At 65.9% G+C, this 57,313-nt stretch carries 50 protein-coding genes and 3 riboswitches (1 of these 53 cut by a window edge); of the genes, 21 read left to right on the top strand and 29 right to left on the bottom strand.

The window, feature by feature from the left end:
* Positions 1–820: the 3' portion of a diguanylate cyclase gene (locus tag F791_RS0109125; protein WP_018137860.1), read on the top strand. It extends 590 nt beyond the left edge of the window; 820 of the gene's 1,410 nt are visible here — the last part of the coding sequence; its start codon lies beyond the left edge, outside the window; the stop codon is at positions 818–820.
* A gap of 89 nt (positions 821–909) precedes the next feature.
* Positions 910–1,027: riboswitch (yybP-ykoY riboswitch) on the top strand.
* Positions 1,028–1,144: 117 nt separating this feature from the next.
* Complete coding sequence (locus F791_RS0109120; protein ID WP_018137859.1) at positions 1,145–1,780, top strand: TMEM165/GDT1 family protein; 636 nt, start codon at positions 1,145–1,147, stop codon at positions 1,778–1,780.
* A gap of 64 nt (positions 1,781–1,844) precedes the next feature.
* Here the strand turns inward: F791_RS0109120 and F791_RS0109115 are convergent, their stop codons facing one another.
* Complete coding sequence (locus F791_RS0109115; protein WP_018994184.1) at positions 1,845–3,017, bottom strand: TlpA disulfide reductase family protein; 1,173 nt, start codon at positions 3,015–3,017, stop codon at positions 1,845–1,847.
* 355 nt (positions 3,018–3,372) lie between these two features.
* Here F791_RS0109115 and F791_RS0109110 point away from each other — a divergent pair, with 355 nt between their 5' ends.
* The 4 genes from F791_RS0109110 to F791_RS0109095 all read left to right on the top strand — a co-directional run bounded on the left by F791_RS0109110 (position 3,373) and on the right by F791_RS0109095 (position 9,608).
* Positions 3,373–5,394, top strand: coding sequence for a site-specific recombinase (locus F791_RS0109110; protein WP_018994185.1), 2,022 nt, complete (start codon positions 3,373–3,375; stop codon positions 5,392–5,394).
* A 7-nt stretch (positions 5,395–5,401) separates the two neighbouring features.
* Positions 5,402–6,418 (top strand): alpha/beta fold hydrolase, encoded by a 1,017-nt coding sequence (locus F791_RS0109105; protein ID WP_018994186.1) that lies wholly within the window; start codon positions 5,402–5,404, stop codon positions 6,416–6,418.
* Between the two features lie 133 nt (positions 6,419–6,551).
* Positions 6,552–9,152 (top strand): bifunctional diguanylate cyclase/phosphodiesterase, encoded by a 2,601-nt coding sequence (locus F791_RS0109100; RefSeq protein WP_018994187.1) that lies wholly within the window; start codon positions 6,552–6,554, stop codon positions 9,150–9,152.
* Positions 9,153–9,230: 78 nt separating this feature from the next.
* Positions 9,231–9,608, top strand: coding sequence for a YajD family HNH nuclease (locus tag F791_RS0109095; RefSeq protein ID WP_018994188.1), 378 nt, complete (start codon positions 9,231–9,233; stop codon positions 9,606–9,608).
* Between the two features lie 31 nt (positions 9,609–9,639).
* On the opposite strand, the gene F791_RS0109090 is transcribed toward F791_RS0109095, so the two are convergent.
* A complete protein-coding gene (locus tag F791_RS0109090) occupies positions 9,640–10,221 on the bottom strand; it encodes a GNAT family N-acetyltransferase (RefSeq protein ID WP_018994189.1) in 582 nt (193 codons plus the stop codon).
* 212 nt (positions 10,222–10,433) lie between these two features.
* On the opposite strand from F791_RS0109090, the gene F791_RS0109085 reads away from it, so the two are divergent.
* Positions 10,434–10,883, top strand: a complete 450-nt coding sequence (locus tag F791_RS0109085) for a host attachment protein (protein ID WP_018137852.1) — start codon at positions 10,434–10,436, stop codon at positions 10,881–10,883.
* 63 nt (positions 10,884–10,946) lie between these two features.
* Here F791_RS0109085 and F791_RS0109080 read toward each other — a convergent pair whose 3' ends face one another.
* From F791_RS0109080 to F791_RS0109070, 3 genes are all read right to left on the bottom strand, one after another.
* Entirely contained in the window at positions 10,947–11,654 is a 708-nt protein-coding gene (locus F791_RS0109080) for a 2-keto-4-pentenoate hydratase (protein WP_018994190.1), read from the bottom strand.
* Positions 11,655–11,869: 215 nt separating this feature from the next.
* Positions 11,870–12,520 carry a histidine phosphatase family protein gene (locus F791_RS0109075; protein ID WP_018994191.1) on the bottom strand — a complete coding sequence of 217 codons (651 nt, stop codon included), beginning with the start codon at positions 12,518–12,520 and terminating at the stop codon, positions 11,870–11,872.
* A gap of 92 nt (positions 12,521–12,612) precedes the next feature.
* Entirely contained in the window at positions 12,613–13,206 is a 594-nt protein-coding gene (locus tag F791_RS0109070) for a histidine phosphatase family protein (protein WP_018994192.1), read from the bottom strand.
* A gap of 143 nt (positions 13,207–13,349) precedes the next feature.
* On the opposite strand from F791_RS0109070, the gene F791_RS0109065 reads away from it, so the two are divergent.
* Positions 13,350–14,198 carry a proteasome-type protease gene (locus tag F791_RS0109065; RefSeq protein WP_018137848.1) on the top strand — a complete coding sequence of 283 codons (849 nt, stop codon included), beginning with the start codon at positions 13,350–13,352 and terminating at the stop codon, positions 14,196–14,198.
* Between the two features lie 97 nt (positions 14,199–14,295).
* On the opposite strand, the gene F791_RS0109060 is transcribed toward F791_RS0109065, so the two are convergent.
* Positions 14,296–15,243, bottom strand: a complete 948-nt coding sequence (locus tag F791_RS0109060) for an alpha-E domain-containing protein (RefSeq protein ID WP_018137847.1) — start codon at positions 15,241–15,243, stop codon at positions 14,296–14,298.
* A 1-nt stretch (position 15,244) separates the two neighbouring features.
* Positions 15,245–16,693, bottom strand: a complete 1,449-nt coding sequence (locus F791_RS0109055; protein ID WP_018994193.1) for a circularly permuted type 2 ATP-grasp protein — start codon at positions 16,691–16,693, stop codon at positions 15,245–15,247.
* Positions 16,694–16,815: 122 nt separating this feature from the next.
* On the opposite strand from F791_RS0109055, the gene F791_RS0109050 reads away from it, so the two are divergent.
* Positions 16,816–17,100, top strand: coding sequence for a hypothetical protein (locus F791_RS0109050; protein ID WP_018994194.1), 285 nt, complete (start codon positions 16,816–16,818; stop codon positions 17,098–17,100).
* 103 nt (positions 17,101–17,203) lie between these two features.
* Here the strand turns inward: F791_RS0109050 and F791_RS0109045 are convergent, their stop codons facing one another.
* The 6 genes from F791_RS0109045 to msrP form a co-directional block, all read right to left on the bottom strand.
* Positions 17,204–17,749, bottom strand: coding sequence for a phosphatidylglycerophosphatase A (locus tag F791_RS0109045; RefSeq protein WP_012983052.1), 546 nt, complete (start codon positions 17,747–17,749; stop codon positions 17,204–17,206).
* Positions 17,750–17,789: 40 nt separating this feature from the next.
* Positions 17,790–18,764, bottom strand: coding sequence for a thiamine-phosphate kinase (gene thiL / locus F791_RS0109040; RefSeq protein ID WP_018994195.1), 975 nt, complete (start codon positions 18,762–18,764; stop codon positions 17,790–17,792).
* A 22-nt stretch (positions 18,765–18,786) separates the two neighbouring features.
* Positions 18,787–19,308: a transcription antitermination factor NusB gene (gene nusB, locus F791_RS0109035; RefSeq protein ID WP_018995200.1), complete on the bottom strand. Its 522-nt coding sequence runs from the start codon at positions 19,306–19,308 to the stop codon at positions 18,787–18,789.
* Between the two features lie 22 nt (positions 19,309–19,330).
* On the bottom strand, positions 19,331–19,816 hold the full coding sequence (gene ribE / locus F791_RS0109030; RefSeq protein WP_018994196.1) for a 6,7-dimethyl-8-ribityllumazine synthase: 486 nt from the start codon (positions 19,814–19,816) through the stop codon (positions 19,331–19,333).
* A 97-nt stretch (positions 19,817–19,913) separates the two neighbouring features.
* Positions 19,914–20,507, bottom strand: coding sequence for a sulfite oxidase heme-binding subunit YedZ (locus tag F791_RS0109025; protein WP_018994197.1), 594 nt, complete (start codon positions 20,505–20,507; stop codon positions 19,914–19,916).
* A gap of 64 nt (positions 20,508–20,571) precedes the next feature.
* Positions 20,572–21,543, bottom strand: coding sequence for a protein-methionine-sulfoxide reductase catalytic subunit MsrP (gene msrP / locus F791_RS0109020; protein WP_019592473.1), 972 nt, complete (start codon positions 21,541–21,543; stop codon positions 20,572–20,574).
* A 289-nt stretch (positions 21,544–21,832) separates the two neighbouring features.
* On the opposite strand from msrP, the gene F791_RS0109015 reads away from it, so the two are divergent.
* On the top strand, positions 21,833–22,033 hold the full coding sequence (locus tag F791_RS0109015; RefSeq protein ID WP_012983058.1) for a PA3496 family putative envelope integrity protein: 201 nt from the start codon (positions 21,833–21,835) through the stop codon (positions 22,031–22,033).
* Positions 22,034–22,159: 126 nt separating this feature from the next.
* Here F791_RS0109015 and F791_RS0109010 read toward each other — a convergent pair whose 3' ends face one another.
* The 4 genes from F791_RS0109010 to F791_RS0108995 form a co-directional block, all read right to left on the bottom strand.
* Positions 22,160–22,714 (bottom strand): transposase, encoded by a 555-nt coding sequence (locus F791_RS0109010; RefSeq protein WP_019592472.1) that lies wholly within the window; start codon positions 22,712–22,714, stop codon positions 22,160–22,162.
* 157 nt (positions 22,715–22,871) lie between these two features.
* A complete protein-coding gene (locus tag F791_RS0109005) occupies positions 22,872–24,017 on the bottom strand; it encodes a lipocalin-like domain-containing protein (RefSeq protein ID WP_026333019.1) in 1,146 nt (381 codons plus the stop codon).
* Between the two features lie 140 nt (positions 24,018–24,157).
* Complete coding sequence (locus F791_RS0109000; protein WP_019592470.1) at positions 24,158–26,698, bottom strand: FtsX-like permease family protein; 2,541 nt, start codon at positions 26,696–26,698, stop codon at positions 24,158–24,160.
* A complete protein-coding gene (locus F791_RS0108995; RefSeq protein WP_019592469.1) occupies positions 26,695–27,423 on the bottom strand; it encodes an ABC transporter ATP-binding protein in 729 nt (242 codons plus the stop codon). The genes F791_RS0109000 and F791_RS0108995 overlap by 4 nt, the downstream gene beginning before the upstream one ends.
* Positions 27,424–27,848: 425 nt before the next feature.
* On the opposite strand from F791_RS0108995, the gene mgtE (F791_RS0108990) reads away from it, so the two are divergent.
* The 6 genes from mgtE (F791_RS0108990) (at position 27,849) to F791_RS0108970 (ending at position 34,084) form a co-directional block, all read left to right on the top strand.
* Positions 27,849–29,207, top strand: coding sequence for a magnesium transporter (gene mgtE, locus F791_RS0108990; RefSeq protein ID WP_018995206.1), 1,359 nt, complete (start codon positions 27,849–27,851; stop codon positions 29,205–29,207).
* Positions 29,208–29,218: 11 nt separating this feature from the next.
* A complete protein-coding gene (gene mgtE / locus F791_RS0108985; RefSeq protein WP_018648972.1) occupies positions 29,219–30,577 on the top strand; it encodes a magnesium transporter in 1,359 nt (452 codons plus the stop codon).
* A gap of 536 nt (positions 30,578–31,113) precedes the next feature.
* Positions 31,114–31,575 carry a pilin gene (locus F791_RS0108980; RefSeq protein WP_018994199.1) on the top strand — a complete coding sequence of 154 codons (462 nt, stop codon included), beginning with the start codon at positions 31,114–31,116 and terminating at the stop codon, positions 31,573–31,575.
* A gap of 341 nt (positions 31,576–31,916) precedes the next feature.
* Positions 31,917–32,195, top strand: a complete 279-nt coding sequence (locus tag F791_RS0108975) for a BrnT family toxin (protein ID WP_026182176.1) — start codon at positions 31,917–31,919, stop codon at positions 32,193–32,195.
* Complete coding sequence (locus tag F791_RS13510) at positions 32,170–32,475, top strand: BrnA antitoxin family protein (RefSeq protein WP_081622311.1); 306 nt, start codon at positions 32,170–32,172, stop codon at positions 32,473–32,475. Before F791_RS0108975 ends, F791_RS13510 begins: the two co-directional genes overlap by 26 nt.
* Positions 32,476–33,007: 532 nt before the next feature.
* Positions 33,008–34,084, top strand: a complete 1,077-nt coding sequence (locus F791_RS0108970; RefSeq protein WP_018994200.1) for a transposase — start codon at positions 33,008–33,010, stop codon at positions 34,082–34,084.
* A 541-nt stretch (positions 34,085–34,625) separates the two neighbouring features.
* Here F791_RS0108970 and F791_RS0108965 read toward each other — a convergent pair.
* Positions 34,626–35,225 (bottom strand): bifunctional 2-polyprenyl-6-hydroxyphenol methylase/3-demethylubiquinol 3-O-methyltransferase UbiG, encoded by a 600-nt coding sequence (locus F791_RS0108965; protein ID WP_018174802.1) that lies wholly within the window; start codon positions 35,223–35,225, stop codon positions 34,626–34,628.
* 243 nt (positions 35,226–35,468) lie between these two features.
* Here F791_RS0108965 and F791_RS0108960 point away from each other — a divergent pair, with 243 nt between their 5' ends.
* A complete protein-coding gene (locus F791_RS0108960; RefSeq protein WP_018137932.1) occupies positions 35,469–36,311 on the top strand; it encodes an ion transporter in 843 nt (280 codons plus the stop codon).
* A gap of 207 nt (positions 36,312–36,518) precedes the next feature.
* Here F791_RS0108960 and F791_RS0108955 read toward each other — a convergent pair whose 3' ends face one another.
* Entirely contained in the window at positions 36,519–38,204 is a 1,686-nt protein-coding gene (locus tag F791_RS0108955; RefSeq protein ID WP_018174801.1) for a 2-isopropylmalate synthase, read from the bottom strand.
* Between the two features lie 162 nt (positions 38,205–38,366).
* On the opposite strand from F791_RS0108955, the gene F791_RS0108950 reads away from it, so the two are divergent.
* The gene (locus F791_RS0108950) at positions 38,367–38,858 is read left to right on the top strand and encodes an Lrp/AsnC family transcriptional regulator (RefSeq protein ID WP_018174800.1); all 492 of its coding nucleotides are present in this window, start codon (positions 38,367–38,369) and stop codon (positions 38,856–38,858) included.
* A 52-nt stretch (positions 38,859–38,910) separates the two neighbouring features.
* Here F791_RS0108950 and znuB read toward each other — a convergent pair whose 3' ends face one another.
* Together znuB and znuC are read right to left on the bottom strand one after the other, a co-directional pair.
* Positions 38,911–39,732 carry a zinc ABC transporter permease subunit ZnuB gene (znuB, locus tag F791_RS0108945; RefSeq protein WP_012983078.1) on the bottom strand — a complete coding sequence of 274 codons (822 nt, stop codon included), beginning with the start codon at positions 39,730–39,732 and terminating at the stop codon, positions 38,911–38,913.
* Positions 39,729–40,559 (bottom strand): zinc ABC transporter ATP-binding protein ZnuC, encoded by an 831-nt coding sequence (gene znuC, locus F791_RS0108940; protein WP_012983079.1) that lies wholly within the window; start codon positions 40,557–40,559, stop codon positions 39,729–39,731. The genes znuB and znuC overlap by 4 nt, the downstream gene beginning before the upstream one ends.
* A 78-nt stretch (positions 40,560–40,637) precedes the next feature.
* On the opposite strand from znuC, the gene F791_RS0108935 reads away from it, so the two are divergent.
* Positions 40,638–41,732 (top strand): zinc ABC transporter substrate-binding protein, encoded by a 1,095-nt coding sequence (locus F791_RS0108935; protein ID WP_018174799.1) that lies wholly within the window; start codon positions 40,638–40,640, stop codon positions 41,730–41,732.
* Between the two features lie 73 nt (positions 41,733–41,805).
* On the opposite strand, the gene F791_RS0108930 is transcribed toward F791_RS0108935, so the two are convergent.
* The 8 genes from F791_RS0108930 to F791_RS0108895 all read right to left on the bottom strand — a co-directional run bounded on the left by F791_RS0108930 (position 41,806) and on the right by F791_RS0108895 (position 54,623).
* Positions 41,806–45,351, bottom strand: coding sequence for a PAS domain S-box protein (locus F791_RS0108930; RefSeq protein WP_018174798.1), 3,546 nt, complete (start codon positions 45,349–45,351; stop codon positions 41,806–41,808).
* A gap of 40 nt (positions 45,352–45,391) precedes the next feature.
* Positions 45,392–47,767: a PAS domain S-box protein gene (locus F791_RS0108925; protein WP_018648978.1), complete on the bottom strand. Its 2,376-nt coding sequence runs from the start codon at positions 47,765–47,767 to the stop codon at positions 45,392–45,394.
* Positions 47,768–47,983: 216 nt separating this feature from the next.
* Entirely contained in the window at positions 47,984–49,495 is a 1,512-nt protein-coding gene (gcvPB, locus tag F791_RS0108920; protein WP_018137938.1) for an aminomethyl-transferring glycine dehydrogenase subunit GcvPB, read from the bottom strand.
* 71 nt (positions 49,496–49,566) lie between these two features.
* The gene (gene tpx / locus F791_RS0108915) at positions 49,567–50,094 is read right to left on the bottom strand and encodes a thiol peroxidase (RefSeq protein WP_018137939.1); all 528 of its coding nucleotides are present in this window, start codon (positions 50,092–50,094) and stop codon (positions 49,567–49,569) included.
* A 50-nt stretch (positions 50,095–50,144) separates the two neighbouring features.
* Entirely contained in the window at positions 50,145–51,503 is a 1,359-nt protein-coding gene (gene gcvPA, locus F791_RS0108910) for an aminomethyl-transferring glycine dehydrogenase subunit GcvPA (RefSeq protein WP_018174796.1), read from the bottom strand.
* Between the two features lie 118 nt (positions 51,504–51,621).
* Entirely contained in the window at positions 51,622–52,014 is a 393-nt protein-coding gene (gene gcvH, locus F791_RS0108905; RefSeq protein WP_012983086.1) for a glycine cleavage system protein GcvH, read from the bottom strand.
* Positions 52,015–52,088: 74 nt separating this feature from the next.
* Positions 52,089–53,186, bottom strand: a complete 1,098-nt coding sequence (gcvT, locus tag F791_RS0108900; protein WP_018174795.1) for a glycine cleavage system aminomethyltransferase GcvT — start codon at positions 53,184–53,186, stop codon at positions 52,089–52,091.
* Positions 53,187–53,296: 110 nt separating this feature from the next.
* A riboswitch (glycine riboswitch) is annotated at positions 53,297–53,406 on the bottom strand.
* Position 53,407: 1 nt separating this feature from the next.
* Positions 53,408–53,509, bottom strand: a riboswitch (glycine riboswitch).
* A gap of 184 nt (positions 53,510–53,693) precedes the next feature.
* A complete protein-coding gene (locus F791_RS0108895; RefSeq protein WP_018994202.1) occupies positions 53,694–54,623 on the bottom strand; it encodes a ZIP family metal transporter in 930 nt (309 codons plus the stop codon).
* 167 nt (positions 54,624–54,790) lie between these two features.
* Between F791_RS0108895 and F791_RS0108890 the strand changes: the two genes are divergently transcribed.
* Positions 54,791–56,182 carry a sodium:alanine symporter family protein gene (locus F791_RS0108890; protein ID WP_018994203.1) on the top strand — a complete coding sequence of 464 codons (1,392 nt, stop codon included), beginning with the start codon at positions 54,791–54,793 and terminating at the stop codon, positions 56,180–56,182.
* Positions 56,172–57,074, top strand: coding sequence for a carboxylating nicotinate-nucleotide diphosphorylase (nadC, locus tag F791_RS0108885; protein WP_018994204.1), 903 nt, complete (start codon positions 56,172–56,174; stop codon positions 57,072–57,074). Before F791_RS0108890 ends, nadC begins: the two co-directional genes overlap by 11 nt.
* Positions 57,075–57,313: the final 239 nt, after the last annotated feature.

Genomic DNA, 57,313 nt, shown 5'->3' with positions numbered 1-57,313 from the left:
TGGGAACTCCACCGGCTGGTATCAGCCCGGCGGACTGACCGATGCCGGCTGGCTGATCGCCTATACCCTGTTCGCCGCAGCCGCCTGGCACCCCTCGACCCAGGTAAATCCGGAGGACCGCACCGGCAGCCATGAGCTCTCCCGCCGCAGGCTCTACATCCTGGGTTCTGCGGCGGTACTGGTGCCGGGGATCATCCTGTTCACCGCCGGGGTGGATACCGACACGGTGCGCGTCGCCGCCGGTGCCTCCATCCTGATCTTCCTGCTGGTTCTGGTTCGCATGAGCGGCCTGATCCGGGAGACCCAACGCCAGGCCCAGGCGCTGGAGCAACTCTCGCGCACCGATCCTCTCACCGGCGCGGCGAACCGCCGACAGCTGGAAACCGTTCTCGAGGAAGAACTTGCGCGTGCCCGGCGTCTGGACACACCGCTCACCCTAGCCTTCATCGATCTGGATTACTTCAAGCAGTACAACGACCAGCACGGCCACGCGCAGGGTGATCGCCTGTTGCGCGACCTGGTCGCCGCCTGGCATCAGGAACTGCGCCCCAGCGACACGGTCGCCCGCTACGGGGGCGAGGAGTTTGTGGTGGTGCTCCCTCACACCGGTCCGGATCAGGCGCGCACGGTCATCGAGCGCCTCCGTCAGCGCACCCCGAACCAGCAGACCTGCTCCGCTGGTATCGCCTTCGCCGAGCCGATGGAAACAGCGGAAGGCCTGCTCCGGCGCGCGGACCGGGCCTTGTACCGGGCCAAGGACGAGGGCCGCAACCAGTCGCGGTTCGCCACGCCGGACGACGCTGCGCCGGCCCCATCCTGAACGTCGCCCGCCGCGCCAATCCCGCAAGGGCAACGTCCGCCAAGAACACGATAGACAGACCCTAAACGCATTGGTTATAGTTCGCGCACCCTCAGGGGAGTAGTCGCTCCGGCAGCGCCGGAGGCATGCGTCAACATCCTTGGCCCTCGGGCCATGGCGTATGCAGCCCGTCCGAAGGCGCCCCGGTGCGCCTCCGACAAGCGGCCTGACGAGACCTGTGGCATCGATATCCGCCTCGCGTGATCGCGAGGACAGCCCGTGGGCGGGCGGCGGATGGCGATGTCACCGGCTCTGCGTTGCGCCGCCCGCCCCGGAATTGCATTCATGGAACTCTTTCTGCTGTCCATCGTGGCCGTGGCCATCGCGGAGATCGGCGACCGCTCGATGTTCCTGGCGGCCGTGTTCGGCATGCGCTGCCGCAGTGCCTGGGCCGTATTCTGGGGTATGGCCACCGGCCTCTTCCTGAACCAGTTGTTGTCCGCCGTGGTCGGGATCTGGCTGTTCGCGGTGATTGCCACCGACTGGCACCTGTGGGTGGTCGGCGCGGCCTTCCTGATCATGGCGATCTGGGTCCTGTTCCCGGAGGACGAGGAAGACGAGCAGGCGCCCAAGGCGCGCAGCGCCTTCTTCGCCGCCGCGGTCGCCTTCTTCCTGTTCGAGATGCTGGACAAGACCCAGCTGGCGGTCGTCACCCTGGCCGGGGCCTCCGGCGCCCTGCTGCCCGTCGTACTGGGCGCCACCGTGGGCATTCTGCTGATCACCACCCCGGCCCTGATCCTGGGCAAGCGCTTTGCCGCGCGCATCCCCGCCGCGCCGATGCGCTTTGTCGCCTCCGGCATGTTCCTGCTGATCGGTCTGTGGACCTGGGCCGAGGCCGGTAACTGGATCCCCGATCTTGGCCTTCCGGACCTCTCGGGCTTCCTGATGCAGGCGGTCGAGAACCACCAGCAGGGGCAATAACGCAAGGCTGCGCTCGCGGGAGGCCGAAATCTCCTGATCCCGCGGGTGCGCTCCGTTCGCCGCGTTATTGCATCAACTCGCGTACCGTGTCGATGACCTCCGGATCATCCCACTCAATGGCGCTGTTAACCGAATAGCGGATGCGCCCCTCGCGGTCGAGGATGAACGAGCTGGGGAAGGCGAATACCCGCCAGCCCGCCGCCACCCGGCCGTCGAAATCCATCAGCACCGGAAAGTCGACCTGCACCTCGTCCATGAACTCGGCGATGTGTTCCGCGCTTTCCTGGTAGTTGACCGAGACGATCTCGAAGCCCTCGCCCAGCTTCTCCGCCATGCGGTTCATCGACGGGATCTCGTGTACGCAGGGCGGACACCAGGTCGCCCAGAAGTTCAGCAGGATCACGTCCCCGGCATAGTCGCTCAGGGACTGCTCGTCCCCCAGGTGATCCGTCAGCGTGAAGTCCTCCATCGGCGGGGTGTGATCGCGTTCCACCAGACCGCGGCGGGCCTCCACGGTCGACTCGCGCTCCGGGAGCGGACTTGCCGCGAGCGGGCGCGGCATGGTCGCCAGCAGGTTGCCCGCCCGACGTAGCTGACGCGCCAGCTGATCGGTAGCGGCGCGCTCCTCGGCACTGGGGTCGCCGCGACGCAGGTAGTAGAAGTCGCGCACCTCGGGGACCATCTGCACGAACACCGGGCTGCTGCCCCCGCGCAGGGCGCCGAGGATCTCGTCGAGATACCAGCGATAGACCCCCAGTTCCGGCTGCAGGATGAAGACCGGCAGGTTGGTGGCACGTGCCACGTCCACGTACTCGGCCGGCGCCCCGGCCACGGGTGTGTCGACCATCAAGTTGGGGAAGCCCAGCGTCGCGCCTATCAGGTAGGCGCTGCCGGGTTCGCCGAGCTGCCAGTGGCGCATGCCGCGCAGCGCGACGATCGACGGGCGTCCGGAGGCCACCACCATCACCTCCTTGCCCGTCTCGTGGTGCGCCTCCCGGATCAGTGCGGCCACGCCCTCACCATCCAGGCTGCGCATGCTCTCATTGGTACGGGGCAGGAAATACGCGTCCAGCAGGTCAACCATCCACACCTCGATACCCGAGGCGACCAGTTCGCGCGCCAGCCGATCATGGTTCTCGTGTTGCCCTGCCTGAGGCAGCAGCCACAGATACAGACGCTGGCCCTCGGCCGGATACAACGTCACGTCGAAGGCGGCGCCGGAGTCGTCCGTGACCACCCGTGATTCGGGGTCGGCCTGGGCGGCTGCCGACCCCATAAGCAACAACCAGCAGACCCATACCCAGAGGCTCGCACTCCGGAACCCACCCATCCTGCTTACTGTTGCCTTCATGCAGCCACTGCCCTCATCAACAGCACCGGCCGAGCCGGCACCTGCTATGTTCAATATATCGCGCGCGTCGACCCGCATTGCCGCAACGGGAGGTGCGCATGCGCCGAGATCGGCCCTTGCTACACGGGATTTGTTCGTTTCTCGTATTCGGCCTGACCACGGTTCCGGGCGAACCCGGGGGCCGCTGACCGGGCACCGGCTATCCGTATAATGGGCGCTTTCCGATTGCGCAGGGAGCGTTATGCAGACCCCGGACGATGCCGCACAGTTGCTGGACGCCCTGCAGGATGACAGTCAGTGCGATCTCGCCGAGACCCTGCGCCGCATCGTGGACTGGCTGCGCCCGGACAACCCCCGCAACATCGCGCCGGTCATTGCCCGGATCGAGAGCCTGACGCTGGCCCTCCAGGAACAGCCCGAGGTTCGCGAACGCCTGCGCGAGCGTCTGGAGGCCGGCCTGGAGGACGCCCGCCACCTGACGTTGTATACCGGCGTGGGCCTGTTCTCCCGCAAGGGTTTCTTCCGCGAGGCCGCGGAACTCCTGTACGAGCGCATCAATCCGCACCCGATGGACCGCGCGGATCTCCGGGACGTGCTCTACCACGTCTTCCACAACCCCGATGACGCGATCTGGGTATCGGCGCTGCCGGACGATGCCTGGTCCCGGCTGCTCGGGGCGCTGGGCTGCCTGTCCGGCGAACACCCCGGCGTGCTGGACCGCGCCCGCAGCGAGACGCTCTACGCCCTGGAGATGCTCTCGATCTGGATCGCCGCCGAGGAACTGGAACCGGAACTGCTGCGGCTGGATCCGTCGATTGCCGAGCGCAATTCCGCCTTCGTCGCGCAGGAGCGCGAGATCTCCGCCTATGTGCGCGACTACCGTGCCTGGCTGCAGGACCCCGGCCACGAGCGCATGGACGACGCCCATGCCCGCGTGCTGCTGGAACAGTGCGGGGATCAGATCCTGCGCCTGCGCCGGCGGGCGATCACGCATGGCAGCAGCCTGTCACTGACCCATCTGCTGGAGCGCCTGGACCAGACGCTGTCGCGCATCCACAAGCTGCTGGACCTGCTCGAGCCGCGCGAGGAGGCACACACACGCACCACCGCGGTGGGCGTGTTCCGCGAGCTGGTCACGGCCAGTGCCCGCCGCCACGGGCTGCGCGCGCTGTGGCAGGACAACATCCGGCTGGTCTCGCGCAGCATCACGCAGCATGTCTCCGACACCGGCGAGCACTACATCACCCGTGATCGCGGCGAGTACCTGACGATGCTGCGCTCGGGCGCCGGTGCGGGCCTGATCATCGCCTTCATGGCGCTGATCAAGATCCAGGTGGAATCCCTGGGCCTGTCCGAGGGCTGGAACGCCTTGTGGGTCAGCCTGAACTACGGTCTGGGCTTTGTGCTGATCCACATCCTGCACTTCACCGTGGCGACCAAGCAGCCGGCGATGACCGCCGCGCGCCTCGCGGCCGCGATCGAGGAGAACGAACGCGGCACGGCCGATGCCTCGAAGCTTGCGGAACTGCTGGTACGGGTTGGCCGTTCCCAGTTTGCGGCCGTGCTGGGCAATGTCGGCGTGGCACTCCCCACGGCGCTACTGATCGGGGCCCTCGCGGCCTGGGGTTTCGGCACACCGATCCTTTCGGGCACCGAGACGGATTACCTGCTGGACGGCCTGCGCCCGATCCTGGGCCTGGCGCTGTTTTTCGCGGCCATCGCCGGGGTCTGGCTGTTCGTCTCTGGCCTGATCGCCGGGTTCTTCGACAACCGCTGCGCCTATCTCGACCTGCCCGGGCGCCTGCGCGAGCACCCGCTGCTGCAGCGGCTGCTGCCAACCACCACCCGTCACCGTCTCGCCGACTGGGTCGGATACAACTACGGCGCGGTGCTGGGCAATTTCCTGTTCGGCATGCTGCTCGGCATGACCGGCTTTGTCGGCTACCTGCTGAACCTGCCGCTGGACATCCAGCATGTGGCCTTCGCCTCCGCCAACCTCGGCTACGTGACCGCCAGCGAGTCGATCGGCGTGTTCACCTTCCTGCTGTTCCTGGTGTTCGTGCTGCTGATCGGCGCGGTGAACCTGTGGGTCAGCTTCGGCCTGGCCCTGTACGTCGCCCTGCGTGCCCGCGGCGTCCGCATCGGGGCCTTCGACCGCGTGCTGAAGGCCTACGGCCGACACCTGCGCCGACACCCGACGCAATTCCTGCTCCCACCACGAGGTGGCGAGGCACAGGAAGGTGACGAGGCGCCGCCCAGGTGAAGCCGGCATGATGCGCGTCTGGTGGGTCGTCCTCGCCGCCTTCTGGCTGGCCTCCTGTGCCGGCAGTCCGCCGCAGCCGGCCGTGGACGATGCCCCGGATGAACGCCCGGACGCCGAGGTGCTGGAAGCCGCGGACGGGACCCGCCTCCCGCTACACCGCTGGGGACCGGAAGAGCCCCGCCGGGTCGCCCTGGCCCTGCACGGCTTCAACGACCACGGCGGCAGCATGGCGGCCCTGGGCGAGGCCCTTGCCGAGCACGAGATCGCCGTCTACGCGTTTGATCAGCGCGGCTTTGGCGCCAACCGCGATATCGGCCGCTGGGCGGGCTATCAGACGATGGCCGAGGACGCACGCACCGGGCTGCGCATCCTCGCCGAGCGCTATCCCGACAACCCGCCCTACCTGATCGGCAAGAGCATGGGCGGCGCCGTGGCCCTGGTGGCCGCCACCGGCGAAGACCCGCCGCCCATGCGCGGGACGGCGCTGATCAGCCCGGCCGTCTGGAGCCGCGATCAAATGCCCTGGTACCAGCGCTTCGGCCTCTGGGTTGGCGCCCGCATTGCCCCCGGCATGCGCCTGACCGGCGAGATGGCGGCGGAATTCGATATCCAGCCCACCGACGACCCGGCGGTCCTGGAGCAGATGCGCGATGATCCGCTGGTCCTGCGCGATGCCCGCATCGACGCCCTGGACGGACTGACCACGCTGATGGGCCGCGCGCTGAGCGCCGGAGGCACGCTACCCGCCCCAAGCCTGCTGCTCTACGGCGCGAAAGACGACCTCGTGCCACCCGGGCCTACGGCGGTGCTGGCCGAACACCTGGCCGCGACCGGCGACCCCGGCCACCGCATGGTGCTCTATCCCGCGGGCTACCACATGCTCACGCGCTATACCCGTTCCGCGGACACCTTTGGCGATCTCGTTGCCTGGATGCTGGACCCCGAGCCCAACTTGCCCTCCGGCCACGAACGCGCGCCCGAGACCATGGTGCAGAACCTGCAAGAACTCGACACGCAACGCTGATTCGCGCCGACCGGCCCACGCCGGCGAAAGGGTCACAAAAGTTGCATCGCTTGCGCATGTGATCCAGATCAAGATCCCGGGGCATGAGGTATCTAATACTCAGAGGCCTTTTGCCTGGACCCGCGAGGTCTTCATGTCCGCTGAACGCCCCGCATCCCCGCGCCGGGCCCTGCGACTGCGGCTGTTCATCGTCGCCGCGATCATGGGCGTGGCCCTGCTCGTGTTCCTGACAGTCCATATCACCTCCACGCTGATCTACGAACGGACGATGGCGCGCCAGGCAGAACAGACGGCCAGCGGCATCGCCCACCAGACCTTCGCCTCGATGTTCCAGATCATGCGCGAGGGCTGGACTCGCGAGCAGCTGGAGGCGTTCTCGGCGGGGATCGAGGAATCGCTGGCGGATACGCCGCTGCAGCTGGATTTCTATCGCGGCGAGAAGGTCTCGGCACTGTACGGCGACGTGGATCAGCCCGCGTGGCACGAGCGCATCGAGCATGCGTTCGAGACCGGCGCCATCGAAAGCCGCCAGGACAACGGCGAGCTGCGCTACACCTTCCCTCTGCGCGCCCGCAACGAATGCCTCGCCTGTCATGGCAACGCGTCCAGCGGCGATGTGCTCGGGGTGATGGAGGTGCGCCAGGACCTGGGCACGGCCATCAGCGAGGCGCGTAACCAGCAGGTCTGGACCTTCCTCGGGACCGGGCTGGGCACGCTCTTGCTGGGCTCCCTGATCGCAGCCTGGGCAACGGCGCCCATCACCCGCTCGGTGCGCCGTTTCCAGGACCAGGTAACCCGCGTCAATGCGATCAAGGACCTCAACCACGTCGAGACGCAGGCGATCGACACCGGGTTCGTGGAGCTCAACCAGGTGGTCGACCAGGTGGATGACCTGGTGCGCAAGCTGCGCGCGGTCGCGGTCGACAAGGACATCCTCGAGTTCGAATTGAAGCTACTGGACAAGTTCATCATCACGTCGGATGTGGTGCGTGACTGGCGCGAATACATCGGGGTACTGCTGACCGAGATCAACACGATCATCGACGCCTACACCCTGTTCACCCTGTTCAAGGCCAACGACGACGTCTACGAGCTGGAGATCTTCTGGCGCGCGGAGCCCACGGAGGCCACCCGGCGCACTGTGGAACGCCTGGCCACGCATCGCATCCGGGCGTCCGAGGAGTTCGTGCGGGACGCCAACATCAGCGTGCGGCACAACGTCGCCGACGCCTCCAGTCATCTGCCGGAACTCTCGCCCCGCCAGATCGAGCTGGCGACCAAGTCACTGGTACTGGACACCCCGCGCATTGGCGGTGTGGTCGGCATCGGCGTGCAGTCCGATCTGGTGCGCGACCCGGTACGCCATGTCGTGATCGAGAGCATCCTGTCGACCCTGCTGAACCTGGTCGGCTCGGTGAAGGCGATCTACAAGTACACCCAGGACCTCGAGTACTACGCGACGCGTGACCCGCTGACCAATCTTTACAACCAGCGGGTGTTCTGGGAGCTGTTCAACTACGAGATCAAGCGCGCCGAGGGGCATGGCTATTCCTTTGCGGTGATGGTCGTGGATCTGGACAACTTCAAGACCATCAACGACCGCTACGGCCATGCCTTTGGGGACCGCTTCCTGCAGGCCTATGCGGAGACGATCCAGGGCGCGATCCGCAACGAGGACATCCTGGCGCGCTACGGCGGCGACGAGTTCGCGTTAATCCTGCCCGAGACCGACCAGCACTCCGCCTGGCAGCTCGCGGCGCACATGGCCGAGGCCACCGATGGCCTGTCGCTCCCGGCCCCGGACGGCTCGCGGGTCAAGGCCACCACCTGCATTGGCATCGCCGCCTATCCACGCCACGGCAAGGACACGCGCGACCTGTTCCTGGTGGCCGACAACATGATGTACAAGGCCAAGCGCGAGGGGAAAAACGCGGTCTGCGTGCCGAGTGACGAAGAAGTGGCCGCAGTGTTCCGCGAGGCGGGCGAGACCGGCATCATGATCATGGAGGCGCTGGAGGACCGCCGCATCGTCCCCTACTTCCAACCGATCATGGACACCGCCACCGGCGAGGCCCATATCCACGAGCTGCTGATGCGCATCCGTGTGGGCGACGAGTTGATCCCGGCGGGCCAGTTCGTCGAGGTCGCCGAGACCATGGGGGTGATGCACCAGCTCGACTACGTGCTGATCGAGCAGGCCTTTATCGAGGTCAGCCGCTCCGGCTACTCGGGGCTGTTGTTCATCAACCTCTCGCCGCGCGCCCTGATCATCGGCGAGTTCATCGGCAAGGTCCGCCAGTTGGCGCACGACCACGGCATCGAGCCGGCCAAGGTGGTCTTCGAGATCACCGAGCGCGACACGGTGAAGAACATGGCCGTGCTGGAACAGTTCGTACTCGACCTGAAGCAGCAGGGATTCCAGTTCGCAGTCGACGACTTCGGCTCGGGCTTCTCCTCGTTCCACTACCTCAAGCGCTTCCCCATCGACTTCGTGAAGATCGAGGGCGACTTTGTGCGCAACATGGTCCACGACGCGCGCGACCAGGCATTTGTCCGCTCGATCGCGGCGCTGGCGCGCGACCTGAACGTGCGCACCATCGCCGAGTACGTGGAGGACGCCGAGATCCTGGAAGCGGTCAAGTCCATCGGCATCCACTACGCCCAGGGCTTTCATGTGGGCCACCCCGGCCCCGGACCGCTGCCCGGTCCCGGGAATGGCGAGACCCGCCACTGAACGGCCTCGCCTGACGGCCCACGCTGTTTTATCGTGGGATACCGCTACGCTGTGGCTGACAAAGCGGCCGGAGGCACGATGGGACAAAAGGGCAAGGGGTCTTCCGAACGGCTGGACGCGCTGGTCGCGCAAAGCCATCAATCCAGGACCGAACGCGAGCGGGGCTATCGCGAACAGGCGCTGAAGATGTACCCGTGGGTCTGCGGGCGCTGCGGGCGCGAGTTCACGCGCGCCAACCTGCAGGAACTGACGGTGCACCACCGCGACCACAACCACGACAACAACCCCCCCGATGGTAGCAACTGGGAGCTGCTGTGCCTGTACTGCCACGACAACGAACACCAGCGCTATACCGACGCGACCCCAGGGAGCGGCAAGAGCGCCGAAACCACGGCGACCCATAACCCCTTTGCCGGGCTCGCCGATCTGCTGAACCGGGACGAAGACTCGAAGTAAGGCCTGCGGGGCAGGCGTCCCGAGGACTTGCTTACAGTGACCGCCACCAGAACTGGAGCGGCTTCCAGGTCTCCCCGTCCTCGCCCAGATCCGGCCAGTGGTAGTGGCACACGAGCCCGTCGGCGGGCTCGTAGCCGCGCTTGCGCCAGAAACCGTCCAGCGGGCGATAGTCCGCCGGGCGTGCCGGATGTTTGTCCGGACGGATGACGGCACAGAAGGTCGCCTGCGTATAGCCCGACTCGCGCGCTGCGGCCTCGCGGGCATCAAAGAAGCGATGGCCGGCCCCCTGTCCCCGATAAGGCCGCTGCAGGACCGACTCCGCGAGATAGAAATACCGCTCGGGGTCCAGTCCGTTCTGAGCGAAAGGGGCCTGAAAATCGGCGTCGGCCGCCGCCAGCGGCAGCGAGGTCGACGCCCCCACGAGTTCTCCTCTATCCCAGGCGAGCACCACCGCGCTTTGCGGACAGCGGACATAGTCGGCCAGGTAGTCCCGCTCGTACTCGACGGAGCCTTCGTACAGGTAGGGCCACTCGCGAAAGACCTCGATACGCAGGCGCGCGATGGCCTCCAGGTGCGGCTCAAGGCCCGTGCCACGTTCCACCGTGAAATTCACTCCCGCCTCCTTTATTTGTACGTCCTGTGACACAGATCAAAGGGGCCGATTCGATGCCCCTGGAACCAGGAAACTCAGCCACAACGATCTACACTCAAGAAGAAAGGATGCAACATCCCGCGCGGACCCGATCGCAGTACCGGGCCCGCTCGTGGATCGCGCGTTCATTTCGCCCTTCGGGGCATTCACGCCTGTCCAACAGGAGGCACTGTATGGATACCGTATGGATCGTTGTGGCCGATGCCGCCCGCGCGCGCATCCTCAGTTGTGAAGGTCGTGCCTGCCAGGGTCTGCACGAAATCGAAACCCTGACGCACACCGAGTCCCGCGTACATCCCCGGGATCTGGTCACGGACCGCCCCGGCCGCAGCTGGAGCAGCGCCGGAGGTGACGGCCGCCACGCCATGCAGGAGACCACCGACCCAAGTGTCAATGAACGCAACCGTTTCGCCCGCGAAGTCGCCGACCGTCTCCGGGGGGGCTATCACAGCGGCAGCTATCAGCGGCTGGTCATCCTTGCCGCGCCACAATTCCTGGGGGCCCTGCGCGAACTGCTGGACCCGCAGGTCGCGCAGATCGTAACCGCCCAGATTGCCAAGAACGTTTCCAAGATCCAGGACCCGGCCGCCCTGCGCAGTCACCTGCCGGACTTCCTCTACTAAGCCACTGACCTTGCTCGACAAGGGCCCGCCCAGCGCGGGCCCCTTTTTTGATCGGGCCCGTTTTTACTCGAACCGCACTTCGACTTCCGGGGCCTGGCCCGGAACCAGGCCCTCGTAACGCACCAGGAAGGCGTCGTGTTCATCCACCGAAAACAAGGGCCCGAAACTCCCCAGGCTCAGCAGTTCGCCGGCCTCGAGGGTCTCGCCGCGGGCCGCCAGTTCATCCACCAGCCAGAGTACGGCGTCCAGTGGGTGTCCGAGGATGGCGCTACCCGGATACTCGCCCAGCACCTCGCCATCCTCGTTCTCGATGACCACCGTCATCGCGGCCAGCGTCTCACCCATCTCCGGGTTCACGGGCAACGGCTCGCCCAGGACACCTCCCCGAGCGCCCACGTTGATCGCGGTAATGCTCCGGGCATCCAGGGTGGAGGGGTCCGCGACCATCAGATCCACGAGCTCAATGAATGGCAGCACCCAGTCGATGGCCGCGAGCACCTCGGCATGGTCCGATGCCTGCATGATGGCCGGGTCCGCCACGCGCACGGCCAGATCGGCCTCGACCATGGGGCGCGCGCCGAAATCCCGTTCGACCGGAACCTCCGACGGCCAGATCATCCCGACCAGCATGGGGCCCGCCACCGGGGCATCGGCGCCGAAGCGCTCTTGCATGCTCTCGGAGGTCAGACCGACCTTCCACCCCACATGCGGCCCCACCGCCGCATCCAGATCCGCCACCAAGGCGCCCTGAATGCACAGGGCATCGGCCATGTCCTCCGGTTGGACCCGAGCTACGGGCTCCCGATCCAGCCAGGCGGCTGCGAGAGCCTCGCCCTCATGGGCACTGCCCTCCGGGCAGGCCGCGAATGCAGGACCCGCGATCCATAACCCGAGCAACAGCCCTGCCAGGCCAACACCCCTGCAAGGACGCATGCGGATTCTCCCCAAAACGGCCATTGTACCCGGGGACCGCCCAGGTGACGTCGCTAGTGCGGATCGGATGCCTCGCGTTCGGGAGTCCCGGGGACGGGTGCGATACGGTCGGCATCGGGCTCGGGGAAGTCACTCGGGGCGAGCACCCCGAGGAGCTTGGGGCCGTCGTGTGCGGGCACGAAGATCGCCAGTTCGGCCTCCTGGATTTCCAGATCCACCGCCTGGCGCAGGTTCAGGTCGTGGCCCACGACCACGATGTTGGAAGACGGATCCTCCGGGGGCGTATGGAGGTGGCGCGCTAGGCCATCGATCAGATGGGCACGGCGGTCCTCGTCCCGCACCCAGGGGAGATTGAAGAGGTCATAGCGGATCTCGTATTCCTCGAAGGCCAGCGAGGCGGTCTCCCAGTTTCGGCAGAAGGGACTGGTCAACACTTGTTCGACCGGGATCTCCAGCGCGCGGAAGCCGTCACCCACCCGCCGCGAGTGATTGCGCCCAAGGGTGCTGAGATTGCGCTGCCCCGCGCAGTCATCCATGTCGCTGATGTCGTAGTCATCGTGCGAGCGGTCGGTCTCCGCATGGCGCCAGAAGACGACCAGCCCGCCGCCCTGCAGGCGTTCGATCAATTGTTCCGCACTCAGCTCATCAGCCCCAAGCCCCAAGGGGACGAGGCCGATCAGCAGCGCCCCAAAGAACCCAAACATCCGCCTCGCCATCGCCTCTGCTCCCCATGCTTCGTCTATCCAACACTATAATGCGTAGACGAAATATCGAGGGCGCGCCCGGGCGGACCGGCTCAGAAGTCGTCGGGCGTCAGCACCCCCAATAGCCGCGGGCGTTCCTCTCCGGGTTCGAACACCGCGATCTCGCCCTCGTCGATCTGCACCCGGGCCGCCCGCTGCAGGTTGATATTGTGCCCCACGATTACGACGTTCTGGTCGGCATCTTCGGGGAGTGTATTCAGATAACGCTGCAAGGCGCGAACCAGCTCGTCCTGACGCCCGCGATCGCGTACCGGCGGCACGTTGAACAGATCCTCGCGGATCTCGTAGGCGCCCTCGCCAAAAGCGATCCGGGCGCTATCCACGTTGCGGCAGAACGCCGAACTCAGGATCGACTCGACCGGAATGGCGTGACGCTCGAAACCCTCGCCTACCTTGCGCGCCTCGTCCTTGCCCTGATCATTGAGGTTGCGCTGCAGCTCGCAGCGGGACATGTCCGACAGGTCGCGGTCACGCTGGCTGCGGTCGGTCGCCGCGTGGCGCCAGTAGATCACCAGCCCACCCTCCTGCATGCGCTCGATCAGCGCCTCGGGAGCCAACTCGGCATCGGCGTGGCCCACCGCCGGTACGAGAAGAGTCGCAATCAGAATAAAAGCCATGCGCCACATGCGTTATGCCCTCACGTTTCCCACCCGACATCCAGTCGGTTCAGACCAACCGTACCACCCGAGGTTCGCCATACCCGATCGTTGACGCCCCCCCATCTCGGCCCTAGTATTCCGTTCTCCCCAGCCCGGAATCCCGCTCCCGCATGACCTACTGTGTCGCCATCGATCTGGACGACGGCCTCGTGTTCGCCTCCGACTCGCGTACCAATGCCGGTGTCGACCAGGTCAGCACCTACAGCAAGATGCACACCTTCGAGGTCGAGGGTCAGCGCATGTTTGTCGTGCTGACCGCCGGCAACCTGGCCACCACGCAGGCCGTGGTGCACCGGCTCAAGCGCGACATGGAGGACAACGCCGAGGAGAGCCTGGCGACCGTGGAGCGCATGTCGGACGCCGCCGAGTACCTGGGGCGCCTGAATCGCGAGGAGACCGAGAAACACTCGGAGGCCCTGTCCCGTTCCGGCATGCAGGCCGAGGCAACGATGATCATCGGCGGCCAGATCGGGGAGGCCCCCCCTGGCGTCTACCTGATCTACCCCCAGGGTAACTACATCACCACGTCGCAGCAGACGCGGTTCCTGCAGATCGGCGAGAGCAAGTACGGCAAACCGATCCTGGATCGCATCATCGAGCACGACACTGGGCTCGGCGATGCGGCCCGCTGTGCGCTGGTGTCGATCGATTCCACCATCCGCTCCAACCTGACCGTCGGGCCGCCGATCGAGGTCCTCGTCTACGAGCGCGGCACCCTCGACTTCGACCACTACCTGTGCATGGAGGCCGACGACGAATACCTGCGTTCCCTCACTCAGGCCTGGGACGAAAACATCAAGCGTGCCTTTACCGACCTCCCCCGCTTCGACTGGGAAGGCACGCACGGGCGCAAGCAGCGCGGGACGCGGGTCAGCCGTGGATCCAGCAAAACCACCGGCGGCAGCAAGGCCGGCACCACCAAGGCAAGCACCAGCAAGCCCAAAAAGCCCCGCCGCTGACCACGGCGCCGTAGGAGCCGGCTTGCCGGCGAAGCCCCTGCCCGTGCCGAACGCTGGCAGGGGCGTTCGCTTGCAAGCAAGCTCCCAGAGGGGCGGGTTACGCGGCTTGTGCAGGGGCGGCCAGGAACCAGGTCTCGGCATTGGCGCCGTGGATATCCGCGATGTCCTGCTGCAGGCGGTCGACAAAGTCGTGCAGACCGTCTTCGGCCAGCAGTTCGTCCACGTTGGCGTTCATTGCATGGCGCCGGGCCTGGATGACCAGCCGTAGTGGAACTTCGTTGTTCGGCAGGCTTTCCAGCGCATCCTGCACCTGCTTCAGGGCGTGGGTGACCGAACGCGGAAAGGCGCTGTCCTGCAACAGAAAGCGCACGACATCCACGCCATTGATCCGCCGCTTCACGTGCTGGCGGTACATCTGAAAGCCACTCTCGGAACGCAGGATGCTGGTCCACAGCAGGCCCTCGTAGGGCTCCGGGTCGTCGTGGTCCTTCTTCAGGAGCTTCAGCGCGCCGACATCCACCTGACGCGTGCCCATGTCCGCGCGTTCCAGATTGCGCCCGAGGCGGATGAAGTCATAGGCGGCATCGTGACTCATCGTCCCCGCCAGCAGCCCGGTCAGGGTCTGGCAGCGCTGAACGATGCTCGACAGGAATTCGAAGCGACCGCGCTTGCCGATGCCCTGGTCGATCTCGTCACGCGCAAACAGGTAGAGCTCGTTCATCACCTCCCAGGCCTCGGATGGCACCAGGTCCCGGGTGGTCCGCACGTTCTCGCGCGCCGAGCGCAGGGAGTTGAGCACCGAGCTGGGGTTGTCGGCATCGGCCAGCAGGAACTTCACGCAATTGCGCTCGTCCTCGCGCTGGTAGTGGTTGTCGAACAGCTCGTCGTTCCCGGTCACCTCGACCAGGCCCTTCCAGGAGAGCTGTACCGACTTCGGCATGTCCAGCGCCAGCAGATGGAAGGCCGTGACCATGCGCGCGGTGTTCTCCGCCCGCTCGACATAACGCGCCATCCAGTACACGCGTTCCGCGACTCTCGAGAGCATCTTAGTTCTCCTCGTCCACGATCCAGGTGTCTTTACTGCCCCCGCCCTGCGAGGAATTCACCACCAATGAGCCCTTGCGCATCGCCACCCGGGTCAGCCCGCCCGCGGTCACGTCCGTGCGCACGCCCTGCAGGATGAAGGGCCGCAGATCCAGGTGGCGCGGCTCGATATCGTCGCCGCACAGCGTCGGCGCGACGGACAGGTCCAGGGTTGGCTGCGCGATGTAGTTGCGCGGGTCCTTCTGGATCAGCTGGGCGAACTCCGCGCGCTGCTTCTTGGTGGCGTGCGGGCCGACCAGCATCCCGTAGCCCCCGGACTCGTTGGCCGGCTTCACCACCAGCTCGTCCAGGTGATCGAGCACGTACTCGCGGTCCTTGTCGTCCACGCACAGGTAGGTCGGCACATTGGGCAGGATCGGCTCCTCGTCGAGGTAGTAGCGGATCACCTCGGGTACAAAGGCGTACATCACCTTGTCGTCGGCGACCCCGGCCCCGGGGGCATTGGCGAGCCCGACATTGCCCTTGCGCCAGGCGCGCATCAGGCCGGGCACGCCGAGCATCGAGTCCGGATTGAACACCTCCGGATCGATGAACTCGTCGTCGATCCGGCGGTAGATCACGTCCACCCGTTCCAGACCGTCGATGGTGCGCATGTACACGCAGTCGTCATCACCGACCACCAGGTCCGCGCCCTCGACCAGTTCGGCCCCCATGCGCTGGGCCAGGAACGAGTGCTCGAAATAGGCCGAGTTGTAGATCCCCGGGGTCAGTACCGCGATCTCCGGGTAGTCCTGTGGGCGGGGCGAGATCGAGGCCAGCATGTCGAACAGCTGGGTCGGGTACTCGTCCACCGGGAGGATGCTCGAGTTCTCGAACAGCTCCGGGAACACGCGCTTGGTCACCTGCCGATTTTCCAGCATGTAGGAGACGCCAGAGGGCACACGCAGGTTGTCCTCCAGCACGTAGAAGTCGCCCTTGCCGTCGCGTACCAGGTCGGTGCCGCAGATGTGCGCCCAGACGCCGTGCGGTGGGGTGATCCCCACGCACTGCTCGCGGAAGTTCTTCGACTGTTTCAGTACGTAGCGCGGGATGATCTTGTCTTTGAAGATCTGCTGCTTGTTGTAGATATCGTTGATGAACATGTTGAGCGCCGTCAGGCGCTGCTCCAGCCCCTTCGACACCCGCTCCCATTCGGCTTTGGTGATCACCCGCGGGATGATGTCGAACGGCCAGGCGCGGTCGATGTTCTCGCCTTCGGTGTAGACCGTGAAGCTGATACCCATTTCCAGGATCGCGCTGTCGGCCGCGGCCTTGCGGCTCTGGATCTCGGCGTCGTCCAGGCTGCTGAGGTAATCGGTCAGGGGTTTCGCCGGCTTGCGCGGCTTGCCAGGCTTGGCAATCAGTTCATCAAAGAAGGGCTTGGGGTCGTATTGCTTCCAGTCAATCGCCATACGTCGGGTCCTCTGACGCGGGGAACGGTTTGCACTACAGTAGCGCCTTTTCCGGCACCACGGGCAATAGCCGAAATGGGGTGGTGTACGTTTTTCGTCCCCCTGACCCGCCAGAGGTTCCCATGAGCGACACCCTCGAACAGCGCCTGATCGCGCTCTACGAGCATCCGAAGATCCAGGGCTGCAACTGGCAGCCGCGTCTTTTCTGGTATCCGGCCACCGATGGCGGACCCTATGGAGAGCTACGCGTGGACGGCCGCGAGCTGGAGGTGTTTCTTGCCACGATTCTGGGCGAGGCGTCGACCGAACGCGCCGGTCTGGACACGGAACAGGGGGGCCGCGGGACCTTCATCGCGGCCAATGCGCGGCGCCATGAACTGCCTCTTTTCACCCGGAGTCAGGGATGATGGGATTCGCGTTGCTCATCCCATCCTACGGCGCGCCACCAACCTCGTAGGATGGGATGAGCAACGCGAATCCCATCAAAGGGCTCTAACAACCGAAAGCCGGCTACTGCACGAAGAACTGCTGGAACAGCGCCGCGAGAATCACCAGCGCAAACCCGGCGTAGAGCCCCGCGACCACGTCATCCATCATGATCCCGTGCCCGTCCTTCCACTTGGCGTCAAAGTAGTTGGCCGGCCACGGCTTGAGGATGTCGAACAGCCGGAACAGCAGGAAGCCGATCACGATCCAGACGAGCCCCGCAGGTGCGAACGCCAGGGTAATCAGCATGCCCGCCCATTCGTCCCAGACGATCCCGGGATGGTCGTGCACGCCCAGACGGCGTGCGCTCTCCCCGCAGATGTGGAACCCGGCCATCACCACGAGCACGGTGACGGCCAGATAAGCCCACTCCGGGAAGTTCATGATCGCGAAGTAGAGCACCAGCGCCCCGAGCGATCCGGTGGTCCCCGGTGCCCAGCGCGACAGGCCACTCCCGAACCCGAAGGCCAGCAGGTGGATCGGATCAGTGAACACCGTCTTCGCCGACGGCATCTTCGGCTTTGCGCTTTGGGCGGGCGCCGCACCGGCGCCGGTCTTCTTCCTGGCCATGACGTCCCTTGGCTTTGTTCTTTTGTTTTTGTGTTTCTGGCTAGCCCGCGAAATGATCGTGGCCCCGGCGCGCGACGTCCAGCCGCGCGCCATGGGCGTCCACCACCTCGATATCGCGGCCGCTGGTGAACTCGCCGATCACGGTCAGCGAGGTGCGCACGCTCAGGCTCAGCAGCTCCAGCGGCTCGGTGGGCGGCAAGGCAAACAGCAGTTCGTAGTCCTCGCCACCGGCGAGCACACAATCGCGAACCATTTCCTCGGGCTGCCCTTCCAGCAACGGATCGACCGGCAGCTGCGACCAGTCGACCCGGGCACCGCAGCCGCATGCCGCGGCCAGATGGCCGAGGTCCGCCAACAGCCCGTCCGAGATATCGATGACGGCGCGCGCCCGATTGCGCAAGCCACGCCCCAGTGCCAGGCGCGCACTCGGCCAGAACAGGCGGGCGCAGTCCGGGGACTCCTCGTCCGGTGGCCGGCCCTGCGCCCGGCGCTGCTTCTCAAAGGCGAGGCCCGCGGCCGCCCCGCCCAGTGCGCCGCTGACTACCAGGCGGTCACCGGGGCGGGCACCGGCGCGCCGCAGGGCCTGCCCGGCCGGGACCTGACCCAGCACAGTCACGCTGATTGCCCCGGGGCCACGCGTCGTATCGCCACCGACCAGCGGAACCGAGGCCTGTTCGGCCAATGCCAGAAAGCCGCGGCTGAAGGCCGCCAGCCAGTCATGGTCGACGGAAGGCAGGGTCAGGGACAGGACCGCCCCAAGCGGATCGGCCCCCATCGCAGCAAGATCGCTCAGGTTGGCGGCCAGGGCCTTGTGCCCCAGGCTGGCCGGCGGGTGGTCGGGGAAGTAGTGCGTCCCCTCGACCATCGTATCCACGCTGACGACCAGCTCGTGGCCGGCCTGCACCCCAAGCAGCGCGGCGTCATCGCCAATGCCCAGGCGCACGTCCGGGCTGGTCCCGGCAGGTTCGGCAAAGTAGCGCCGGATCAGATCGAATTCGGAGTCGGGACCGGTCATGGCGAGAGGCGGCCCATCGGAATCAGCGTTGAACGGAACGCTCGGGGCCGCGCAGGTCGGCAGAGAGCCGATCCAGCACCCCGTTGATGTAGCGGTGCGACTGCTCGGCGCCGAAACGCTTGGCCAGGTCCACCGCCTCGTTGATCACTACGCGATAGGGCACATCGATGCGCTCGGCGAGCTCCCACTGGCCGAGCCACAGCAGGGCCCGCTCGACCGGGTCGAGCTGATCCAGCGGACGGCCCAGGTACGGCTCCATACGGGCATCCAGGGCCTCGCGGTTGCGTGTCACACCGATCAGGATCTCGCGGAAGTATTCGGCGTCGGCCTTGGCGTGTTCCTCGTCGTCGCGAAACTCGGCCAGGATGTCCTTGGGCTCGGCCGCCGTCATCTGCCAGGAATACAGGGCCTGCATGGCACGGCGGCGCGCAACCGAGCGTGCGTGGCGGGCACGCTGCTCGGGCGTACTGTGCGGGCGTTTGCCCCGCCCGCCCTGGCGCGGGTTCTTGCCTGCGGGCTGCGAAGGGTTATGGGATTCACTCACGGCGTGTACGGCACCCACTCGTTCAGGAGTCGGCGCGCAGCTTGCGCATCAGGCTGACCATCTCGATCGCGCCCATTGCGGCATCCGCGCCCTTGTTGCCGGCCTTGGTGCCGGCGCGTTCGATCGCCTGCTCGATCGAGTCGGTCGTCAGCACGCCGAAGCTGATCGGAAGGTCCTCGGTCATCTGCACCTGGGCCAGGCCCTTGGCGGCCTCGCCCGCGACATAGTCAAAGTGCGGGGTCGAGCCCCGGATCACGCAGCCCAGCGCGATCACCGCGTCATAACGGCCGGAGCGCGCCATCGCCTGCGCCGCCAGCGGCAGCTCGTAGGCGCCGGGCACGCGTGCGATGGTCAGGTTCTTCTCGGCGACGCCGTGGCGCTTCAGGGTGTCGACCGCGCCTTCCAGCAGGCGCTCGACGATCAGGCTGTTGAAGCGCGCCAGCAGCAGGCCGTAGCGATGGTTGGCGGCATCCGTGAACTCGCCTTCCAGGGTCTCGATCTCGTGCATGATGTGGTTCCGGTCGGAATGGGGCGGACACGCGGCCCGCAAATCCTGCGTAGTGTAGCATCGCGGCGCGCCTAGGGAGACGCTTATGGACGGGGCCTCAGGAAGCGGTGGCGGCCCTGCGTGCCCGCACCCTTCGCGCCCAGATCCAGGAATGGACCGCCCGCCAGCCGAGCAGGAAGGCCAGGATCGCGGCGTACAGCGCGACCTCGCCATAGTCCGCCCGCGCCAGCCAGAGAAAATGCAGGATCGCCAGCACCCCGGCCACGTACACCCCGCGGTGCAGCCAGACCCATTTCTTGCGGAGCCAGCGCTGTGCCCCGTCGGTGGAGGTTACCGCCAGGGCGAGCAGGATCACCCAGGCGGCAAAGCCGACCATCACGAACGGCCGCTCGGTCAGGTCGTAGAGCACCAGCTCCCAGTCGAAGAACAGGTCCAGCCCCAGCCAGGTCAGGGCATGCGCGGTTACGTAGCCGAACGCCACCAGCCCCAGCATCCGGCGCAACCGGGTAATCCAGGCCAGCCCCGTCATCTGCCGCAGCGGGGTCACGGCCAGCGCGATCAGCAGCGCGATCATCGCGTGGGTGCCGGAGAGCTCCAGCAGCTTCTCGATGGGGTTCGCTCCCAGCCCGCCGAACCATCCGAGCGCGCGCAGGCCAATCCAGACCGCGGGCACGAGCGAGAGCAGCAGCACGCCCGTCCAGACGCCTCGCGGGGGCTGCCCTCTGCGGCGTTGGGTCGTCGCCACGCCGAACCCGTCAGAAATACTCGGTCAGGTCCATCCCCTCGTACATCGAGGCGACTTCATCCCCATACCCGTTGAACATCTCCGTGCGCCGACGGCGAAACTCGCCAATGCGCCGCTCGGTGCGCTGCGACCAGCGCGGGTGATCCACGTCCGGGTTCACATTGCTGTAGAAGCCGTATTCATCGGGCTGCGCCTGATTCCACAGGGTCGGCGGCTCGTCCTCGACGAAGCGGATGTGTTTGATGGACTTGATGCTCTTGAAACCATACTTCCAGGGCACGACCAGACGGATCGGCGCCCCGTTCTGGTTCGGCAGCACCTCGTCGTACAGCCCTACGGCGAGGATCGTCAGCGGGTGCATCGCCTCGTCCATGCGCAGGCCCTCGGTATAAGGCCACTGCAGCCCGCCACTGCCGCGGCGGCGGCGCTGGCCGCGCAGGTTGTCCGGGTCGTAGATACTCTCGAAGGCCACATAGCGGGCATCGCCCCGGGGCTCGGCCTTTTCGATGATGCGGTTCAGCTCGAAGCCGATCCACGGGATCACCATCGACCAGCCCTCTACACAACGCATGCGGTAGATCCGCTCCTCCAGCGACCAGGGACTGATGAAGTCCTCCACCGCGTACTCACCCGGGTTGTCGCACAGCCCGTCCACCTTGATGGTCCAGGGATCCGTCTTCAGCTGGTCGGCATAGGTCTTGGGATCGCCCTTGCCCGGCCCCATCTCGAAGAAGTTGTTGTAGCTGGTGATCTCCTCGTACGGCGTCTTCGACTCGTCGGTGGAGTAATCACTGGGCTCGAAGTCGAGCTCAAAGCCGCGCAAAGCAGCCGTCGCCGGGACCGCCATGCCCAGCCCGCCCAGGGCCAGACCGGCACCCAGCCCAACACCCGCGCGCAGGAATTCCCGCCGTCGCTGGTAGATTGCCTTCGGGGTAATTTCGCTGCGGGCGGGATCGGAACGCCGCCGCGTACGAATCAGCATGAACAACCTCGCATCTCGACCATTCGGGACCAACCGGACCGCCAGCCCATTCCCTGCAGGGCGGCACCGCAGGTGCCTGTCCAAGTGTCTCCTTCGGGATGGACCGGTAACCCGTCGCCAAGTTCGAAAACCCTGGCACTTTTGCCGCTGTCATGCTCCGACTGTGGACAATAAGGAAACGCGACAAGGCATAAGAATTTTCTGCTTGCGCGCGGCCGCCGCCGCTATATAAGGCTTTCCTGATGCCGCAGTACCGGGGTGGCCCGGCCGGCATACCTGGAGACCCCGCATGGACCTCAATCTCGATACCGGTTTCGACAGCACCGAAGACCTCACCGGCCTGTTCGAGAACCCGCTCGTCAACGACCGCGGCCCGAGCAAACACGCCGCCCGCCGTGCCCTCGAACGCATGATGGAAGAACGCGCCCTGCGCGCCCACCTGCAGGACGACTTCGACCTCGACCACGCCAGCGACCCACTGGACTGGTAGCCAAAAGAAGGGTGGCCCATATGGGCCACCCTGCGTTTATCAACGATGCGTTTCGCGGGGCTCAACGCATCCTACGAGGGGCGGCAGGGGTAGCCTCGTAGGATGCGATGAGCAAAGCGAATCGCATCAATCCCTGAATCTCCAATCCCTCTCCCCCAAAGGCCAATCCTCCATCTCGGGCACCCCGCCCCAGTCCGCCGGATACACCCCGGCCCGCACGAACCGGTGGAAGCTGGAATATGGCCAATCCGCCACGGCCCGAACCCAGCCGTGCTTGACCGGGTTGTAATGGATGTAATCGACGTGCCGCGCCCAATCCCGCTCGTCACGTATGCAACGTTCCCAGAACCGGCGCTGCCAGATGCCGCGCTCGCCTCGCTGAGCCCGGCTGTATGTTCGGGTTTCGATCGGCGCAATCGAACGCGAAAAGCGTGCCTTGATCAGTCGCCATCTCCGACTGAAATCGGTATCGCCCTCCGGCAACCGCCAGATGCAGTGCAGGTGCTCGGGCAGCACCACCATTGCGTCTATGACGAACGGGTGCCGTCGCCGTACCTCGCGAAATGCGTCCCTCAGGGCATCAATATGATCGGTCAGCAGGGTGGTGTTGCGACGCCAGGCGGCGTTCACGGTAAAAAAACACGTGCCGCCGGGCACGTATACGCGGCGATAGTCCGTCATCCATAGCCCCCTTCCCTGGGTTCATGGTCTTCAACGTTGTTGCGGAATGATGCGATTCGCTTCGCTCATCAGATCCTACAGCTATCCCCTCCCCTTCGTAGGATGCGTTGAGCCCCGCGAAACGCATCAACGCAGGATGTGCCGCCCAAGCCCCCGCCTACTCGTCGTCGTAGCCGGTCAGTTCCACGAAGCCGCGCCCAACGGGTTGGCCCTCGCTATCCAGGATGTCCACCGCGCCTTCCCAATAGCGGATTACGGTATCCATCTCCTGTTCATCGCGGATGGCGCGCACGGTGAATTCGCGTGGGCCCGAGCCGTCCGGCGGCGCGATGCGCATCGCCCATTCCACCGGGTAGCGGTTGCCGGAGGGCTGCGTGGCCCAGCGCCGGGGCTCCAGTTCGACCTGGTCGGGTTCCAGCAATCGGTCGTCGGCATCCGCCGGCATCCAGCGGCCCTTGGACAGCGGGTGCGGCTCGCCGTCCGCCTTGCGCAGCTGGTAGTACATGACGTCCAGCCCGTCGTCGAACTGCAGCGCGAACCAGTCCCAACCCACCTGACCCTCGGACAGCGCACTGGTACTCCACTCGCGGTCCATCCAGGCCTGACCGGTGACCGCCAGGGGCCCGCGCTCCGCCCGCTCGACCTCACCGCTCACTTTGAGGCGGGGCATGGAGTAGTAATAGGAGGCATTGCCCGGCTCCGGGCCCTTCTGGCTGAGCCCCGCCTCGCCCTGGAGCACCGGGCCGCGCAGGGGCTCCAGTTCCAGCGCCAGCCGGTAGTCATCCACGCTGAAGTCCAGCGTCCAGCGATCCCGGTCCAGATCCGCCAGTTGCCAGTCCTCGGCCCAGACCCGCCCAACCGGATCCGTGGCGCCCGCCAGCCCCGCCCCGTCGCGCACGAAGCGCTCCTCGGAGGCGTGGTACCCGGCCTCGCGGTCGACCACCGCCGTATGCGCCATCCAGATATCCGGGCTGGCCCAGGCCGAATCGTGCCAGCGGGCGTCCCCCGCCAGCTCCGGCGCCAGCCCGACGCGGAAGAAGGTGATGTGAAAGCCCAGCCGCTCGCCCTCCGGCCCGTCGAGATTGCCGGTCACATACCACCACTCGTTACGAAACCCCGGGTGCGGCCCGTGATCACGCGGAAACTCGAACACCCGCGGCACGTCCGCGCGCCGGAACCCCTCCGTCTCCTCCCCGCCCAGGGCCTCGCCCACCCGCAATCCGGATACCTCGGCCTCTCGCGCATCCGGCGGCTCCGACCCGCCACAGGCCGCCAGCAATACCACGAGCCCAACCGCCACCAACAGGCGCAGGACCTGGCATAAGAGTGCCTGTGGGAGCGGGCTTGCCCGCGAAAGGACCTTGCCAGGGCCTGACGCAGGCAGGGGCTTCGCGGGCAAGCCCGCTCCCACAATGCCCGCTCCCACAGCCTTCAACCAGGTCATCACGGCACCTCCCGCAAAGCGGGCACCAGCCGCATGCGTGCCATGCGCCAGGCCGGGATCAGCGCCGCCAGCAGCGCGGCCCCCACGCCCAGGGCGACGGTCTCGGCAATCTCGCGGCCTGCCCAGCGCAGGTCCATGCCCCAGCCGAACGCCTCGCGGTTGATCACCTCGATCAGCAGCCAGCCCATGCCCAGACCCAGTGGTATCGCGGCCAGCGCGGCGAAAGCGCCCAGCACCGCGCCCTGAAACACCACCAGTCCGCGCACCCCGCCGGGCAGAAGGCCAAGGCTGCGCAGCGTGGCGAATTCACGCGCGCGTTCCATCTGCAGGGCCATCAGCGCCCCGAGGATCGCGATGAACGCGACCAGCAGCGTGATCACCCGCAGCAGATGCGTGATCGCAAAGGTACGGTCGAAGATCGCCATCGACTCCTGCTCGATATCGCCGGGGCGCGTGACCATGGCCGCCATCTCGCGCTCGGCCAGCCAAGTCTCCAGGCGCTCGATCACCGCGTCGGCATCCGCGCCCTCGGGCAGGCGCAGCCCAAACGAACCCACCTCCTCGGCGCCGGGCGTGCCCGCGTAGAACCGCTCACCCAGCATCAGCACCGTGCCCTGCGGACTGCCGTAGTCGCGATGCACGCCCGCCACCTGGAACATCCGCCGTCCGCCCTCCACGCGGATCTCCAGCCGGTCGCCCACACCCACGTCGTGATGGGCCGCAAAGGGCTCGGTGACCAGTACCGCATCGGTCTCGCGCAGGCGCCGGTCGAGTGCTTCGCCCGTGGCCTCGGCCTCCAGCAGCGGCAGGTACTCCAGCCAGACCGGGTGCGGCTCGACCACGTAGAGATCGATCATCCCGACGTCACTCGGTGTGTCCTGGCTGGAGCCGGTGCTGACCGACTCCGCCTCCGCGATCCGGGCGAGCGTCTCCCCCCAGTCCGCGGGGAGGCGCGCCCCACTGCGCGCCGCGGCCGGCGCCACCGGCACCACGTACACATCCGAGGTAAGCGCCTGCCCCAGCCACTGCTCCACGCTGTCGCGAAAGCTCCCGACCATTACCGACACGCTGATCGCGGCCGCCAGGGCCAGCGTCAGCGCGGAGGTCGCCGGCGCGCTGCGCGACAGGCTCCGCTCCAGACTGCGCACCCCGATGCGCGGGAGCGTCTGCCCGCGACCCAGCCGCGCGAGACCGCGCAGGACCCCGGCCAGCACCAGCGGGAGCAGCAGCACAAAGCCAGTGATCAGCAGGAACAGCGCGACGAAGCTGCCCACCAGCCCCCCGGTCCCGAGCAGCAGCATCACGCCACCCGCCGCCAGCAGCACGACCGCCGCCAAGGCCAGGCCGCGCAGGCCGCGCCGTGCCCAGCGCTCCAGCCGCCCGCGCCCAAAGCTGCCAGGGCTGGCCGCCCGTGCCGCCTCCCAGGCCGGGGCCAGCGCCGCCAGCAGCGACAGCCCCACCCCCAAAGCGATCACCGCCAGCAGCGCCAGCGGGCGCGGCATCACCTCCGTCACCGCCACCACAAAGAAATGATCCGTCACCGTCTGCGCGACCTGGCCGACCAGCACCTGCGCCAGACCGATCCCGACCAGCACCCCCAGCAGCGTGCCGATCACACCGACCAGCAAGGCCTCCAGCATCACCACGCCGAACAGCGCCCGCCGACCGGCCCCCACCAGGCGCAGGCTCGCCAGCACCTCGCGTCGGCGCAGCACCGCAAAGGTCTGGGTGTTGTAGATCAGGAAGGCTGCAATCAGCAGGGCCAGCAGGCTCATCGCCGTCAGGTTGATGCGGAAGGCCTGCGCCAGCTCGCGCGAGGCCTGGTCGCGCGCCGCCACTGGCACGAGTTCCAGACCATTCGGCAATCGCTCCGCGAAGGCGCCGATGTCGGCGTCATCGAGGCGTACGTCGACACGATCGAGCCGTCCCGGCCGGCCGAGCAACGACTGTGCGGTGGCGATATCCGTGACCCATAGCGAGCCACCCTCGTCGTCTGACTCGGCCGCCGGTTCGTCACGCTCCGCCTCGCGTTCGAGCAGCGTGACCTCGAAGCGCCCGGCGGCGGTCTCGAGCGCCAGGCGGTCCTCATGCGCCATCCCGGAGCCCACCCACCAGCCACTCGGCGGCAGGATCGTGCCCGGCTCGGTCACCAGCCGCTGCACCGGGGCATCCCCGATATCCGAGGCCGCCCCGCGGAACGGGCCCTCGGCCAGCGGATCGACGCCCAGCACATAGATCGTGCGCCCGTCCGGCAGCCGCGCGGGTCCCTCCACGATCGGCGCGGTATCGCGCCAGCCGGCCAGCCGCAGATCACGGTAATGTGTCTCGTCGAAACCCCGGGCCGGCCCCAGAATCTGGTGCGTGGCCGTGCCCGCCACCTCGTCCATCGAACGGTCGAACGCGCGCTGCGCCGACTGGTTGGCCAGATCCACCGCCAGCACCACGGCCACGGCGATCACCACGCCCACCAGCGTCAGCAGCCGCTGCAGCGGGCGCCTGCGCCAGTCGCGCAGCCAGGCCTTTACCAGCAGCGAGCTCACGTCGCCGAGGCTTCCGCGGCGAGATCCTGCAGGTGGCCGTCCTGCATGCGCAGCACCCGGTCCAGACGCCCGGCCAGGTCATCGCTATGCGTAACCAGCAACAGGGCACAACCGGTCGCACGCACCTGTTCCAGCAGCAGGCCGAACACCGCCTCTCCGGTGCGCGAGTCGAGATTGCCGGTCGGCTCGTCGGCCAGGATCAGCGCCGGCCGATGCACCAGCGCCCGCGCGATCGCCACGCGCTGCTGCTCGCCGCCGGATAGCTGATCCGGTTCGCGCCCGCCCTTGTCCCCCAGGCCCACTGCCGCCAGTTGCTCCGCAGCCCGGTCGCGGCGCTGCGCGGCATCCAGATCCGTCGCCAGCTCCAGCGGCAGCATCACGTTCTCCAGCGCCGTGAGTGTCGGGATCAAATGAAACGACTGAAACACGATCCCAACCTGCGCGCGGCGCAGCCGCGTGCGCGCCGCCTCGTCCAGCCCCGCCAGCACCTGACCGGCCAGGTGCACCGTGCCGGCGTCGGCGGGCTCCAGCCCGGCCGCCAGGTGCAACAGCGTGGATTTACCGGAGCCACTCTCGCCGACGATCGCCACGCGCTCGCCGGGTGCCAGCGCCAGCTCCACGTCATGCAGCACGCGACCCTCGCCGGGGTAGCCGAAGGCCACTCCACTCATGGCGAGCACCGGGCTGCCGAGCGGTCGCTGGGGATGCATCGTCTGATCCTGCATCGGGTTTTCCTTGTCGATTACCACTGGTTGCCGGAAGAACCACCGCACTTCCCACTCAAGGGGCGTTCACACCACCGTAACCACGGCCGTTCATGGTGTCTGCACAGACCCCTGACGGGAGAGGAATGTTTCAAAACAGCCCCCAAGCGGTTGATTGCGGCCCGACATCCGTTAGAATAAGTCGCATCTCCACACACGGGAACGCGCCTTGAAACGCCGATCACGCAGTCGATCTATCTGCGCCTCGCGGTAAGCGCCTCCTTCCCGAACCGGACGCTTCCCGCTGGGCCTCTAAGTACTAGAGTGCCGGGAGCGGCCGGGCCCCAGCCCGATCCCGACCGGACCAAGACACCGCATCCGTGCGGCGCCTTGTGAGGCTGTGTATCCAGCCCCCCTGGCCCGCGGATGACAGCCGGGAGTAGGGCATGGATTTGCATCTGGAACAATCCATCATCGAGCTGAAGGAGCTGCTGCGTCTGGACGACCGCGACGGCATCCAGGAACTGCTCGACTACACGCGTGTGCAGGACATCGCGCATGCGCTGATGGAGCTGAACGACGACGACCTGTGCGCGGTGTTCAACCTGCTGGAGCCCGGGCGCAAGGCGGATGTCTTCTCCTACCTCGACACCCCGCACCAGATCCGGCTGCTCGAGGCCTCGCCGAAGGACGACGCCCGCTTCATCCTCTCCGAGATGGAGGCCGACGACCTCACCGGCCTGCTCCAGACCCTGGATCCGGAGACTCTGCGTAGCTACCTGCGGTTGCTGCCGTTTCGCGCCATCCGCCGCGCCCTCAAGCAGCTCAACTACCCGGAGGACTCTACCGGTCGCGTGATGTCCCCGGACGTCGTCGCGGTGGATCCCGACTGGACGCTCAAGCGCGCACTGGCCTTCATCCGTCGCAACGCGGACGAACACTCGAACAACGTGATCTTCGTGGTCGATCAGGACCGCGTGCTGCTCGCCGCCGTGCCGATCCGGCACTTCCTGCGGGCCTCGGCGGACAGCCCGGTGCGCGAACTGCTGGGCGAATCCGACCCGATCACCATCGGGGTATCCGAGTCGGCCGTGGAGGCCGCCCGCAAAATCCAGCACTACGACCTGGAAACCCTGCCCGTGGTCGGCGAGACCGGCGAGCTACTGGGGGTGATCACGGTCGACGACGTGATGGACGTGCTAGAAGCCGAATCCACCGAGGACTTCCACAAGATCGGGGCGGTCGGGACCCTCCCGCTTTCGCCACAGGATGCGAGCCCGTTCCTTTTGTACCGCAAGCGCGTGGGCTGGCTGATCGGTCTGGTCGCGTTCAACACCATCGGCGCGCTGATGATCTCGCAGTACGAGGAGGCCATCGAGGCGCTGGTGGTACTGGTCTTCTTCCTGCCGCTGATTATCGACTCCGGCGGCAACGCGGGTGCCCAGAGCGCCACGCTGATGGTGCGCGCCCTGGCCACCGGCGAGGTCACGTCCAAGGACTGGCTGCGGTTGTGGGGCAAGGAGCTCGGCGTGGCCGTCGGGATCGGCGTGACCATGGGGCTGGCCGTATCCGTACTCGGGCTGTGGCGCGGCGGGGCCGACATCGCCCTGCTGGTCGCGATCGCGATGACGCTGATCGTCGCGTTCGCCAGCATGGTCGGCATGCTGCTGCCGTTCATCCTCAGCCGCCTGAAGCTGGACCCGGCCACCGCCAGCGTACCGCTGATCACCGCGATCGCCGACCTCGGCGGCATCATGATCTATTTCTCCCTGGCCGTGGCAATGCTCGGCCTGGCGACTCCGTAGGGGACTGACCGATGAGCCCGACCGACGACGACATCCAGACCCTGCCGCAGACGCTCAAGACCGCGCTGGACCAGCCCACGGAGGATTCGCTCCAGGGGCTTTGCGACGCCCATGCAGGCGCCGACCTGTCGGACGCGCTGGAGGCCCTGCCGGAAGACCGCATGCTGGACTTCTTCCGGCGTCTCGACGTGTCCTGCACCGCCGATGTCTACGCGCACCTGGAGCCCGACCACCAGACGCGCGTGCTGCACGCGCTCGACGAAGACCATGCCAGCCGGCTGATGTCGGCGCTCTCCTACGACGACGCCGCCTCGGTCCTGGAAGGCCTGCACGACGACCACGCCGAATCCCTGCTCGAGACCATGCCGGACGACGACCAGGAGGCGCTGGAGACTCTGCTCGGCTTCCCGGAAGAAAGCGCCGGGCGCCTGATGACGCCCGAGTACGCCACCGTGCAGCCGGACTGGTCCGTGGGCGAGGCAATGGACCACCTGCGCGAACACCACGAACTGGCGGAGACCCTCAACACCATCTTCGTGACCACGCCGGAGGGCGAACTGCTGGGCTGGGTGCGCCTGAAGGAACTGCTGCTGTCGCGCCCCACCACCAGCGTGCGCGAGCGCATGCACACCGATGTCGTCAGCATCGCGGCCGAGGAAGACCGCGAAGAGGCGGCCCACCGCATCGGGCATTACGACCTCGACGTCCTCCCCGTGGTCGACGACAACGGCCACCTGCTCGGCATCATCACCGTCGACGACGTGATGGACGTGCTGCGCGCGGAGACCACCGAGGACTTCCACCGCATGGCGGCGGTCGGCGACATGGTGCTCTCCCTGCGCGACGCCAGCATGAGCCTGCTCTACCGCAAGCGCATCGGCTGGCTTCTGATCCTGGTCGCGGTCAATATCTTCGCCGGCATCGCCATCGGCTACTACGAGGCCGCGATCGAAGCCGTCGTCGCGCTGGTCTTCTTCCTGCCCATGGTCATCGCCTCCGGCGGCAACGCCGGGGCCCAGGCCGCCACACTGGTCGTGCGATCACTGGCGGTGAACGACATACAACTACGGGACTGGTGGCGCCTCGGCGGCAAGGAAGTCCTGGTCGCCACCGCGCTGGGCGTCACCCTCGCCGCCGCCATCTGGGTCTCCGGTAACTGGCTGGGCACCGTGGAGGTCGCCAACGCGATCGCCCTGGGCATGTTCTTCGTGATCGTCTTCGGCTCGCTGTTCGGCATGCTCCTGCCGTTCGCCCTGACCCGCTTCGGCATCGACCCGGCCGTGGCCAGCGCCCCGCTGATCACCTCCGTAATCGACATCGTCGGCATCCTCATCTACTTCGGCGTCGCCGTCGCCGTCCTCGGCCTCTGACCCCAGCAACCGAAGGCACGACACCCCACCACCGCCCCCGTAGGATGCGATGAGCGCAGCGAATCGCATCAGGGTTAACCCCGACGTGGTGATGGTGCGTTTCGCCCGGCTCAACGCACCCTACGAATCGGTTTGCATTCCCGAGGACAGCACCACGCTCCCCGCCCCGTCATGGCGAGGCCCCACAGGGGCCGCGGCCATCTCCGAACGGAACCCCGGCCCCAGTCATCCCGTCCGCAGCGAAGCGAAGAGCCGGGATCTCCGCCCCCAGCCGAAGCTCAGGGCCTATCCGCCCGCCACAACACACCGCAACCCCCAACACTGACAATGTGCGTCAGTTCACATGACAAAAATGGTCACATGCGCCCTGTCACACAGTGACCAAACCCGTCATACTCGAAGCATCAGGCGAGCCAAACCCGCCTGGCTACAGGGCTTTTCGCGAAATCGGACGAGTTGGCACCCGCCTTGCATCGGCTTGGACGGATGCCGCTGGGCGGCGCTCCGTCTTCCGTCACACACCAGGGAGTAACAAGATGCAGAAGAAAACCACCCAACAGGGTTTTACGCTTATCGAGCTGATGATCGTTGTGGCGATCATCGGGATTTTGGCGGCGATTGCGATTCCGGCTTATCAGGATTACACCGCGCGGGCTCAGATGTCTGAGGCGCTGAACCTATCCGGTGGGCTCCGTACAGCAATGGTCGAAGATTTCACTTCCACGGGCTCGTGGCCGGCCGATGACGATTATGCCATCGGCACAGGCGGTGATGACGGCGAAGCTGCTGGACGCTATGTCAGCACCGTAACGCATTCGGGCGCAGTTGTGACCGTGACTATGATTGACGATGCGCCAGTCAACAATGCGATCCGAGGTGGCCAAATGCTACTGACGGCGCAAACAACTGATGCTGGCGATCGAGTTACCGGCTGGACTTGCTCCTCTGGTGACGACATGGAAGATAAGTATCTTCCTAGCAGCTGCCGTGATGACTAAGTAACTGAACGTCAAGCTTAAAGGGGACAGATTTATTTTCCCCTCCCCGGACCCCGGCCTCGAGCCGGGGTTTTCTTTGGACCTGTGGGACACTCGGACCTGTGGGACACCCACTTTCCTCCCAGTTGTCATAAGCCCGATTCGCCGACACCAGCGAAACAACTAACTGGCGGCAGACTCCACACTCCCACTCCGCTCTTTCCCCCCAGGGCCACTAGCCTTCCGCCGGTGTGTTCGCCGTGGCGTGTTATGCCTTGCCAGACGACCGGGATAGCCCGAGGGTCCGCGGCTAATCCGCCTCGCCAAATGCACTCGCAAGTTAATGTACATACAATAATTTGATAGGGATCGAGTTTGACGCAGACAAGGACGCTGCGAACCTGGCGAAACACGGGGTCTCACTCGGCGATGCCCTCGGGCTCGAATGGGATACGCTCCTGGCCATGGAAGACCGACGGAAAAGCTACGGCGAACGGCGAACGTTCGGGTACGCCTTGATGGGCGAACGCTTGTATTGCGTCGTATTCACCGATCGATCATCCGTGCGGCGGATCATCAGCCTGCGCAAAGCCAACAACCGGGAGATTGTGCGTTATGTCCAAATCACTAACGCTACGTAGCGGTCGTCGGGTCGTCTTGAACGACGCCGACGAAGAGTCGTCCATTCAGGCCGGAATCGATGCGGACCCAGAGACCCGGGAACCTTCCGAAGACGAGACGAAAGCCCTGCGACGCGTGGGTCGCCCGCCTCTACCTGTGACTAAAGAGCGCATCACGATCCGTCTGTCGCCCGACGTCGTGGAGGCATTCCGCGCTACAGGAAAGGGCTGGCAAACGCGAATGGACTCGGCTTTGAAGGACTGGCTCAAGGACCATAGCGCGACGTCTAATAGTCGTTAGTGCCCGGCTGCGGCGGCGGCCGCGGTATGGCATGACCAACTGACATCGCGGTGGCATCTGCGGCACACCCACTTTCCTCCACGCTACACGGCCCCTCGGTCAGGCCCCGGATAACCGCTGCGCGCTTTCCGGGATGGCTACTGGATGCAGCGCCTTCAGGAAATGATCAGAGACGACCGCTCGCGGGGCACCGAGACTACGACGACACCGCTTTGCGGCGCCCCCAGGGGCTCCAGGCTTGTGACCAGATATTGCCGGGGCACAGAACGCAAAAGGGCCGCCCGCGGATTCCCTTCCCGGACGACCCTCTAGGGGCTTCCTTGCCCCAGGGCACAATCTAGCACGAGCCTCGTGGATTTCCAGCTGCACACCGAAGAGGCCGCCGAACGGTCGTTTTTGCGCCATAGGCGGTACTTTTGGATGGAATAAACTGCGGCATCGTAGGACACCCACTTTCTCAAGACAGGCCCTTGCTATCGCGGCTGATCGCATCTAGGTTCTGAATCGTCCGATTCCATGGAAGGAGTCCACAATGACCCAACCCCGCTCGTCCCTCGTCTCCGTCGAGGACACGCCCTGGTACCACGTCGTTTCACGCTGCGTTCGGCGCGCGTTTCTCTGCGGCGAGGATCGCGTGTCCGGACACAACTTCGAGCATCGCCGCGAATGGATCGAGACGCGGATCCTGGAGCTGGCCGCGATCTTCGCCATCGATGTGGCTGCCTATGCCGTGATGAGCAATCACTACCATGTGGTGGTACGGCTGGGCCCTGAACGCGCAGCCTCACTGGACACCGAGTCCGTCCTGCTTCGCTGGACGCGGCTGTTCTCGGGCCCCGAATTGGTCAGGCAGTATCTGTCTCCACGTCGGAAAGCGATGTGCGACGCACAGTTACGCCGGGTCGAGGAGTACGCCCAAACGTATCGGAACCGGCTGGCAGATCTGTCGTGGTTCATGCGTGTGCTGAATGAATCCATCGCACGACAGGCCAACGAGGAGGAAGGCGTCAAGGGACGATTCTGGGAGGGGCGCTTCAAGAGTCAGGCCCTGCTGGATGACGCAGCCGTGCTGGCGGCCATGAGCTACGTGGACTTGAATCCGGTCCGTGCCGGGATGGCCGAAGCCTTGCACGAGTGTGACCACACTTCGCTGAAACGGCGTATCCGCCCGGAGGCCGAGGATGATTCGGCGTGCGCGCCCAGCAACATTTCCCACCGTCCCGGGGCATGCAGTGCACCGGGGACGTTACGCCCCGAAATTGAGCTGCGATCGCTTCCCCGCGCGCCACTGATGCCGTTTGATGCAAGCGGCCAGTTCGAACCGGCGATCCCATTTGCGTTCGAGGATTACCTGGAGCTGACGGACACATTGGGGCGCTGCGTACATCCGACGAAACGAGGATCGATTCCCGCGCACCGCCCTCGCCTGCTCGACCAGCTGGGCATGGATGCCGAAGCCTTTATCCGGCGATCCAGCCGTCTATTGCGCGCGTTCGGCTCGGCCATTGGCGCACCGGAGCAGTTGGTGAGCCTCGCCGAACGTCGACAGTGCCGCTACCTCCGAGGAATCTCCATGGCGCGGGCGCTGTTCGCCCGCCCTGCTGCTTGAACCCGAGCGCAGGACGTCGACTTGGCATGGATGAATTTCGGTTGTTTGGGCCGCTCGCGGCCGGTTCGATCCACGTTGTTCCGCGGCACTGTTGGCGAGTTAGGCCTTAGTGGGGCTCACGTGGGCCCCAAAAGAAAGAGCCACCCGGGCTTCCGTTCCTGGGCGGCTCTAGCGAAGGCATCCCTGCCTTCGCGGTTGAAAGTAGCACATCGTTTGCCAATTTCTAGATGTATTTCCCGTTTTTCGTCGAACGGCCCTATGCGCCGACTGAGCGGTACTTCCTCCAACAGAGCAACGATTGTTTTATCTTTCGATTGCAGGCTGAACACCAGGCAATGCGCTTAGCCTAGCTCTGCTGAAGAATCAGGGGAGAGTGCGGCGACGGACATGGCAGCGACGTCCCTGGCGCATTGCCCCGGAAGCCGTTGCCCCCGAGATGTGGATAGACACTAAACCGGAGTCACCGTCACTGAAAGGGCGTCAGCAGTTGCACAGGGACTTTGCGGGGCACCCAACCCAAGGCCCAGGCCTCCGCGGTGGATCAACCGGACTCGGCGGGCTTGCATGCGTGAATCTGCACGACAGCACCACGGCCCGTATGAAAAACACCTTCAACCACGTCACGCTCGACCTCGACCGCATGAATGAACTCAAGGCCGGTCAGTTCATCACGCAGCTCTGGCAGATTCATCATAAGTGCCTCGGTAGGCGGTCCCCCGGTTCCCAGGGCCAGTTGCGCCGGCGTATACCCCTCCAGAATGAAACGCCCGCCAGGCCTCAAGCCAGCGACCGCCTCCCGATGTAGCCGACGCCGAGTATCGGGCGGCAGATGGCAGAAAATCGAGACGACAAGGTCCCAACGGTTCGGCTGGATACTGTAGTCGGTCAGATCCGCGACTTCCGTCCGGATCGCGACATGACGTTGCGTCGCAAGACGCTCGGCCTTCTCCAGACCTACTGACGAACTATCCACCGCCAGCACACCGAACCCACGTTCGGCCAGAAAGACCGCGTTTCGTCCCTCACCTTCGGCCAGGCAAAGAGCTTTCCCAGGCGGAACCCCCGAGATCTGCTCGGCCAGGAAATCGTTCGGCCGAGTACCGTAGACATACTCATCCGTGGCGTACCGTTCATCCCACATCAATCGACTCCACCCGTTGGTTCCTTGCCCTCAAGTATGTGCAGGACACCCACTTTGTGGGCGAGCACCTGCCCTGCGCAGCTAAGGGACACCCACTTTGTGGGCGGGTTCGCGGCTGCCAGCCAATTGCCGGAAAGCGGAGTTTCGCCTACTCTTGCACGCCTTTCCGGACTGGTCCACGGCGAGCCCGCCGCGCCGCCGAAATGTCGAACCACCAGCGAACCACCAGAGTCCAGAACCGCCATGAGCGCACCGACCTCGCTACGCCAGCGCCTCGAGCATTTTATCGAAGCCCGTCTCACCCAGCGCGCAATCATCGCGCTGATCCTGCTGAACGCCGTGACGCTTGGGTTGGAGACGTCCGATACCGTAATGGGCTGGATGGGCCCGGTGATCCTCACGGCAGACGCCGTCATCCTGTCGATCTTTACGGCCGAGGTACTGGCCAAGCTGTTTGTCTATCGCCTGAGTTTCTGGCGCAACCCCTGGAATGTCTTCGACTTCTTCGTGGTGGGGATCGCACTCATCCCGGCCTCCGGACCGTTCTCGGTATTGCGCGTGCTGCGACTGCTGCGCCTGGTATCGATGGTGCCCAAACTGCGCTTTATCGTGGAGGCGCTCCTGCGGGCCATCCCCGGGATCGTGTCGATCATGGGCCTGCTGGTGCTGATCTTCTACGTGTTCGCGATCATCGCGACCGGGCTGTTCAGCGACTCGTTCCCGCAAAAATTCGGGACGCTCGGGGCCTCGATGTACAGCCTGTTCCAGGTAATGACACTGGAAGGCTGGTCCGAAGACATCGCACGCCCGGTGATGGAGATCTACCCCTGGGCCTGGGCGTTCTTTGTGCCATTCATCCTGATCGCCACGTTCACCGTGCTGAACCTGTTCATCGCGATCATCGTGGACGCGATGCAGCGCATGCATGATCGCGCAATCGAGATCGAGCAGCAGATGATCCATGACAGCGTGCACGAGGAGAACAAGGCGCTGCACTCGGAGATCCACGAGCTGCAGCAGGAGACGGTCAAGCTTCAGGAACGCCTCATCCGCATGCAGAGCATGCTGGAGAAGCGGGTGAAGTGACGGCCTGACGGGGGACGGCGTGCGCACGGTTCGCGTGCGAGCACGCTCCCACACGGTCCGGGATGCCCTTGCCCTCGGGGCCCACGGAAATCCGTAGGATGCAATGAGCGCAGCGAATTGCATCAATGCCGCGTCGCGCCTGCGACCGGTGCGTTTCGCGAGGCTCAACGCACCCTACGCGTCCTCGAACGCGCAGGGGCCGCTGGATCAGGCGCTGGCGGCGGCCGGCTCGGCGGTGCGTTCGCCCAGGCGGCGGCCGGTCGCATTGAGCACGGCCTGCAGCGTAGCGGCGGTCGTGTCCTCGCCCAGCGCGACACCGACGGAGCGCTCGCCGTCGACTTGCACGTCCACCGCGGCCATGGCGCGCGCCTCGGTGCCCGACTCCATCGCGTGCTCGTCAAAGTGGCTCACCTTGACCTCGACCCCCCGGTCGGCCTTCATCGCGGCGGTCAGGGCCTCGACCGCGCCGTGGCCCTCGCCCTGCAGGCGCGACTCGCGCCCGGGCGGGCCCATGGTCGCGTCCAGCCGTACCACCGGGCCTTCCTTCTCGATTTCGTAGCGCACCAGATCCCAGCCGGCGACCGGCGTCAGATAGTGCTGCTCGAACAGCTCGTGGATGCGCTGCGAGGAGACCTCGACCTGCGAGGTCTCGGCGTCTTTCTGCACGATGCGGGCGAACTCGATCGCCAGCCAGCGCGGCAGCTCGATGCCGTAGTCGCGCTCCAGCACGTGGGATACCCCACCCTTGCCGGACTGACTGTTGATGCGCACAACCTCCTCATAGCGCCGGCCCAGATCGCTCGGGTCGATCGGCAGGTACGGCACGTTCCAGTGGCCACCCTTCTCCTTGTAGTGCGCCAGTCCCTTGCGGATCGCATCCTGGTGGCTGCCAGAAAACGCGGTGTACACCAGCTCGCCGGCCCACGGGTGGCGCGGATGGACGGGCATGTCGGTGCACTCCTTGTACACGTCCATCAGCCGTTCCATGTCGGACAGGTCAATGGTCGGGTCGATCCCCTGCGAATACAGGTTCATGCCGACGGTGACCAGGTCCATGTTGCCGGTGCGCTCGCCGTTGCCGAACAGCGTGCCCTCCAGACGGTCGGCCCCGGCCAGCAGGCCCAGCTCGGCCGCGGCCACGCCGGTACCGCGGTCGTTGTGCGTATGCAGCGACACGCAGAAGTGCTCGCGGTACTGCACATGGTCGCAGAACCACTCGACCTGGTCGGCGAACACGTTCGGCGTGGCCGACTCGACCGTGGCCGGCAGGTTGATCACGACCTTCTGGCCCTGGTCCGGGCGCCAGATCGCGTTCACGGCATCCACGACCTCGACCGCGTAGTCCAGCTCGGTGGTAGAGAAGCTCTCCGGCGAATACTGGAAGATCCAGTCCGTCTGCGGATACTTCGCCGCATAGTCACGCACCCAGCGCGCGCCGTTCTCGGCGATGCCGCGGATGCCGGCACGGTCCATGCGGAAGACCTGCTCGCGCTGCGCCGGGTTGGTGGAGTTGTACACGTGCACCACCGCGCGCGGCGCGCCCTCCAGCGCGGCGAAGGTCTTCTGGATCAGATCCTCGCGCGCCTGCGTCAGCACCTGCACGTACACGCCCTCGGGGATCCGGTCCTCCTCGATCAGACGGCGGGTGAAGTCGTAGTCGATCTGCGAGGCGGAGGGGAAGCCGATCTCGATCTCGGTCAGACCGATATCCACCAGCACCTCGAAGAAGCGCATCTTCTGCTCGACGCTCATCGGGTGCACCAGCGCCTGGTTGCCGTCGCGCAGGTCCACCGCGCAGAAACGCGGCGCAACCGTGGTGCGCTGCGCCGGCCAGCGGCGGTCCGCCTTGTCGATCGGCGGGAACGGGGCGTACTTGGTGTGATCGAAGGCCATCTTGATTCTCTCCTGGGGCCGCGGCTTTCCGTCGCGGCGATTGGTCCACTTGCACATTATCCTAACGAATTTGCGCGGACAGAACCTTGCTTTTTTCGCATATAGCGGGAGATAAGAGGCTGTTTATTGCTTTAAATAGCCTATCTGGCGCAATATTCCACCATGGAACCGCGACCGCACAAGCTCGACCGCTTTGACCGTCACATCCTGGAGATCCTGCAGGAGGACGCCAGCCTGTCGAACCAGGCCCTCGCCGAGCGCGTGGGGCTGAGCCCCTCGCCCTGCCTGCGGCGCGTTCGGGCACTCGAGCAGGCCGGCATCCTGATCCGGCGCGTGGCCCTGCTCGACCGGCGCGCCCTGGGGCTGGAACTGACCGCGCTGATCCACATCGGCATGGACCGCCACACCCCGGAGCGCTTCGCACGCTTCGAGGAGGCGATCGCCAGCTACCCCGAGGTGCAGCACCTGTATCTGATCACCGGGCAATCGGCGGACTACATGCTGCAGGTCGTCGTGCCGGACATGGACGCCTATCAGGACTTCCTGCTGCGGCGGGTGACCCGGCTGGAGGGGGTGGATTCGGTGCACTCGAGCTTCGTCCTGCGCCGGGTGGTGGACCGCACCTCGCTGCCGCTGGACTACATCCGCGACTGACGACGGGCCGCGACCCTCCCTCCGAAACGGCTCCGATGGCTCAGCGCTTCCCTCAGCGCCCGCCGAACTGGGGCAGCAGACGCGCGGGCAGCAGGTGAATGAGGATGAAGCCCAGCATCGCAGCGACGACGATCGTCGGCCCGGTCGGGGTGTCGTACTGGAACGAACCCCAGACGCCGACGAGCACCGCCAGCATGCCGATCACACCGGCCAGGAACGCCATTTGCTCCGGCGTCGACGCGAAGCGCCGGGCACTCGCGGCCGGAATGATCATCAACGCCGTAATCAGCAAGACGCCGACCACCTGCATCGCGGCCGCGATCACCAGCGCGATCAGCAGCATCAGCCCCAGGCGCACGGCCAGCACCGGCACACCCTCGACCCGCGCCAGTTCCTCGTGCACCGTCAGCGCCAGCAGCGGTCGCCAGAGCAGCACCAGCAGCAACAGCGCAATGCCGCCGCCTATGGCAATCGCCAGCAGGTCATTCGTCCCCACCGCAAGGATGTCGCCGAACAGATAGGCCATCAGGTCCACCCGCAGGCCCTCGATAAAGGTGACCGCCACAATCCCCAGCGACAGCGCGCTGTGCGCCAGGATCCCCAACAAGGTGTCCGAAGCCAGCTCCTGACGGCGCTGCAGGATCACCAGCAGCACGGCGATCGCGACACAGACGATGGTCACCATCAGGTTGAGATTCGTCCCCAGCAGGAACCCGAGCGCCACCCCCAGCAGGGCGGAATGCGAGATCGTGTCGCCGAAATAGGCCATACGCCGCCAGACCACGAAGGCACCCAGCGGACCGGCCACGGCCGCCACCATCAGCCCTGCCAGCACCGCGCGGAACAGGAAGTCATCCAGCCAGGCTTCGATCATCGTTTCGGCGTTCCCTGTCCGTGATGGTGGGCGTGGCCACAGCCGTGCGACCCGCCCGTTCCGTTGTCGTCCAGATCATGCACCTCGCCGTGCAGGTCGTGGACATGGTTGTGGTCATGTTTGTAGATACCGATGCCTTGCACATCGGCGGTGGGGAACAGGCGCTGGTACTCCGGGTGGCGCGAGACCTCCTCCGGCCGGCCGGTACAGCAGACATGCTGGTTCAGACAGATCACGGCATCTGCACCCGCCATGACCAGATGCAGGTCATGCGAGACCATCAGCACCCCGCAGCCTGTCTCGCGCCGAATGTCATCGATCAGGCGAAAGACCTCGCCCTGCCCGACGATATCCACGCCCTGCGCCGGCTCGTCCAGCACCAGCAGATTGGGCCGGTTGAGCAGCGCCCGCGCCAGCAGCACTCGCTGCATCTCGCCCCCGGACAGGGATTGCACCGGCTTGTCCAGCAGGTGCGGGACACCCACCCTTTCCAGGTGCGCCAGCAGCTCGGCCCTCGGCGCGCGCTGGCGCAGCGTCAGAAACCGCCGCACCGACAACGGCAGCACCGGTTCGATCTGCAGGCGCTGCGGCATGTAGCCGATGCGCAGCCCGCGCCGGCGCTTCACCTGCCCCCGCGTCGGCTGCCACAAGCCCAGCAACACACGCAACAATGAAGTCTTGCCCGCGCCGTTGGGGCCGATCACCACCGCGACCTCGGCCGGCGGGATCTGCACCGAGACCCGGTCGAGAATCAGCTTGCCCCCCCGCTCCAGGGAGATATCACGGGCGTCCAGCAGCGGGCTGTGGTCCGATTCCGGTGCGGACATGGTGGCAGGGCTTCCCTTGTTCATGTTGATATACTATAACGTTCTCTAATTCCGATCCGACACCCTGGAGACCCTGCCATGCACTCGCGCCCGCGCCACCCCTTCGGGATTTCGCTGACGGTCAGCCTGCTGGCCATCCTGGGCCTCCTGCTCCCGGGCATGGCCGCCGCGGACAAGCCGCGCATCGTCGCGACCATTCTACCGATTCACAGCATCGTCGCCGCCCTGGGCGAGGACGCCTTCGACGTGGAACTGCTGGTCCCCGCCACGGCTTCGCCGCACGGATATTCCATGCGGCCATCCGAGGCGCGCCGTCTGCAGAACGCGGACATGGTGGTCTGGGTCGGCCCGGATCTCGAGACCTTTCTGGAGCGCCCGCTCCGCCGTGCCGGCGACCGCGAAATTATCAGCCTGATGAACGACCTCGACCTGGACCTGAAGCCCACGCGCGAAGGGGGCGTCTGGGAGCATCACCACGACCACGGGGACGATGATCACGGCCATGGCAACCATGACCACGATCACAACGGCCATGGCCACAGCCACGACGATGGGCACTCCGACGATAATCATGGCCACAACGGCCATGACCACAACCATGATCACGGCCACCACGACGAGGCCCATGGACACGACCATGATCACCATCACGGCGACTACGATGCCCACATCTGGCTCTCGCCCGCAGTGGTGCGCTCGATCACCGAACAGCTCGCCGACAAGCTCATGCAATGGGATCCGGAACGCGCCGAAATCGTGGAGGCCAACCGTGACGCCCTTCTCGAACGGATCGACGATCTGGACGGACGCCTGGCGGAACAGCTCGAGCCGGTACGCGACCAGGCCTTTATCGTGTTCCACGACGCCTACCAGTACTTCGAGCAGCACTACGGCCTGAATGCCGCCGGTTCGATCAGCATCGACCCCTCGCGCAGCCCGGGACCACGACGCATCAGCGAACTGCGTGAACGGGTCGCAGATGGCGACGTGGTCTGCCTGTTTACCGAGCCGCAATTCCGTCCGGCCCTGGCCGAGACCGTGGCCGAGGGAACCGATACACGGCTCGGCGTGCTGGATCCGGTCGGTGCCGAACTGGAGCCCGGGCCGGATGCCTGGTTCGAACTGATGCAGAACATGGCGGACGGCTTTGCCGGCTGCCTGGGTAAGGAATAGCCCGCGGGACAAGCCAAGGCGGTGCGTTTCGCTGCGCTCAACGCACCCTACGCGGTTGGTTAAACGCCGGGGCTCATCCAATCGCTTCGGCCGAGGCGGCCACGGCTACACGGTTGCGGCCCTCGCCCTTGGCGCGATACAGCGCCTCGTCGACCCGACGCAACAACCCTGTACGTGGCTCGCCCGCGCAGAAGGCCGCCACACCGAGGCTGATCGTGACCCGGCCGGCCTCCGGGAAATCATGCCCCTCCACCCGCGCCCGCATGGTCTCCGCGACCCGCGCGGCATCCGCCTCTTGAGCACCCGGCAGCAGGACCATGAACTCCTCGCCGCCCCAGCGCCCGAGAACGTCGGCATCGCGCAGACGTTCCGCGATCACGCGAGTCACCTCCTGCAGCACGACATCCCCCGCCGCGTGGCCAAAGGTGTCGTTGACCCGCTTGAAGTGATCGAGATCGAGCATCACCAGGGCAAAAGGCGCCCCGTAGCGGTCGGCACGCGCCAACTCGCGATTGAGCAGCGTTTCGAAGTAGTGGCGGTTGGCCACACCGGTCAGGCGATCGTAATAGGCCTGACGCTTCAGCTCCGCATTGGCGCGCTGTAGTTCCAGCTCCACCTGCTTGAGGTCGGTGATATCCACCGCGGTTCCCGCCACTCGGCTCACTCGCCCGTCCTCGTCCAGCACCTGGTAACGATGCACGTGTAGCCAGCGTTCGCTACCGTCCGCACGACGCAGGCGGAAGTTGTCTTCCACATGCGCCGCGCTCAAAGGGTTGTCCAGGAAGCGTCGTTCCACGCGCTCGCGGTCTTCCGGGTGCACGGCCTCCAGCATCGAACGCGGATCGCGATAGAGGAGATCCCGGCTTTGCCCCCAGATCCGCTCGAAGGCCGGATTCACGTACAGGATCCCGTCTTCGTCCTGTAGCCAGAACACCTCGTTCACGCTGCCCGCCAGCTGGCGGAAGCGTGCCTCGCTCTCGCGCAGGGCCTCCTCCACCGCCTTGCGCTGCGAGAGGTCGCGCAGGATGGTCGAGACCTGCCGGATCTCGCCCTGGTCGTCGCGGCGAACAATAATCACCTGTGAAGCCGGGATCTCCCTGCCCTGTCCGTCCAGTATCGCCGTCTCGCCTTCCCAGACCCCGTCGCGCATCGCAATCGGAGCGGCCTCTTTCAGGATGCGCTCGGCCGCCCACGGTGGCTGGAACCGCTGGACGGCACTCTCGATCGAGCGGGTTTCGGGCGGCAGCCCCCAGGTGTTCCAGCCGTTTTCGGGCGTCCACGGTTCGCCCGTCATGGGCGGCAGACCAAACAAGCGGCGACCAGCAGAGTTCAGGAATTTCATGTCGCCAGATGGCCCGTGCATCGCGACCACGTCGGGCGTATGTTCCAGGATCCCCACGAGGCGGCGCTGGTTTTCCTCCAGGGCGCGCCGCTCGGTCACGTCCTGCACGGTCCCCATCAACCGGCGTGGCTTGCCGTTGTCGTCGCACTCGACCGCACCGCGTACATGGACCACTCGTTCCTGTCCATCGGGGCGCAGGGCCCGAAAGTGAATATCGTATTCGCCGCTCTCCAGTGCCGCCTCGACTGTCTTTGCCACCTCGCGCCGGTCCTCGGGATGCACGGCCTGCAGAAACCCCGCGTAGTTGGCTTCCTGCTCACCCCGCCTGAGGCCGAAGATGCGATAGACCTCGTCCGACCAGCGGGTGCGATCCTCACGGATATCCCAGACCCAGCTGCCCATGTGTGCAATGCGCTGTGCAGCGGCCAGCTCCTCGCCACGCTCGCGCAGGGCATCTTCCATCGCCACCTGTTCGGTAATGTCGATCATGACGCCGTGCCAGACGATAACGCCACCGGCGCGCGCCTCGGGCGTCGAACGGCCCTCGACCCAGATCGTCCCGCGCAGCGGGTGGCGAACTCGGAAGCGAGCACGCCAGGGCTCCAAGGACCGCGCCGAATCCTCCATGCTGGCCTGGATGCGAGGCAGGTCATCCGCGTGTACCGTTGCAAAGGCCGCGTCCGCGCTGTCCTGAACCAGCCCCGGGCTGAGCCCGAACACGCGCCGCACCCCATCACTGACGAACGTGAACGCCTGCCGCCCATCCGGATACAGGTGGTACTGGTAGATCGCCCCGGGCAAATGGGCGGTGGCCTTGTTCAGCTGTACTTCCCTTTCCGCCCGGGCCGTCTGGTCCTGGAACGACACCACCACACCATCGACCCGACCGGCCACATCAAATGTTGGCGCCGCAAAGACGCTCACCGGAAAATGGGAGCCGTCGGCCCGCACAAAAGAGTCGTCCCACGGTTCATCCGACTGGCCCGTCTCCAGGACCCGAAGAATCGGGCAGGCTTCTTTGGGATAGGGCTCCCCACCCACCAGTGAGTGATGGTTGGTCGAGTGGGCATCGCGCCCGAGTGCCTCCGCCTCGCTTTTGAACCCCAGCAGACGGCAGGCCGCCGGGTTGAGAAAGGTGTAGCGGCCGTAACGATCCAGGCCGAATACGCCTTCCGCCAGGCTGGCCAGCAAGCGATTCTGAAAGGCCTCGGCCGCGCGCACCTCGGTGACGTCCTCGATCACGCCATCGAAGACCGGTTGTCCATCCTCGTCCTGGGTGCGATACGCGGTCACGCGCGCCCGAAAGGCCCGACCGCGCAGCGTCTGCAGGTCGAGTTCGCGACCGACCACGCGGCCGTGCATCTCCAGATCGCGACTGAATGCCTCGCGGGCATCCGGATCGCGATACAGAACTTGCACTGGCGTCGCGCGCAGCTGCGCCTCGGACTCGGCCTCAAACAGCGCCACCATAGCCGGATTGAGCCAGACAAAGCGGCCTTCCGGCCCGGGCGTGTTGCGATAGACCCCCACCGGAAGGCGTCGGAACACGCCCCCATAAAACTCGAGTTCGCGCTCGTAGCGCCGGGCCTCGGATACATCGTGAATAATCGAGTACAGGTACGTGGTTCCATCCAGGACCACCGGGCCGGAGTACACCTCCACCTCCCGAATCTCGCCGCCGTGGATACGGTGGCGAAACCGGAAGAAACGGCGTTCCTCGTTCTTCGCACGTTGCATCTCGACCCGCACGTCTTCCGCCGACAGCGTGTTGATGTCGTGGATATACATGCCCTTGAGGGTGTCGGCCGAATAGCCGTAGAAGCTCACCGCGGCGGGGTTGGCATCGACAATCCGGCCATCCGCCGGGTTGATCAGCAGCTTCGGTGCGGTATTGGCGGTAAACGTCTGCTCGTAGACCTGGGCTGCAGAATCGCCCCCGGGCCTGCGCTGAACGGTCACGACGCGCCCATCGTCATCCGGCACCAGCGTCAACGTACAGGAGAGCGAGGCCCCTTCCGGTGCAGCCGGCGCGAGCATGTCCACGCTCAGGGTCACCTCGGATGTGGCCGAACGCTGCAACGCGTCCGCCAGCGATGGCCGCTGTTCGGGCGCGATGCAGTCCACCAGTGCACTGCCCTGCAGATCAGCCGGCGAGCACTCGAGCCACTCAGCCAGGCGGGCATTGACCGTGCAGATGGCACCGGCTGCGTCGAGGCGGGCCAGGCCTACTGCAATGTGCTCGCATTGAATGGGGTCGGCGCCTTCGGTGCTCGCCATTCAGCTCACTCTGCCCAGAGCCCGGGGTCCAATGAAGTAGTCAATCATCCAGCCGCACGACCCGATTGCGCCCGCCCTTCTTGGCCACGTACATGGCCTCGTCCGCTCGCTTCACCCAGTCCCTGATCGACTCACCGGGGCGGCACTCCGCAACCCCCAGACTAATCGTCACAAGGCCCACACAGGGGAATGCCGTAGCAGTGACCTGCTCGCGCAGCTGTTCGGCCACATGCTGGCCACGCTCCGCGTCCGTTCCGGGCAGCAGGACCACAAACTCCTCGCCACCCCAGCGTCCCAGTACATCCGCCTCGCGCAGACGACCCTTCAGGGCATGCACCAGGAAGCGCAGGACCTCGTCGCCCACCTCGTGGCCGAACGTATCGTTGATACGCTTGAAGTGGTCGATATCCAGCAGCAGTAGCGAGCAGGGATGCGCGTAACGCTGCGCACGGCGCGCCTCCTGATCCAGGAGCGTCTCGAAGTAGCCACGGTTGGCGGCATCGGTCAGCGGGTCGTAGAAAGCCTGGTGCTCCAGGGCGGCCTCGAGTTCTTTCTGCCGCGTGATGTCGTGGAACATCGCGATGTAGTACTCGATCTCGCCCTGATCGTCGTGGATCGCGGTAACGACCTCGTGCAGGGGGAAGATCTCGCCATTCTTGCGGCGATTCCAGATCTCGCCCTGCCAGTGGCCCGTCTCACGCACCGTGCGGAACATCTCCTGGTAGAAGTCGCGATCCTGGCGCCCGGAATTCAGGATGCGCGGATTTGCCCCCACGGCCTCCTCTTCGGTATATCCTGTGAGCTGCGTGAACGTTGCGTTCACACGCTGGATGGTGCCCTCAACGTCCGTGATGAAGATGGCCTGGCTGGACTCGAAGGTCGCGGCCAGCAGACGCTGCTCCTGTTCGAGGTGATACTGCTCGGTAATATCCTGCACCGTGCCGACCATGCGCGCGGGCGTGCCGCAGGGGCTGAGCTCCACGGAGGCTAGCTCGCGCACCACGCGCTCTGTACCGTCCGGCCGCAGGATGCGGTGGGTCACATCGAACTGCTCCAGACCAGCCAGGGCTCGGTCTACCGCCGCCTGTACGCGTTCACGGTCCCCCGGGTGGACCGCCTGCATGAACGCCCCATGCGTGCCCTCCCAGCGGGATCGTTCCATCCCGAAGATGCGATAGACCTCATCCGACCAGCGAATCTCGTGCTTCTGGAAATCACTGATCCAGTTGCCGACATGCGCGATGCTTTGTGCCAGGGCCAGTTCCTGCTCACTTCGGTGCAGAGCATGCTCGGCGCGCACCCGCTGCGTGATGTCCAGGATCACGCCGTGCCAGAGCACACTCCCGTCGTCCAGAGCCTCCGGACTCGCGTGGCCCTCCAGCCAGGTCTCGCCGCGTTCGGGACTCATCACGCGATAGCGCTGCAACCAGGGTTCCAGCGATCGCATCGACGCTTCGATGCTCGCGCGGATGCGTTCCACGTCCTCCGGGTGGATCACGCGGAACACCGCCGCGGCATCGCGCATCGCCTCCTCGGGTGCAATCCCGAATATATCGGTCATCCCCTCGCTAGCGTATGGGTAGCAGCCACGCCCGTCGGGGTGCTGGCGGTACTGGTAAATCACGCCGGGCAGGTTGCGGGCGATCTTTTCCAGGTGGCGCTCGGTCTCGACGCGCGCGCCGATATCCTGAAAAGCACCCACCAGTTCGGTCACCGCACCGGTTGCATCACGAATGGCGGTGATCTGGTCCTCCAGCCACTGCCAGTGGCCGTTGGGCATCCGCTGGCGGTAGTTCAGGCGGCAGAACCCTTGGGCCCCGTCGGACAGCCAGCGCCGCACCTGGCTGACGCAGCGGCCATAGTCCTCCGGGGCGATGTGGGTTGTCAGCCAGTCCGGGTTCGAGCTGATCTGCTCCGGGGCCCAACCGGTCACCGAGACCGAGTTGCGGCTGAGCCAGGTCATGGTGCCGAGGTTGTGCGGATCCATGGTGTAGATCACCGCGGGGCTGGCATGCAGCAGGCTGTCCATACGCTGCTCGGCCTGCTTGCGCGTATCGATATCGGCAACAGCCGCCAGTAGCGCCTCCGGGCTATCAATCGTCGCGGGGATACGGCTGATACTGATCTCGACCCAGCGGGCAAGGCCTGTGGCGTCCACCAGGCGAACCTCGACCTGGCAGTTGGGGCAGCCACCGTCAAGCAGACCACGGCGCCGCGCCTCGCAGGGCTCGACATCCTCGGGGAGCAGGCGCTCGCGCAACCATCCCCCGACCAGATCCCCAGGGTCGCAGGCCAGCATCTCCCCCAGACGCGGGTTCGCGCGCAGGATGCGCCCCTCCGTGTCCATCTCGGCCAGCCCAACCGGGGCATGCTCGAACAGCGCGGCGTAGCCGTGGGCCGCACAAATCTCCGTCATTCCTAGTCCTTGCCCGTCTCGAAAAGGCCTGCCTGGCCTTTCCTCCCCCTGGCGGGAGTATCCACGGACCCGTTAATGAATCCTTATAGTCGGTCTAAACCCTACCACAGGGGTCGGAATTTTTCGTATACCCCCGCAAGAATCGAGAAGTACAGCACGCAAAAAAAAGCCCCCGGGAAACCGGGGGCCCTGACAGCACAACCGAACGTGACCGGATTAACCGCTGGTTCCCGTACGCGGGGCCGGCTCGCCTTCATCCGTACTCGGCTCCTGGTACACCACGTCCAGCGCCTTGGCCGCGGCCACCTCGTTGAAGCGGCGGTTGGGCAGGTTGTGCGGCGACGCCTTGATGGTGTCGATGTCGCGGCCGGCCTCTTCCAGAATCGCAACCATCGCCTCGACGAAGCCGTCCAGCGTCTCCTTCGACTCGGTCTCGGTCGGCTCGACCAGCAGGCACTCCGGCACCAGCAACGGGAAGTAGGTGGTCGGCGCGTGGTAGCCGTGGTCCAGCAGGCGCTTGGCGACGTCGCCGGCCGTCAGACCCAGTTCCTTCGCCTGCTTCTTCAGCGTGACGATGAACTCGTGCGTCGCACGGCGCTCGGGATAGGCCAGGTCGAAGCCGGCGCTTTCCAGTTCGCGCGCCAGGTAGTTGGCGTTCAGCGTGGCGAACTCGGACACGCGCTGCATGCCCTCGCGGCCCAGCATGCGCATGTAGACATAGGCGCGCAGCAGCACGCCGGCGTTGCCGGCAAACGCGGACAGCCGGCCGATGGTCTCGGGGTAGTCCGTCTCTGTGGCGAAACGGTAACCGCCCTCGCCGTCCTCGACCACGTGCGGCACCGGCATGTACGGCAGCAGGCGCTCGCCAACGCCCACAGCACCGGAACCCGGGCCACCCCCGCCGTGCGGCGTGGAGAAAGTCTTGTGCAGGTTCATGTGGATCACGTCGAAGCCCATGTCGCCCGGACGCACCTTGCCTAGGATCGCGTTCAGGTTGGCGCCGTCGTAGTACAGCAGGCCGCCGGCGTCGTGCACGATCTTCGCGATCTCGGAGATGCGGCGCTCGAACACGCCCACGGTAGACGGGTTGGTCAGCATGATCCCGGCGGTCTGCGGGCCCACGGCCTCTTTCAGTGCCTCCAGGTCGACGTCTCCCATGGCGTCCGTCGGGATCTCGCGCACCTCGTAGCCGCACATGATCGCCGTGGCCGGATTGGTGCCGTGTGCGGCATCCGGAACGATGATCTCGCGGCGGTCGCTGTCGCCGCGCGCATCGTGATAGGCGCGGATCATCGCCACGCCGGTGAACTCGCCCTGCGCGCCGGCCATCGGGGCCAGCGAAACGGCCTTCATGCCGGTCACGTCCTTCAGCATCTCCTGCAGCTCGAACATGGTGTGCAGGAAGCCCTGGCTGTGGCTGGCCGGGGCATGCGGGTGCCGGTTCAGGAAGCCGGGCAGCATGGCCAGGCTGTTACAGGCGCGCGGGTTGTACTTCATCGTGCACGAGCCCAGCGGGTAGAACTCGGTGTCGATGGAGAAGTTCTTTTGCGACAACCGCGTGTAGTGACGCACCACATCCAGCTCCGAGGCCGCAGGCAGGCCGGGGGCCGATTTGCGCTGCAGGTTCGCGGGGATGGCAGTCGTGGCATGCGCACGAGGCGCCTGCGCCACGGCCGAGCGACCGGCACGCGAACGTTCGAAGATCAGATGGTTTTCCGTGGTGTTCATAGCGGTTTCTCGCTTCAGGAATTCGTTGGAGGCGGCCGGGCCAGGAGGCCCGGCCGCCAATGGCCCGTGTTTTATTGCGTCGGGCTCAAATCGGCCCGGTCATCCAGGCCCTTGAAGATGGCGTCGTAGTCCGGCTCGTCGCCGATCTCGGAAACGAGCTCCGCGTGCATCACCAGATTGTCGGTGTCCAGCAGCACGACGCCGCGGGCGGTGATGCCCTCCAGCGGGCCGTCCTGGATCAGCACGCCGTAGTCCTTGGCGAAGTTGCGATCGCGCATCATCGACAGCACGGTCACACGCTCGAGGTTCTCGGCGGCGCAGAAGCGGCCCATTGCGAACGGCAGGTCGGCGGAGACCACCAGGATCTCCAGATCCGGGCGCTGCTTGACCATGTCCTCGAACTTCTTGGTGGACTCGGCACAGACCGGGGTGTCCAGACTGGGCACGATCGAGATCAGCTTGCGCTTGTCGCCAAAGTGGGCGAGCGAGACGTCCTCGAGGTCCTTGGTCGTCAGCTTGAAATCCGGGGCCGGCGAGCCGACGTGCGGCAGATCGCCGTTGGTATGGATCGGATTACCCTTCAGTTTGACTTCGGCCATGGCGTGCCTCCTCAGGCTTGTGGTGTATGGCGCGTCGGGTGCGGCCTGCGTCAGGCGGCCTTCGCCTGCTCGCAGGTCGTCACATACTGCTCGAGATCGGCATCCGTCTTGGTCTCGGTCGCGCAGGCCAGCACGCAGCCGTCGAGCTGGGCGTAGTCGCGGCCCAGCTGGTATCCGGCCAGCACGCCGGCGTCGGCCATCGCCTGCACGCGGTCCGCCGCGTCCCCGCCGAAGTCCAGCGCGACCTCGTGGAAGTACTCGCCGGTAAAGCGCGGCTTGATGCCCTTGGCCGCGAGCTTCTCCACCAGCGCGTGGGTGTTGGCGTAGCAGGCCTCGGCCACGCGGGTCAGGCCCTCGTCACCCAGCATGGACATGTGGATGGTCGCGGCGGTGACCACCAGGCCCTGGTTGGTGCAGATGTTCGAGGTCGCCTTGGAGCGGCGGATGTGCTGCTCGCGGGCCTGCAGTGTCAGCACGTAGCCCGGCTTGCCGTCGGCATCCTCGGCGCGGCCGACGATACGCCCCGGCATCTGCCGGATGTGCTTCTTGCGCGTAGTCATGAAGCCGAAGTACGGCCCGCCGGAGGACAGCGGGGCACCCAGCGGCTGGCCCTCGCCCACCACGATGTCCACACCATTCTCGCCCCACTCGCCCGGCGGCTTCAGCAGCGCCAGCGAGACCGGGTTGACCACGGCGATCACCGGGACCTCGCGCTGCTCGGCCCAGCCGGTGAGCGCGTCGACATCTTCCAGGATGCCGAAGAAGTTCGGCTGGCTGATGATCATCGCGGTCACGTCGTCGTCCGCGAACGGCGCCAGCGCCTCGACCGGCGTCTGGCCAGAGGTCTCGTCGAACGGGATCTCGACCAGCTCGATGCCCTGGTTACCGATCAGGGTGTGGATCACGCGGCGATAATCCGGATGCAGCGCGCCTGGCACGAGGATCTTCTTGCTCTTCGAGCGGCGGTTCACGCGCACGGCCATCAGCACGGCCTCGGCCAGCGCGGAGGCGCCGTCGTACAGCGAGGCGTTGGAGGCCTCCATACCGGTCAGGCGGCTGATCATCGTCTGGTATTCGTAGATCAGCTGCAGCGTACCCTGGCTGGCCTCCGCCTGGTACGGCGTGTAGGCACTGTAGAACTCGCCACGCGTGGCGATCTGCCACACGGCCGCCGGGATATGGTGCTCGTAGGCCCCGGCGCCGATGAAATTGGACGCCATGCCGTCCCGCGCCGCACGCTCCTGCATCAGACGCGAGATCGCCATCTCGTTCAGTCCCTCGGGGACCTTTTCGAGCGCCGGTGCGCGCAGTTCTTTCGGGATCTCGTCGAACAGATCCTCGATGGAATCGGCGCCGATGCGGTCGAGCATCGAGCGGATGTCTTCTTCGGTATGCGGGATAAAGGGCATGTCGTACTCGCTTTCGCTACTGCGAAGTTCGGATCGGGCCCCGGGCCGGATGCCCGGGGCGCCTTATCGCTCCAGCCAGGCCGGCTCCGTCAGGAACCGACCCATCGGGAACGTCGGATCAGGACTCGGCCTCGACGTGCGCGGCGTAGGCGTCGGCGTCCATCAGGGCGTCGAGCTGGCTCGCGTCGGAGGGCTTCATCTTGAACAGCCAGCCCTCGTCGAACGGCGACTCGTTGACCTTCTCGGGGCTGTCGGCCAGCTCTTCGTTGGCCTCGGTCACCTCGCCGGACAGCGGGGCGTACACGTCCGAGGCGGCCTTGACCGACTCGACCGTCGCGCAGGCGGAACCGGCCTCGACCGAGCTGCCCGCCTCCGGGGCCTCCACGAACACCAGATCGCCCAGCAGTTCCTGCGCGTGATCGGTAATGCCGATGGTCACGCTGCCGTCAGCCTCCTGGCGCACCCACTCGTGGCTCTTGGTGTACTTCAGATCCTTCGGTGCTTCGCTCATGACGTCTTCCTTTTTCGTTTGGATCCCGCCTGCGCAGTGTAGTCTGTGGCAAGCGGCATGAGGCAATAAAATCGCTAGCGATTCAGTTCGATCTGTGGCTCGCCGTTACGCACGAATACGGGCTTGACCACCCGCACCGGCAGCATGCGCCCGCGGATGTCGGCCTGCAGTTCCTCGGCGTCCACCGCGGCCGGGATGCGCGCAAACGCAACCGACACGCCCAGGCTCGGCGAGAAGCTGCCGGAGGTCACCACGCCGTCGCCGGCCGCGGTCTCGATACGGGTGCCGCCGCGCAGCACGCCGCGACCCTCGAGCACCAGCCCGACCATGCGCTCCGGCACACCCTCGGCCTTCCACTGTTCGATGGCCTTGCGGCCGATGAAGTCGCGCTCGGCGTCCTTCAGGGCGATGGTCCAGCCGAGATTCGCGGTCAGCGGATTGGTCTGGTCGTCCATATCCGTGCCGTAGAGGTTCATGCCGGCCTCCAGGCGCAGCGTGTCGCGCGCACCCAGGCCGATCGGGTTCACACCGGCGTCCTTCAGCTGTTCCCAGAAGCCGTCGGCCTCCGCCTGCGGCAGCATCACCTCGAAGCCGTCCTCGCCGGTGTAGCCGGTGCGGGCAACGAACCAGGAGCCGTTCCAGACGGCGGAGAACGGCTTGAGATCGCCGGCCGAGCGCAGGTCTTCCGGCAGCAGCGGCAGCGTCTTCTCCACCGCCTGCGGGCCCTGGATCGCGATCAGCGCGAACTCCGGGCGCGGCTCGACGTTCGCGTCGAAGCCCTTTACCACCTGCTGCATGTGGGCGATATCGCCCTCGGCGGTCGCGGCATTGACTACGGCGCGGTAGCTGTCGCCCCCGGTCCAGTAGATGATCAGGTCGTCGATCACGCCGCCGGACTCGTTCAGCATGCAGCTGTACAGGGCGCGGCCCTCGGTCTTCAGCTTGGCGACGTCGTTGGCCAGCAGGTAGCGCAGAAAGGCCTGCGCCTGCGGGCCGTGGATATCGACGACCTGCATGTGCGAGACATCGAACATACCGGCCCCGGCGCGCACCATCTTGTGCTCCTCCATCTGGGAGCCGTAGTGCAGCGGCATCTCCCAGCCGGCGAAATCGACCAGCTTGGCCCCGGCGCGCTGGTGCGCGGCGTGAAGCGGCGTTTTCTTCAGACTCATCGTTTGTCGCCTTGCATCCGTATTCATGAGACGGACCGTCTGCCGGCCCGATGCGTCCCCTACGTATACGCGGGGCATAAAAAAAGGGCGGCCAGCAGGGTCTACCTGCCAGCCGCCCCTCTGTCCTGAAACCTGAGAGTTTGCGCCGTGCCAGCGATTACTCGCTGCAGGGCCGCCCCCTTCGGTGGGCCGTCGCCGGCCGCTCTCCAGAGTGTGTCTTCTGCACCGTTCCGGTCCGGTAGCCTGAGCGATTCCGGGCGGATGTTGCGCCTTCGGCGTCTGCCAATCGACTTGCGATCGCAGATCTCTTCCAGAACGGTGTGCGGGCATTGTCGGGCACCCGCAGACGAAACTAATTGTACACCCAAATACCTCCTTCGCGAAAGCCCGGACGGCTGGCGGCGACTTTTCGGCGGCGGGCTTGCAGCCCCACTTCACCCCAAGCCGAACCTCAGGGGCGCTGCCACTACACGCCGCGCAAGAACAGTACCGGAGCCCGCGCCAGCGCTACAGCGCCAGGTCGATCGCCAGGAGCGCGACGAAGCCGACCAGCACGCCGACGGTCGCCTGGGCCTCGTGCCCCTTGCGGTGCGATTCGGGGATGATTTCGTGGCTGATCACGAACAGCATCGCCCCCGCGGCGAAGGCCAGGCCCCAGGGCAGCAAGAATTCCATCAGCGTGATCGCGCCGGCCCCGATCAACCCGCCGATCGGCTGCACCAGGCCGGTCAGCAGGGTTACGCCGAATGCCGCCCACTTGCTGTAGCCCAGCGAGAGGAGCGCAATCGCCACCACCAGCCCTTCCGGGATGTTCTGCAGACCGATCGCGATCGCCAGGGTGATGCCATCGCTGACATCGTCGCCGCCGAAGCCGACCCCGACGGCCAGACCCTCCGGCAGGTTGTGCAGGGCGATCGCAAAGATGAACAGCCACACCCGCCGGATCTTCGCGGGATCGGCCCCGCTTTGGGGGCCGATGTGAAAGTGCTCGTGCGGGACCAGCTTGTGCAGCGCCAGCAACGCCCCGCCGCCGAGGGCCATACCCACCGACAGCACCAGGATCGCCATGCCGACCCCGCCGTACTGAACCTCGGCGTGCTCCACCGATGGCAGCACCAGTTCGAAGGCTGTGGCCGAGAGCATGACCCCGGCCCCGAAGCCCATCATCGCGTCCTCGACCGACTGGCTGATACGCCGCAGGAAAAAGATCGGAATCGCGCCCACGGCGGTCATCAGACCGGCAACAAAGCTCGCCAGCAGACCGATCTGCAGGGTGCTCATGTCCGCGATACGCCCTTCCAGGGTCGGCCAGATCACGCTGACCAGCCAGATGAACGCCGCCAGTACGATCAGTGATCCGACCAGAAAAACCCGCGGAACGGGCTTGGCCGAATCCTCGGTGTTCTGGTCAATCTGCTCCTGTCGATCCTGCGTCATAGTCATTCCCTGAGACCCATTCCCTTTGCTGTTGAGAAGGCGGGATTTCAACCCGGTTCCCGCCTGTTTTCTATTGCGGTGTTCGAGATTGCCTATCGTCAACGCGGAAAAGGCGCGGTACATTCGCCCGGAGCGCCCCCTGCATGCCCGGCAAAAGGAGCTTCGCAATGCTCGAGACCCTCGACCAGTTCCTCGGTGGTACCGCTAGCCTCCTGTGGGGCAACCCGATCACGCTGATCCTGCTGCTGGGTACGGGACTCTACCTGACCATCCGCCTGGGACTGGTGCAGGTCGTCGCCTTCCGCCAGGGCTGGCGCGCGCTGCGTGGCACCGATGGGCGTGCCGGGGGCGCTGGCCAAATCTCGCCATTCCAGGCCCTGTCCACGGCCCTGTCCGGCACCATCGGGACCGGGAATATCGCCGGCGTCGCCACGGCCATTGCCCTCGGCGGCCCCGGGGCCCTCTTCTGGATGTGGGTAACCGCCTTCTTCGGCATGGCCACCAAGTTTGCCGAGACAACCCTCGCCGTGCGCTACCGCGAAGTGGGACCGGACGGCACCATCGCCGGTGGCCCGATGTTCACCCTGCTGCACGGCCTGAACATGAAGAAGATGGCGATCCTGTTCGCCGCCTTCACCCTGATCGCCTCGTTCGGCATCGGCAACATGGTGCAGGCGAACTCTGTAGTCGATGGCCTGACCTTCATGGTCCCGAACCTGCGCGCCGATGACGACATCATGGGCTGGATGGCGCTGATCATCGGCCTGACCATGGCCGTGCTCGTCGCCCTGGTAATCATTGGCGGGGTCAAGCGCATTGCGATGATCGCCTCCGCCATCGTGCCGTTCATGGCCGTGGTGTACATGATCGGCGCGTTCATCGTGATCGTCGCCAATATCGAGGCCGTGCCGGCCGCGGTGGCCACCATCCTGAACCTGGCGCTGAACCCCTGGGCGGCCGGCGGCGGCGCGATCGGTCTGGCCATCCAGTACGGCGTCGCACGCGGCATGTTCTCGAACGAAGCGGGCCTGGGCTCCTCGGCCATGGCTCACGCCGCGGCCAAGAACGGCGATCCGCCGCGCGAAGGCTCGGTGGCCATGCTCGAGCCGTTCATCGATACCATCGTCGTCTGTACCCTGACCGGCCTGGCGATCGTGGTCACCGGCGCCTACATCGACCGCGCCGACGACGTGGTCGGCGCCTCGCTGACCGCCACCGCGTTCAGCACCACGCTCGGTCCGTTCGGCGCGATGGTGGTCGGCTTCAGCCTGATGCTGTTCGCCTTCTCCACGATGATCGCCTGGTCCTACTATGGCGACCGCTCGGCCTACTTCCTGTTCGGCGATCGTGCGGTGATGCCCTATCGCATCGCGTTCGTGATCCTGATCGTCATCGGAGCCACCATCCCGCTGGGCATGGTCTGGAACTTCTCCGACATCGCCAACATCCTGATGGCCGCCCCCAACCTGATCGCGCTGATCCTGCTGGCCGGGCTGGTGAAGAAGCTGCGCGACGATTATGTTTCCGGTCGCCCGATGCCCGATCGCCATGACGGCTGAGCACCAGCACGCCCCGCATGACCCGTTCGCCCAGGGCCCGGCACGGCCAGACGGGGCCATGCTGGTGCGCGAGGTCGAGATGGCGCTGGCCGAGGACCTGGGGCCCAATGCCCTGGCCGGCGACATCACCGCGGCACTGGTACCGGAGGATCGCGTCGCCCGCGCCACTCTGCTGCTGAAAGAACCCGGCGTGCTGTGTGGTCAGGCGTGGTTCGATCGCGTTTTTGCGAGCCTCGCACCCGAGATCCGTATCGACTGGCAGGTAGCCGAGGGCGCCGCGCTGGAACCCGAGGGCGCACAGCCCGTTGCCACGCTCGAGGGCCCGGCCCGCGCCGTACTGGCCGCCGAGCGTGCCGCGCTCAACCTGCTGCAAACATTGTCCGGAACCGCCACCGAGACCGCCCGTTGGGTCGCCCGCCTGGGCGACGCCCACAGCCGCATCCTCGATACTCGCAAGACACTGCCGGGCCTGCGTCACGGGCAGAAATACGCCGTGCGCATCGGCGGCGGCTATAACCACCGCCTCGGGCTATGGGATGCCGTGTTGATCAAGGAGAACCACATCGCCGCCTGCGGCTCGATCGCGGCCGCCGTGGAGCGCGCCCGCGCGCTCGGGGCCGGGCGCTGGGTGGAAGTGGAAACCGAGAACCTGGACGAGGTCAATCAGGCCTTGGCCGCGGGCGCCGACGTGATCATGCTGGACGAACTCTCGCGGGACGACCTCGCCACCGCCGTTCAGCGCATCCGGGGGCGGGCCATCTCCGAGGCCTCGGGCGGGGTCACGCCGGACAGCCTCGCCGAGATCGCGGCCACCGGCGTCGACTACATCTCGGTCGGCGCCTTGACCAAGCATGTCCGCGCCATCGACTTCTCCCTACGCCTCGACTCGTAACCGCTTCACGCCAAGCCACGCTGCGAGGCTTTATCAAGCGGTCTGCGTTCGTTCCGGCTGGGCCTGGTTCGACCTCTGGAGTTTACGGTGGCTTCGTCCGGCCGCCTGCCTGCGCTGACTCGGCAGCGCGCCCCGAGGTACTTTCTTGCTTGCCCAAGAAAGTACCCAAAGAAGGGCACCCGGATTCCGCCCGGGGACCTTGCTCCAGGGCCCTCGGGCCGGCGGCGCTGAAACTCGCT

The sequence above is a fragment of the Thioalkalivibrio sp. ALRh genome (assembly GCF_000381425.1).
In the GTDB taxonomy this organism is placed as follows: Bacteria; Pseudomonadota; Gammaproteobacteria; order Ectothiorhodospirales; family Ectothiorhodospiraceae; genus Thioalkalivibrio.
The sequence above is the reverse complement of the archived record's forward strand: the minus strand, read 5'-3'. Positions and strand labels throughout refer to the sequence as shown.

Excerpts from the sequence above, each read along its gene's own strand:
- znuC (WP_012983079.1), bottom strand. The coding sequence starts at position 40,559 with ATGTCCGCACCGGAATCGGACCACAGCCCGCTGCTGGACGCCCGTGAT.
- F791_RS0108935 (WP_018174799.1), top strand. The coding sequence starts at position 40,638 with ATGCACTCGCGCCCGCGCCACCCCTTCGGGATTTCGCTGACGGTCAGC.
- F791_RS0109120 (WP_018137859.1), top strand. The coding sequence starts at position 1,145 with ATGGAACTCTTTCTGCTGTCCATCGTGGCCGTGGCCATCGCGGAGATC.
- F791_RS0108925 (WP_018648978.1), bottom strand. The coding sequence starts at position 47,767 with ATGACGGAGATTTGTGCGGCCCACGGCTACGCCGCGCTGTTCGAGCAT.
- F791_RS0109045 (WP_012983052.1), bottom strand. The coding sequence starts at position 17,749 with ATGGCCAGGAAGAAGACCGGCGCCGGTGCGGCGCCCGCCCAAAGCGCA.
- nadC (WP_018994204.1), top strand. The coding sequence starts at position 56,172 with ATGACGGCTGAGCACCAGCACGCCCCGCATGACCCGTTCGCCCAGGGC.
- F791_RS0108965 (WP_018174802.1), bottom strand. The coding sequence starts at position 35,225 with ATGTGGGATGAACGGTACGCCACGGATGAGTATGTCTACGGTACTCGG.
- thiL (WP_018994195.1), bottom strand. The coding sequence starts at position 18,764 with ATGACCGGTCCCGACTCCGAATTCGATCTGATCCGGCGCTACTTTGCC.
- F791_RS0108895 (WP_018994202.1), bottom strand. The coding sequence starts at position 54,623 with ATGACGCAGGATCGACAGGAGCAGATTGACCAGAACACCGAGGATTCG.
- gcvPB (WP_018137938.1), bottom strand. The coding sequence starts at position 49,495 with ATGAACACCACGGAAAACCATCTGATCTTCGAACGTTCGCGTGCCGGT.
- F791_RS0109070 (WP_018994192.1), bottom strand. The coding sequence starts at position 13,206 with ATGTGGCGCATGGCTTTTATTCTGATTGCGACTCTTCTCGTACCGGCG.
- F791_RS0108980 (WP_018994199.1), top strand. The coding sequence starts at position 31,114 with ATGCAGAAGAAAACCACCCAACAGGGTTTTACGCTTATCGAGCTGATG.
- gcvPA (WP_018174796.1), bottom strand. The coding sequence starts at position 51,503 with ATGCCCTTTATCCCGCATACCGAAGAAGACATCCGCTCGATGCTCGAC.
- gcvH (WP_012983086.1), bottom strand. The coding sequence starts at position 52,014 with ATGAGCGAAGCACCGAAGGATCTGAAGTACACCAAGAGCCACGAGTGG.
- F791_RS0109080 (WP_018994190.1), bottom strand. The coding sequence starts at position 11,654 with ATGGCCGATGCCCTGTGCATTCAGGGCGCCTTGGTGGCGGATCTGGAT.
- F791_RS0108960 (WP_018137932.1), top strand. The coding sequence starts at position 35,469 with ATGAGCGCACCGACCTCGCTACGCCAGCGCCTCGAGCATTTTATCGAA.
- mgtE (WP_018648972.1), top strand. The coding sequence starts at position 29,219 with ATGAGCCCGACCGACGACGACATCCAGACCCTGCCGCAGACGCTCAAG.
- F791_RS0109015 (WP_012983058.1), top strand. The coding sequence starts at position 21,833 with ATGGACCTCAATCTCGATACCGGTTTCGACAGCACCGAAGACCTCACC.
- F791_RS0108950 (WP_018174800.1), top strand. The coding sequence starts at position 38,367 with ATGGAACCGCGACCGCACAAGCTCGACCGCTTTGACCGTCACATCCTG.
- tpx (WP_018137939.1), bottom strand. The coding sequence starts at position 50,094 with ATGGCCGAAGTCAAACTGAAGGGTAATCCGATCCATACCAACGGCGAT.
- mgtE (WP_018995206.1), top strand. The coding sequence starts at position 27,849 with ATGGATTTGCATCTGGAACAATCCATCATCGAGCTGAAGGAGCTGCTG.
- F791_RS0108955 (WP_018174801.1), bottom strand. The coding sequence starts at position 38,204 with ATGGCCTTCGATCACACCAAGTACGCCCCGTTCCCGCCGATCGACAAG.
- ribE (WP_018994196.1), bottom strand. The coding sequence starts at position 19,816 with ATGCACGAGATCGAGACCCTGGAAGGCGAGTTCACGGATGCCGCCAAC.
- F791_RS0109085 (WP_018137852.1), top strand. The coding sequence starts at position 10,434 with ATGGATACCGTATGGATCGTTGTGGCCGATGCCGCCCGCGCGCGCATC.
- F791_RS0109065 (WP_018137848.1), top strand. The coding sequence starts at position 13,350 with ATGACCTACTGTGTCGCCATCGATCTGGACGACGGCCTCGTGTTCGCC.
- msrP (WP_019592473.1), bottom strand. The coding sequence starts at position 21,543 with ATGCTGATTCGTACGCGGCGGCGTTCCGATCCCGCCCGCAGCGAAATT.
- F791_RS0109095 (WP_018994188.1), top strand. The coding sequence starts at position 9,231 with ATGGGACAAAAGGGCAAGGGGTCTTCCGAACGGCTGGACGCGCTGGTC.
- F791_RS0109055 (WP_018994193.1), bottom strand. The coding sequence starts at position 16,693 with ATGGCGATTGACTGGAAGCAATACGACCCCAAGCCCTTCTTTGATGAA.
- F791_RS13510 (WP_081622311.1), top strand. The coding sequence starts at position 32,170 with ATGTCCAAATCACTAACGCTACGTAGCGGTCGTCGGGTCGTCTTGAAC.
- F791_RS0109050 (WP_018994194.1), top strand. The coding sequence starts at position 16,816 with ATGAGCGACACCCTCGAACAGCGCCTGATCGCGCTCTACGAGCATCCG.
- F791_RS0108890 (WP_018994203.1), top strand. The coding sequence starts at position 54,791 with ATGCTCGAGACCCTCGACCAGTTCCTCGGTGGTACCGCTAGCCTCCTG.
- F791_RS0109105 (WP_018994186.1), top strand. The coding sequence starts at position 5,402 with ATGATGCGCGTCTGGTGGGTCGTCCTCGCCGCCTTCTGGCTGGCCTCC.
- F791_RS0108930 (WP_018174798.1), bottom strand. The coding sequence starts at position 45,351 with ATGGCGAGCACCGAAGGCGCCGACCCCATTCAATGCGAGCACATTGCA.
- F791_RS0109010 (WP_019592472.1), bottom strand. The coding sequence starts at position 22,714 with ATGACGGACTATCGCCGCGTATACGTGCCCGGCGGCACGTGTTTTTTT.
- F791_RS0109110 (WP_018994185.1), top strand. The coding sequence starts at position 3,373 with ATGCAGACCCCGGACGATGCCGCACAGTTGCTGGACGCCCTGCAGGAT.
- F791_RS0109100 (WP_018994187.1), top strand. The coding sequence starts at position 6,552 with ATGTCCGCTGAACGCCCCGCATCCCCGCGCCGGGCCCTGCGACTGCGG.
- F791_RS0108970 (WP_018994200.1), top strand. The coding sequence starts at position 33,008 with ATGACCCAACCCCGCTCGTCCCTCGTCTCCGTCGAGGACACGCCCTGG.
- F791_RS0109060 (WP_018137847.1), bottom strand. The coding sequence starts at position 15,243 with ATGCTCTCGAGAGTCGCGGAACGCGTGTACTGGATGGCGCGTTATGTC.
- gcvT (WP_018174795.1), bottom strand. The coding sequence starts at position 53,186 with ATGAGTCTGAAGAAAACGCCGCTTCACGCCGCGCACCAGCGCGCCGGG.
- F791_RS0108995 (WP_019592469.1), bottom strand. The coding sequence starts at position 27,423 with ATGCAGGATCAGACGATGCATCCCCAGCGACCGCTCGGCAGCCCGGTG.
- F791_RS0109075 (WP_018994191.1), bottom strand. The coding sequence starts at position 12,520 with ATGTTTGGGTTCTTTGGGGCGCTGCTGATCGGCCTCGTCCCCTTGGGG.
- znuB (WP_012983078.1), bottom strand. The coding sequence starts at position 39,732 with ATGATCGAAGCCTGGCTGGATGACTTCCTGTTCCGCGCGGTGCTGGCA.